General features: G+C 74.0%; 44 protein-coding genes and 1 tRNA gene (1 of these 45 running past the window's edge). 16 read left to right on the top strand and 29 right to left on the bottom strand.

From position 1 onward, the window contains the following. Window positions 1–21: 21 nt before the first annotated feature. From aroA to hisN, 4 genes are all read left to right on the top strand, one after another. Window positions 22–1,359, top strand: coding sequence for a 3-phosphoshikimate 1-carboxyvinyltransferase (gene aroA / locus ABTY15_RS16370; RefSeq protein ID WP_350587515.1), 1,338 nt, complete (start codon window positions 22–24; stop codon window positions 1,357–1,359). 15 nt (window positions 1,360–1,374) lie between these two features. After that, window positions 1,375–2,430, top strand: a complete 1,056-nt coding sequence (rsgA, locus tag ABTY15_RS16365) for a ribosome small subunit-dependent GTPase A (protein WP_350587513.1) — start codon at window positions 1,375–1,377, stop codon at window positions 2,428–2,430. Between the two features lie 123 nt (window positions 2,431–2,553). Continuing rightward, complete coding sequence (locus tag ABTY15_RS16360; protein WP_350587511.1) at window positions 2,554–2,877, top strand: DMT family transporter; 324 nt, start codon at window positions 2,554–2,556, stop codon at window positions 2,875–2,877. A 68-nt stretch (window positions 2,878–2,945) separates the two neighbouring features. Next, window positions 2,946–3,743 (top strand): histidinol-phosphatase, encoded by a 798-nt coding sequence (hisN, locus tag ABTY15_RS16355; protein WP_350587509.1) that lies wholly within the window; start codon window positions 2,946–2,948, stop codon window positions 3,741–3,743. Window positions 3,744–3,839: 96 nt separating this feature from the next. On the opposite strand, the gene ABTY15_RS16350 is transcribed toward hisN, so the two are convergent. After that, complete coding sequence (locus ABTY15_RS16350; protein ID WP_350587506.1) at window positions 3,840–5,318, bottom strand: catalase; 1,479 nt, start codon at window positions 5,316–5,318, stop codon at window positions 3,840–3,842. A gap of 113 nt (window positions 5,319–5,431) precedes the next feature. On the opposite strand from ABTY15_RS16350, the gene ABTY15_RS16345 reads away from it, so the two are divergent. Beyond that, complete coding sequence (locus ABTY15_RS16345; protein ID WP_350587505.1) at window positions 5,432–5,845, top strand: Fur family transcriptional regulator; 414 nt, start codon at window positions 5,432–5,434, stop codon at window positions 5,843–5,845. 31 nt (window positions 5,846–5,876) lie between these two features. Here ABTY15_RS16345 and ABTY15_RS16340 read toward each other — a convergent pair whose 3' ends face one another. The 3 genes from ABTY15_RS16340 to ABTY15_RS16330 form a co-directional block, all read right to left on the bottom strand. Continuing rightward, on the bottom strand, window positions 5,877–7,850 hold the full coding sequence (locus tag ABTY15_RS16340; protein WP_350587504.1) for an SEL1-like repeat protein: 1,974 nt from the start codon (window positions 7,848–7,850) through the stop codon (window positions 5,877–5,879). Window positions 7,851–8,207: 357 nt separating this feature from the next. Continuing rightward, a tRNA-Met gene (locus tag ABTY15_RS16335) sits at window positions 8,208–8,281 on the bottom strand. Between the two features lie 64 nt (window positions 8,282–8,345). Next, entirely contained in the window at window positions 8,346–11,354 is a 3,009-nt protein-coding gene (locus ABTY15_RS16330) for a UPF0182 family membrane protein (RefSeq protein WP_350587503.1), read from the bottom strand. A gap of 182 nt (window positions 11,355–11,536) precedes the next feature. Here ABTY15_RS16330 and ABTY15_RS16325 point away from each other — a divergent pair, with 182 nt between their 5' ends. Beyond that, window positions 11,537–12,109 (top strand): PPA1309 family protein, encoded by a 573-nt coding sequence (locus ABTY15_RS16325; RefSeq protein ID WP_350587501.1) that lies wholly within the window; start codon window positions 11,537–11,539, stop codon window positions 12,107–12,109. Window positions 12,110–12,153: 44 nt separating this feature from the next. Here ABTY15_RS16325 and ABTY15_RS16320 read toward each other — a convergent pair whose 3' ends face one another. The 4 genes from ABTY15_RS16320 to ABTY15_RS16305 all read right to left on the bottom strand — a co-directional run bounded on the left by ABTY15_RS16320 (window position 12,154) and on the right by ABTY15_RS16305 (window position 15,439). Beyond that, window positions 12,154–13,254 (bottom strand): YlbL family protein, encoded by a 1,101-nt coding sequence (locus ABTY15_RS16320; RefSeq protein ID WP_350587500.1) that lies wholly within the window; start codon window positions 13,252–13,254, stop codon window positions 12,154–12,156. 42 nt (window positions 13,255–13,296) lie between these two features. Further along, complete coding sequence (locus tag ABTY15_RS16315) at window positions 13,297–13,488, bottom strand: hypothetical protein (protein WP_350587499.1); 192 nt, start codon at window positions 13,486–13,488, stop codon at window positions 13,297–13,299. 248 nt (window positions 13,489–13,736) lie between these two features. After that, a complete protein-coding gene (locus ABTY15_RS16310) occupies window positions 13,737–14,177 on the bottom strand; it encodes a molybdenum cofactor biosynthesis protein MoaE (RefSeq protein WP_350587498.1) in 441 nt (146 codons plus the stop codon). Between the two features lie 113 nt (window positions 14,178–14,290). Next, window positions 14,291–15,439 (bottom strand): NAD-dependent epimerase/dehydratase family protein, encoded by a 1,149-nt coding sequence (locus ABTY15_RS16305; protein ID WP_502893511.1) that lies wholly within the window; start codon window positions 15,437–15,439, stop codon window positions 14,291–14,293. 197 nt (window positions 15,440–15,636) lie between these two features. On the opposite strand from ABTY15_RS16305, the gene ABTY15_RS16300 reads away from it, so the two are divergent. Continuing rightward, window positions 15,637–17,145: a zinc-dependent metalloprotease gene (locus tag ABTY15_RS16300; protein WP_350587497.1), complete on the top strand. Its 1,509-nt coding sequence runs from the start codon at window positions 15,637–15,639 to the stop codon at window positions 17,143–17,145. After that, window positions 17,142–17,729 (top strand): NUDIX hydrolase, encoded by a 588-nt coding sequence (locus tag ABTY15_RS16295; RefSeq protein ID WP_350587495.1) that lies wholly within the window; start codon window positions 17,142–17,144, stop codon window positions 17,727–17,729. The genes ABTY15_RS16300 and ABTY15_RS16295 overlap by 4 nt, the downstream gene beginning before the upstream one ends. A gap of 64 nt (window positions 17,730–17,793) precedes the next feature. Here ABTY15_RS16295 and ABTY15_RS16290 read toward each other — a convergent pair whose 3' ends face one another. Further along, complete coding sequence (locus tag ABTY15_RS16290) at window positions 17,794–18,453, bottom strand: M48 metallopeptidase family protein (protein ID WP_502893510.1); 660 nt, start codon at window positions 18,451–18,453, stop codon at window positions 17,794–17,796. 324 nt (window positions 18,454–18,777) lie between these two features. Here ABTY15_RS16290 and ABTY15_RS16285 point away from each other — a divergent pair, with 324 nt between their 5' ends. Then, window positions 18,778–19,866, top strand: coding sequence for a TOMM precursor leader peptide-binding protein (locus ABTY15_RS16285; protein WP_350587493.1), 1,089 nt, complete (start codon window positions 18,778–18,780; stop codon window positions 19,864–19,866). Window positions 19,867–20,395: 529 nt separating this feature from the next. Further along, window positions 20,396–20,998, top strand: coding sequence for a dihydrofolate reductase family protein (locus ABTY15_RS16280; RefSeq protein WP_350587492.1), 603 nt, complete (start codon window positions 20,396–20,398; stop codon window positions 20,996–20,998). A 149-nt stretch (window positions 20,999–21,147) separates the two neighbouring features. Here ABTY15_RS16280 and ABTY15_RS16275 read toward each other — a convergent pair whose 3' ends face one another. Further along, the gene (locus ABTY15_RS16275; protein ID WP_350587491.1) at window positions 21,148–22,683 is read right to left on the bottom strand and encodes an MFS transporter; all 1,536 of its coding nucleotides are present in this window, start codon (window positions 22,681–22,683) and stop codon (window positions 21,148–21,150) included. Window positions 22,684–22,909: 226 nt separating this feature from the next. Here ABTY15_RS16275 and ABTY15_RS16270 point away from each other — a divergent pair, with 226 nt between their 5' ends. Beyond that, window positions 22,910–23,632: a TetR/AcrR family transcriptional regulator gene (locus ABTY15_RS16270; protein WP_350587490.1), complete on the top strand. Its 723-nt coding sequence runs from the start codon at window positions 22,910–22,912 to the stop codon at window positions 23,630–23,632. A 225-nt stretch (window positions 23,633–23,857) separates the two neighbouring features. Beyond that, on the top strand, window positions 23,858–25,252 hold the full coding sequence (locus ABTY15_RS16265; protein ID WP_350587489.1) for an ABC1 kinase family protein: 1,395 nt from the start codon (window positions 23,858–23,860) through the stop codon (window positions 25,250–25,252). Between the two features lie 106 nt (window positions 25,253–25,358). On the opposite strand, the gene ABTY15_RS16260 is transcribed toward ABTY15_RS16265, so the two are convergent. From ABTY15_RS16260 to ABTY15_RS16245, 4 genes are all read right to left on the bottom strand, one after another. After that, window positions 25,359–25,676, bottom strand: coding sequence for a putative WhiB-interacting protein (locus ABTY15_RS16260; protein ID WP_502893515.1), 318 nt, complete (start codon window positions 25,674–25,676; stop codon window positions 25,359–25,361). A gap of 74 nt (window positions 25,677–25,750) precedes the next feature. Further along, on the bottom strand, window positions 25,751–26,119 hold the full coding sequence (locus ABTY15_RS16255; RefSeq protein ID WP_502893509.1) for a WhiB family transcriptional regulator: 369 nt from the start codon (window positions 26,117–26,119) through the stop codon (window positions 25,751–25,753). Window positions 26,120–26,287: 168 nt separating this feature from the next. Further along, on the bottom strand, window positions 26,288–26,776 hold the full coding sequence (locus ABTY15_RS16250) for a hypothetical protein (protein WP_350587487.1): 489 nt from the start codon (window positions 26,774–26,776) through the stop codon (window positions 26,288–26,290). A 279-nt stretch (window positions 26,777–27,055) separates the two neighbouring features. Beyond that, window positions 27,056–29,224: an ATP-dependent DNA helicase UvrD2 gene (locus ABTY15_RS16245; RefSeq protein ID WP_350587538.1), complete on the bottom strand. Its 2,169-nt coding sequence runs from the start codon at window positions 29,222–29,224 to the stop codon at window positions 27,056–27,058. A gap of 261 nt (window positions 29,225–29,485) precedes the next feature. Between ABTY15_RS16245 and ABTY15_RS16240 the strand changes: the two genes are divergently transcribed. Beyond that, window positions 29,486–29,743, top strand: coding sequence for a mycoredoxin (locus ABTY15_RS16240; protein ID WP_350587486.1), 258 nt, complete (start codon window positions 29,486–29,488; stop codon window positions 29,741–29,743). Between the two features lie 74 nt (window positions 29,744–29,817). Here the strand turns inward: ABTY15_RS16240 and ABTY15_RS16235 are convergent, their stop codons facing one another. From ABTY15_RS16235 to ABTY15_RS16210, 6 genes are all read right to left on the bottom strand, one after another. Further along, on the bottom strand, window positions 29,818–30,699 hold the full coding sequence (locus ABTY15_RS16235; protein ID WP_350587485.1) for a GntR family transcriptional regulator: 882 nt from the start codon (window positions 30,697–30,699) through the stop codon (window positions 29,818–29,820). A 261-nt stretch (window positions 30,700–30,960) separates the two neighbouring features. After that, window positions 30,961–31,902, bottom strand: a complete 942-nt coding sequence (gene nudC, locus ABTY15_RS16230) for an NAD(+) diphosphatase (protein ID WP_350587484.1) — start codon at window positions 31,900–31,902, stop codon at window positions 30,961–30,963. Window positions 31,903–31,972: 70 nt separating this feature from the next. Continuing rightward, window positions 31,973–33,376: a dipeptidase gene (locus tag ABTY15_RS16225; protein WP_350587483.1), complete on the bottom strand. Its 1,404-nt coding sequence runs from the start codon at window positions 33,374–33,376 to the stop codon at window positions 31,973–31,975. 154 nt (window positions 33,377–33,530) lie between these two features. Further along, entirely contained in the window at window positions 33,531–36,410 is a 2,880-nt protein-coding gene (locus ABTY15_RS16220; RefSeq protein WP_350587482.1) for an FtsX-like permease family protein, read from the bottom strand. After that, complete coding sequence (locus tag ABTY15_RS16215; RefSeq protein ID WP_350587481.1) at window positions 36,407–37,171, bottom strand: ABC transporter ATP-binding protein; 765 nt, start codon at window positions 37,169–37,171, stop codon at window positions 36,407–36,409. Before ABTY15_RS16215 ends, ABTY15_RS16220 begins: the two co-directional genes overlap by 4 nt. A 76-nt stretch (window positions 37,172–37,247) precedes the next feature. After that, entirely contained in the window at window positions 37,248–37,898 is a 651-nt protein-coding gene (locus tag ABTY15_RS16210; RefSeq protein ID WP_350587480.1) for a PadR family transcriptional regulator, read from the bottom strand. Window positions 37,899–37,975: 77 nt separating this feature from the next. Here ABTY15_RS16210 and ABTY15_RS16205 point away from each other — a divergent pair, with 77 nt between their 5' ends. Continuing rightward, window positions 37,976–38,947 carry an endonuclease/exonuclease/phosphatase family protein gene (locus tag ABTY15_RS16205; protein ID WP_350587479.1) on the top strand — a complete coding sequence of 324 codons (972 nt, stop codon included), beginning with the start codon at window positions 37,976–37,978 and terminating at the stop codon, window positions 38,945–38,947. A gap of 49 nt (window positions 38,948–38,996) precedes the next feature. Here the strand turns inward: ABTY15_RS16205 and ABTY15_RS16200 are convergent, their stop codons facing one another. From ABTY15_RS16200 to ABTY15_RS16185, 4 genes are all read right to left on the bottom strand, one after another. Further along, a complete protein-coding gene (locus ABTY15_RS16200; protein WP_350587478.1) occupies window positions 38,997–40,190 on the bottom strand; it encodes a PP2C family protein-serine/threonine phosphatase in 1,194 nt (397 codons plus the stop codon). Window positions 40,191–40,381: 191 nt separating this feature from the next. Beyond that, complete coding sequence (locus ABTY15_RS16195) at window positions 40,382–43,579, bottom strand: ATP-dependent helicase (RefSeq protein ID WP_350587477.1); 3,198 nt, start codon at window positions 43,577–43,579, stop codon at window positions 40,382–40,384. 58 nt (window positions 43,580–43,637) lie between these two features. Next, a complete protein-coding gene (locus ABTY15_RS16190; RefSeq protein WP_350587476.1) occupies window positions 43,638–46,955 on the bottom strand; it encodes an ATP-dependent helicase in 3,318 nt (1,105 codons plus the stop codon). Between the two features lie 85 nt (window positions 46,956–47,040). Next, the gene (locus ABTY15_RS16185; RefSeq protein ID WP_502893508.1) at window positions 47,041–47,418 is read right to left on the bottom strand and encodes an MGMT family protein; all 378 of its coding nucleotides are present in this window, start codon (window positions 47,416–47,418) and stop codon (window positions 47,041–47,043) included. Window positions 47,419–47,552: 134 nt separating this feature from the next. On the opposite strand from ABTY15_RS16185, the gene ABTY15_RS16180 reads away from it, so the two are divergent. Next, window positions 47,553–50,342, top strand: coding sequence for a flippase-like domain-containing protein (locus ABTY15_RS16180; RefSeq protein ID WP_350587474.1), 2,790 nt, complete (start codon window positions 47,553–47,555; stop codon window positions 50,340–50,342). Window positions 50,343–50,426: 84 nt separating this feature from the next. Here ABTY15_RS16180 and moeZ read toward each other — a convergent pair whose 3' ends face one another. From moeZ to ABTY15_RS16155, 5 genes are all read right to left on the bottom strand, one after another. Next, the gene (moeZ, locus tag ABTY15_RS16175; RefSeq protein ID WP_350587473.1) at window positions 50,427–51,605 is read right to left on the bottom strand and encodes an adenylyltransferase/sulfurtransferase MoeZ; all 1,179 of its coding nucleotides are present in this window, start codon (window positions 51,603–51,605) and stop codon (window positions 50,427–50,429) included. A gap of 229 nt (window positions 51,606–51,834) precedes the next feature. Continuing rightward, window positions 51,835–52,824 (bottom strand): NAD-dependent epimerase/dehydratase family protein, encoded by a 990-nt coding sequence (locus tag ABTY15_RS16170; protein WP_350587472.1) that lies wholly within the window; start codon window positions 52,822–52,824, stop codon window positions 51,835–51,837. Window positions 52,825–52,927: 103 nt separating this feature from the next. After that, window positions 52,928–54,028, bottom strand: coding sequence for a hypothetical protein (locus ABTY15_RS16165; protein ID WP_350587471.1), 1,101 nt, complete (start codon window positions 54,026–54,028; stop codon window positions 52,928–52,930). After that, on the bottom strand, window positions 54,028–55,665 hold the full coding sequence (locus ABTY15_RS16160) for a DUF3492 domain-containing protein (RefSeq protein WP_350587470.1): 1,638 nt from the start codon (window positions 55,663–55,665) through the stop codon (window positions 54,028–54,030). The genes ABTY15_RS16165 and ABTY15_RS16160 overlap by 1 nt, the downstream gene beginning before the upstream one ends. A gap of 298 nt (window positions 55,666–55,963) precedes the next feature. Further along, window positions 55,964–56,866, bottom strand: coding sequence for an alpha/beta fold hydrolase (locus ABTY15_RS16155; RefSeq protein ID WP_350587469.1), 903 nt, complete (start codon window positions 56,864–56,866; stop codon window positions 55,964–55,966). 220 nt (window positions 56,867–57,086) lie between these two features. On the opposite strand from ABTY15_RS16155, the gene ABTY15_RS16150 reads away from it, so the two are divergent. Further along, on the top strand, window positions 57,087–57,671 hold the 5' portion of the coding sequence (locus ABTY15_RS16150; RefSeq protein WP_350587468.1) for a TetR/AcrR family transcriptional regulator. It continues 72 nt past the right edge of the window; the window shows 585 of its 657 coding nt (coding positions 1–585); it begins with the start codon at window positions 57,087–57,089; the stop codon falls past the right edge of the window.

The raw sequence follows: 57,671 nt of genomic DNA, 5'->3' as shown, positions 1-57,671 counted from the left end.
ACGGCCCCTAAACTGGCCCACATGACCGAGACCCTGTGGCCCGCCCCCGTCGCGACCACCCCCGTTGACGCCACCGTCACCATCCCCGGCTCCAAGTCGGTCACCAACCGGGCCCTGGTGCTGGCGGCACTGGCCGACGGACCCGGCTGGGTGCGCCGCCCGCTGCGCAGCCGCGACTCGCAGCTGATGGCCGACGGCCTGCGCGCCCTCGGCGTCGGCATCGAGGAGAAGGTCAACAACGACTCCGGCGGCACCGGCGGCGGCGAGGCCTGGCGGGTCATCCCGACCCCCGCGCTGCGCGGCCCCGCCTCGATCGACGTCGGCAACGCCGGCACGGTCATGCGCTTCCTGCCCCCGCTGGCCGTCCTCGCCGACGGCCCGGTGCACTTCGACGGCGACCCGCGCAGCTACGAGCGCCCCCAGCACGGCGTGATCAACGCCCTGCGCGCGCTCGGCGCCCGGATCGACGACGGCGGCCGCGGCGCCTTCCCGCTCACCGTGCACGGCACCGGCGCGCTCGACGGCGGCCCGGTCGAGCTGGACGCCTCCTCCTCGTCCCAGTTCGTCTCCGCCCTGCTGCTCTCCGGCGCCCGCTACAACCACGGCGTCGAGGTCCGGCACGTCGGCGGCCCGGTGCCGTCGCTGCCGCACATCCGGATGACCGTCGAGATGCTGCGCCTGGCCGGCGTCCAGGTCGACGCCCCCGAGGACGGCGGCGAGAAGGACGTCTGGCGGGTCACCCCCGGCGCCCTGATCGGCCGCGACCTCGTCGTCGAGCCGGACCTCTCCAACGCGGCGCCGTTCTTCGCCGCCGCCCTGGTCACCGGCGGCCGGGTCACCGTGCGCGACTGGCCCAAGCACACCACCCAGCCCGGCGACCAGCTGCGCGCGATCTACACGCAGATGGGCGGCGCCTGCGAGTTCACCGACGAGGGCCTCCAGTTCACCGGCACCGGCCGGATCCACGGCATCGAGGCGGACCTGCACGACGTCGGCGAGCTCACCCCGGTGATCGCCGCCGTCGCCGCGCTCGCCGACTCCGAGTCCCACCTGTACGGCATCGCCCACCTGCGGCTGCACGAGACCGACCGGCTCGCCGCGCTCGCCAAGGAGATCAACGACCTCGGCGGCGATGTCACCGAGACCGAGGACGGCCTGCGGATCCGCCCGCGCCCGCTGCACGGCGGCGTCTTCCACACCTACGAGGACCACCGCCTGGCCACCGCCGCCGCGGTGATCGGCCTGGCCGTGCCCGGCGTCCAGGTGGAGAACGTGGCCACCACCGCCAAGACCCTGCCCGACTTCCCGAACATGTGGACGGATCTGCTCGGCGAAGGCGAAGCGGCGGCGGACGCCTGAGCGGAGACTGAAGCCATGCGCCGCTACGGCAAGGACGCCGACGAGGACGACATCCGCAACCGCCCCGCCCGCCGGGGCTCCCGGCCGCGGACCCGGATCCGGCCCAAGCACGAGGACGCCGCCGAGGCGATGGTGCTGACCGTCGACCGCGGCCGGCTGACCTGCCTGATCGACCCGGGCACCAAGCAGGAGCGCGAGGTCGTCGCCATGAAGGCCCGCGAGCTGGGCCGCAAGGGCGTCGTCGTCGGCGACGTCGTCAGCCTGGTCGGCGACCTCTCCGGGGACACCGACACGCTCGCCCGGATCGTCCGGGTCGAGGAGCGCGGCTCGGTGCTGCGCCGCACCGCGGACGACGACGACCCGTACGAGCGGATCGTCGTCGCCAACGCCGACCAGCTGGCCATCGTCACCGCGCTGGCCGACCCGGAGCCGAGGCCCCGGCTGATCGACCGCTGCCTGGTGGCCGCGTACGACGCGGGCATGGAGCCGCTGCTGGTGCTCACCAAGTCCGACCTGGCCCCGGCCGCGCCGCTGCTGGAGTCCTACGCGCCGCTCGGCATCGAGTACGTGGTCACCCGCCGCGACGAGCTGGAGACCGCCGGCGCCGAGGCCGTCCGCGAGCACCTGCGCGGCCTGTCCACGGTGTTCATCGGCCACTCCGGCGTCGGCAAGACCACCCTGGTCAACGCCCTCGTACCGGACCGCCAGCGGCAGACCGGCCGGGTCAACGCGGTCACCGGCCGCGGCCGCCACACCACGGTCTCGGCGCTGGCGCTGCGGCTGCCCCCGCCGCCCGGCGCCAAGCCCGGCTCGAAGAAGGCCCTCGACCCGGGCTGGGTGATCGACACCCCGGGCTTCCGCTCCTTCGGCCTCTCGCACATCGACCCGTCCCGGGTCATCCACGCCTTCCCCGACCTGGAGCCCGGCACCGTCGAGTGCCCGCGCGCCTGTAGCCACGACGAACCGGACTGCGCCCTGGACGCCTGGGTCGCCGACGGCCACGCCGAGGCGGCCCGGCTCTACTCGCTGCGCCGACTGCTGGCCAGCAAGGAGGCCCGCGAGGGCGACTGACCCTCCGGACGTGCCGCCGACGGTTTCCGGCCGTTCGAGGTGTCGGACCGCGCCAGCCTGGCGATCATAGGAAAGTCGGGCCACCGCGCGGTCCGACCCGTCGATCGACAGGAAGGGCACGCGATGGCATGGGCCCTGGTGATCCTGGCCGGAATCCTGGAGACCGGCTTCGCGATCAACCTCAAGCTCAGCGAGGGCTTCACCAAGCTCTGGCCCACCATCAGCTTCTGCGTGTTCGCCCTCGGCAGCTTCGGCCTGCTCACCCTGTCCCTGAAGAGCCTGCCGGTCGGCCCCGCCTACGCGGTGTGGACCGGCATCGGGGCGGCCGGCACCGCCATCTACGGCATGCTCTTCCTGGACGAGGCCACCTCCGTCCTCAAGATCGTCTCGATCTCCCTGGTGATCGCCGGCGTGATCGGCCTCCAGCTCAGCGGCTCCGCCCACTGACAGAGAGCGGCCGTCCCGCTCTGCGAGCCCCGCTGTCCCGATCCTGGCGGGCTCGCTAGGGTTCGGACATGGCCGACTACCACGACGACCTCCGACTCGCCCACGTCCTCGCCGACTCGGCCGACTCGATCACCCTGGAGCGCTTCCGCGCCCTCGACCTGAAGATCGAGACCAAGCCCGACCTCACCCCCGTCAGCGACGCCGACAAGGCCGCCGAGGAACTGGTGCGCGGCGTGCTCCAGCGCGCCCGCCCGCGCGACGCGGTGCTCGGCGAGGAGTTCGGCTTGCAGGGCTCCGGCCCGCGCCGCTGGGTGATCGACCCGATCGACGGCACCAAGAACTACATCCGCGGCGTCCCGGTCTGGGCCACCCTGATCGCCTTGCTGGAGGACGGCCCGGACGGCGTCGAGCGTCCGGTGGTCGGCATCGTCTCCGCCCCCGCGCTGAACCGCCGCTGGTGGGCCGCCAAGGACCTCGGCGCCTTCGCCGGCCGCAGCCTCGCCAAGGCCGGCCGGATCCACGTCTCCGGCGTCTCCCGGATCGAGGACGCCTCCTTCTCCTACTCCTCCCTCTCCGGCTGGGAGGAGCGCGGCCGCCTCGACCCGTTCCTGGACCTCACCCGCGCCTGCTGGCGCACCCGCGCCTACGGCGACTTCTGGTCCTACATGATGGTCGCCGAGGGCGCGGTCGACATCGCCGCCGAACCGGAGCTCTCGCTCTGGGACATGGCCGCCAACTGCATCATCGTCGAGGAGGCCGGCGGCCGCTTCACCGGCCTGGACGGCGTCCCCGGCCCCGGCGGCGCCGACGCCGTCGCCTCCAACGGCCTGCTCCACGAGGAGGCGCTGCGCCGCCTCAGCGTCTAGGACCCACCTCGGGGCGAGAACAATGGTGCGGGCCCGGTCGAACAGTCATCTGCTCGACCGGGCCCGCCGCTCATGGGGCGACCGGCGCCCGGGTGACTACCGCTGCTTGCGCAGCTCCCGGACGGCCGTCTCCAGCCGCTGCCCGTAGTCGGCGTCGGCCTTGCGGAAGTTCTCGACGGCCCGCTCGACGATGTCGTCCCGGTCGGCCGAGACCTTGGCGATGAAGCCGGCCAGGTTGGCGATCAGCCGCTGCTTCTCGTCCTCCGAGTACAGCCGGTACAGGTTGCCCGCCTGCACGAAGTCGTCGTCCTCGGCGTGCGAGGGCGCCACGTGGTTGCCGGTGGCGCCGGTGACGGTGGTCGCGGCCCACAGCGGGCGGCCGGTCTGCACCGGGCCGCCGAAGCTGTTCGGCTCGTAGTTCTTCTGCCGGCCGTGGCGGCCGTCGTAGAGGTGGCCGTCGCGGCTGTTGGTGCGCGCCTCGGTGGCGTGCGGGCGGTTCACCGGCAGGTGGTCGGCGTTGATGCCGACGCGGTAGCGGTGGGCGTCCGCGTACGCGAACAGCCGGCCCTGGAGCATCTTGTCCGGGGACGGGCCGATGCCGGGCACGAAGTGCGCCGGGGAGAAGATCGACTGCTCGACCTCGGCGAAGACGTTCTCGGGGTTGCGGTTGAGCTCCAGCCGGCCGATCTCGATCGGCGGGTAGTCCGCATGCGGCCAGACCTTGGTCAGGTCGAAGGGGTTGAAGCGGTAGCCGTCCGCGTCGGCCGCCGGCATGACCTGCACCTGCACCGTCCAGCTCGGGTACTCCCCGCGCTCGATCGCCTCGCGCAGGTCGCGCTGGTGGCTGTCCGGGTCCTCGCCGGCGAGCCGGTTGGCCTCGGCCTGGGTGAGGTTGCGGATGCCCTGGTCGGTCTTGAAGTGGTACTTCACCCAGAAGTGCTCGCCGGCCTCGTTCTGCCACTGGAAGGTGTGCGAGCCGTAGCCGTTGAGGTGGCGGTAGGTGGCCGGGATGCCGCGGTCGCCGAACAGCCAGGTCACCTGGTGGGTCGACTCGGGCGACAGGCCCCAGAAGTCCCAGACGTTGTCGGCCTCCTGCGAGCCGGTGTACGGGTCGCGCTTCTGGGTGTGGATGAAGTCGGGGAACTTCACGGCGTCCTTGATGAAGAACACCGGGGTGTTGTTGCCGACGAGGTCGTAGTTGCCCTCCTCGGTGTAGAACTTCACCGCGAAACCGCGCGGGTCGCGCACCGCGTCGGCCGAGCCCAGGTTGCCGGCGACGGTGGAGAAGCGCAGGAAGACCTCGGTCTCCTTGCCGACCTCGGACAGGAACGCGGCGCGGGTGTAGGGCGTCACGTCGGCGGTCACCGTGAAGGTGCCGTAGGCCGCCGCGCCGCGTGCGTGCACCACGCGCTCCGGGATCCGCTCGCGGTTGAAGTGCGCGAGCTTCTCGAACAGCTGCTGGTCCTGGATGAGCGCCGGGCCGCCGACGCCCGCGGTCTCGGTGTTCTGGTTGTCGGCGACGGGGGCACCCGCCTCCGTGGTGAGGGTGGGTCGCAGCTCGTCCTGGGTCGTCATCAGGGGGTGCCTCCGTCTGGTCCGGTCGTGATGTCGTGACGACTCGATCCTAACTTGGACTTTGTCCAAGTCAACACTGGAACCAAACTCAGAGCCTGACCTACTCTGTAACCATGAGCGACCTGCTGGAACGACTCCGCGCCCGCGGCTGGCGGCTGACCTCGCAGCGCCGGGTCGTGGCCGAGGTCCTGGACGGCGAACACGTGCACCTCACCGCCGACGAGGTGCACGCCCGCGCCGTCGCCCACCTGCCCGAGATCAGCCGCGCGACCGTCTACAACACCCTCGGCGAGCTCGTCGCGCTCGGCGAGGTCCTGGAGGTCGCCACCGACGGCCGCGCCCGGCGCTACGACCCCAACGCCCACCGCGCCCACCAACACCTGGTCTGCTCCGGCTGCGGGGCGATCCGCGACGTCCACCCGCACGGCGACCCGCTCGCCGCCCTGCCGCCCGCCGAACGCTTCGGCTTCACCGTCTCCGGCGCCGACATCACCTACCGCGGCCTCTGCCCCGACTGCCGACCCTGAACGGGCCGGACCACGCCAGAGGGCGGGTCCGCTACGCGCTCAGCTCCGCGTGCAGCGCGCCCAGCAGCCGCCCGGCCCGCTCGGCCACCTCGGCCGGCCCGTAGTCGGCCGCCCGGCGGCACCAGTTCTCCGCCTGCACCGGCTCGCCCCGGCGCAGCGCCAGCAGCGCCAGGCGCAGCGCGGCCCGGCCGTGCCCGGCGTCGGCCGCCCGGGTGTACCAGAGCATCGCCTCCGCCTCGCTGTCCTGCCGGGCCAGCAGCAGCCCCAGGTTGAACGCCGCACTGCGGCTGCCGGCCTCCGCCGCCCGCCGGTACCAGCTCTCGGCGATCTCCAGCGCCCCGCGCTCGGCCGCCCGCACGCCCATCCGCACCTGCGCCCGGCGGTGCCCGGCGTCCGCCGCCACCGCGTACCAGTGCTCGGCCTCGGCGTCCGCGTCACCGCGCCGGTCCAGCACCGAGGCCAGCCGGAACGCGCCCTCCGCCGAACCGCCCGCCGCCGCCTGCCGGTAGCGCTCCAGGGCGCCGGCCAGGTTGCCGCGCTGCTCCTGGACGACGGCCAGTTGCAGCGCCGCCTCGCCGTGCCCCTCGGCGGCGGCGCGCGCGTACCACTCCTGCGCCTGCCGCTGCTCGCCGCGCCCGGCGTGCAGCACGCCCAGGTTGAAGGCGCCGTCGACGCTGCCCGCCTCGGCCGCCTTGGAGAACCACGGCTCCGCGCCCGACTCCTCGCCGCGCTGGAGCAGCACCACCGCGAGCGCGTTGCAGGCCTCCCGGTGCCCGGCGTACGCGGCCCGGCGGTACCACTGCTCGGCCTGCTGGTCGCGGCCGGTGCCGGCGCAGAGCAGGCCGAGGTTGAAGGCGCCGTTCTGGTCGCCCGCGTCCAGCGCGGTGCGGTACCAGTGCTCGGCCTCCTTGGCCTCGCCGCGGCCGGCGTGCAGCGCTCCGAGCGCGTTGGCGGCGTTGCCGTCACCGGCCTCGGCGGCCTCCTGCCACCACTCGGCGGCCGCGCCGACCTCGCCTGAGTCGCGCAGCAGGAAGCCGAGCGCGCAGGCCGCGCGCGGCTCGCCGTTCTGCGCGGCCTGCCGGTACCAGCGGGCCGCCTCGTCCAGCAGCGACTGGTCGGTGCGGGCGCGCTCCTCCAGCAGCACGCCCAGGCGCAGCGCGGCCCGGGCGTGGCTGCGGGCCGCGGCGGTGCGGTACCAGGTCTCGGCGGTCTCCTTGTCCCCGGCGGCCTCGCGCATCCGGGCGAGCCGGTAGGCGGCCTCCCGGTGCCCGGCGTCGGCGGAGACCTTGAACCAGCGCTCGGCGCGCACGTCGCGCCGGTGCTCCATCAGGTCGCCCAGCGCGTAGGCGCCGAGCGGGTGGCCGTGGTCGGCGGCGAAGTGCAGCCAGTACTCGGCGGCCTCCTCCTCGCCCTGGTCGCGCAGCTGGAGCCCGAGCGCGTGCGCGGCGGGCGCGCTGCCGGCCACCGCGGCCTGCCGCCACCACTGGGCGGCCTCGGCCCGGTGCCCCTGCTGGTGCAGCAGCACGCCGAGGTTGTTGGCGGCGGCGCGCACCCCGGCGGCCGCGGCGGCGCGCAGGTACGGTTCGGCGTCCTCCAGGTCGCCCCGGCGCAGCAGCAGGGTGCCGAGCCGGCTGGCGGCGTCGGGGTCGCCGTCGTCGGCGGCCTGCCGGTGCCGGGCCTCCAGTGCGGCGCTCTCCCGGGCGGCCAGCGCGCTCTCGAAGCTGGTGGTGTCGAGGCCCGCCGGGTCGAGGGCGGCGGTACCGAGCGGTTCGTCGGCGCCCTGCGCCCCGTAGGGGCCGACGGCGGCGGTGAACTGACGGGCGGACACGTGCACCAGGCTGTCGGGGCCGTAGCCGGTGACCGACGGGCGTTCGGACAGGCCGCTGGTGCGCTGGGCGGGCAGGGCTCCGGGGCGGCTCTCGGCGCTCTCCGCCCAGGCGTCGGTGTCCGCCTCGGTGGCCGCCGCGGACTTGGCGCCTGACCCGTTCTTGCCGATCAGCCTCATGCCGACTCCCGCTCCCCCAGAGTGTCGCGGCATCGCCCTCCGGCCCACGGCCGGGAGGGCCCCCAGGGGAGGCGCCGGACCCGACGGCTGGTCAGCAGCCGCGCACCGTCCCCCATGTGTCCCATCGTCGCACCACCCGCAACCCGCGTACACCTGCCCCGGCCGAATTCGGGCGGGGCCGACCCGAAGCCGACGGAATTGCTTCGGCGCTTTGTCGATTTCCCGACACTTCGGCCCCACAAACCCCTGTGCCGTCCTCCTTGGCGACGGTCGATAGTACCGGAGGGCGCTCCACCGCTTCCGCGGGAAAACACCAGAGGCCCGGAGGAAGAATCCTCCGGGCCTCTCGCTACTGAGTAGCGGGGACAGGATTTGAACCTGCGACCTCTGGGTTATGAGCCCAGCGAGCTACCGAGCTGCTCCACCCCGCGTCGGTGGTTAAACCATAGCACGGGCGCGGGGTGGAACGGAAAACGGTTGTCGCAGCTCAGCGGGCTACGGGTGCGGGCTCGCCGAACCGCCCGGCGTCGCACCCGGCGTCGGGGCTGCCGTCGGGGCGGCCGTCGGAGCGGGGACCTGTCCGCCGCCGCGGGCCGCCTCGGCCGCCTTCAGCGCGTCGCCGAGCGCCTTCTGGGCGTTGCCGTAGGCCACCCAGTCGCCGTTCTTGAACGCGGTCTGGCTGTCGTTGTACGCGTTCTCCGCGTCCGAGAGCGCCTTCTGCAGCTCCGGCGAGATCGTCCCGCCCGGTGCCGGGGTGGCCGGCGTGCCGGGAGCCGGCGTCGTCGGGCTGGTCGGCGTGGTCGGGGCCGTCGGGGTCGTCGGGGTCGTACCGCCGGCCGACGAGGACGGCTCGGTCGGCGTCACCGGCGGGGTCGCGGCGCCGAACAGCTTCTTCAGCGCCTCCTCCAGCGTGTTCTCGAACGCCACGTTGTCGTCCCCGTACACCGCCAGGACCTTCTGCAGCGTCGGGTACTTGGCGCCGCGTCCGCGCACGTACACCGGCTCCACGTTGAGCAGCCCGCCACCGACCGGCAGGGTCAGCAGGTTGCCGTACTCCAGCTCGGTGTCGCCGTTCTTCAGCGCGTAGATCTGGTTGGCCACCTCCTTGCGGGAGTTGAACTTCGACTGCACCAGGCCCGGGCCGGGGGCGCCGCTCTCACCCGTCATCTTCAGGACGCTGATCTTCCCGTAGGTGTCCCCCGGGTCCGCGTTCACGGCCATGAACGCCGCCAGGTTCGGCCGACCGTTCGGCACGAAGGCGCTGGTCAGCGAGAAGCTCGCCTGCGCGGCGTCCGGCATCCGCACCGTCACGTAGTACGGCGGCTGGACCTGCTTGGTGTCGCTGGTCGGGTCCACCGGGACCTGCCAGATGTCGCTGCCGTTGAAGAAGGAGTTGGCGTCCGTCACGTGGTACTGGCCGAGCAGGTCGCGCTGCACCTTGAACAGGTCCTGCGGGTAGCGCAGGTGCGGCAGCAGCGTGGCCGGGATGTCCGCCTTCGGCCGCACGGTGTCCGGGAAGGCCTTCATCCAGGTCCTCAGCACCGGGTCGTGCTCGTCCCACTGGTAGAGCCGCACCTCGCCGGTGTAGGCGTCCACGGTCGCCTTGACCGAGTTGCGGATGTAGTTGACCTGGTTGGCGACGGTCAGCAGCTCACCGCGCTGGTTGGTCAGCGAGTCCTTGGTGACCGTCCCGAGGGACGTCTTGGACGAGAACGGGTAGCCGTCCGAGGTGGTGTAGCCGTCCAGCACCCAGAGCACGTGGCCGTCCTGCACCACCGGGTACGGGTCGGCGTCGATCGACAGCCACGGCGCGACCTTCTCCACCCGCTCCTTCGGCGTCCGGTTGTAGATCACCTTGGCGCCGTCGGTGATCGCCCCCGCGTACAGGATCTGCGGCTCGGTGAAGCGCACCGCGTACGCGGCCCGGGTGATCGGGTTGTCCAGCGAGACCCCGCTGTTGCCGGTGTAGATGTACTCCTTGTTCTCACCGGTCTTGGTGGTGTAGTCGATCTCCTTGTTCGAGCCGCCGACGATCGAGTACGAGGTCGTCTTCTCGCCGTAGTAGATCCGCTGCTCGTAGTCGCCCAGCTGCTTGCCGGTGGCCGGCAGGCCCGACTCGGTGAACACCGGCTCGCCCTTGTCGCTGAGCTGGTTGCCCTTGGCGGCCACCGCGCCGTAGCCGTGGGTGTACTTGAAGTGGTCGTTGATCCAGTTGCGCTGCACGCCGTTGAGGTCCAGCTCGCGCAGGCCGATCACGGTGTCCTGCTTGGTCGCGCCCGAGCCGTAGCGGTCCACGTCCAGCGTGTTCGGGAAGGCGTAGTAGTTGCGCTGCTGCTCGATCGACTGGAAGGCCGGCGAGATGATGTTCGGGTCCAGCAGCCGGATGTCCGCGACGGTCTGCGCGTCCGGCTTCAGCGCCTCCGCCGTCGTCGACCCCTGCGGGCTGTACTGGGTGGTCTGCGCGTCCGCGATCCCGTACGCCTGCCGCGTCGCGTCGATGTTCTTCTGGATGTACGGCGTCTCCTTGGCCTGCTCGTTCGGCTTGACCTGGAACTGCTGCACGATCGCCGGGTACAGCCCGCCGATCAGCACCGCCGACAGCACCATCAGGCCCAGCCCGATCAGCGCCGGGGCCCAGGTGCGGCGCACCGGGGTCAGGAAGAACAGCACCGCGCAGATGATCGCGACGAAGAACAGGATCGTCTTGGCCGGCAGGAACGCGTTGGCGTCCACGTAGCGCAGCCCGGTCCAGCCCGAAACCGCCTTGTAGGAGCCGGTCTTCACCGCCAGCGCGTACCGGTCCAGCCAGTACGCCGCCGCCTTCAGCAGCACGAACACGCCCAGCAGCACCGCCAGGTGGCCCTGCGCGCCCGCACTCGCCCGCCGGCCCGGGCCCTGCAACCGCAGCCCCCCGTACAGGTAGTGCACCAGCGCCGAGGTCAGCAGCGAGACGATCACCGCGCTGAACGCGAAGCCCAGCAGGAACTCGTAGAACGGCAGGTCGAAGGCGTAGAACGAGACGTCCATGCCGAACTGCGCGTCCTTCTCGCCGAACGACGTCGCGTTCGTCCACATCAGCCAGGTCCGCCACTGCCCGGACGCCGCCGCACCGGCCACCAGGCCGATCACCAGCGAGATCCCGATCAGCGCCCAGCGCTTGAACGGCGCCAGCCCCGCCCGGTAGCGGTCCAGGCTCTGCTGCTCGACCGACATCGCCGACAGCGGCGGCCGCAGCCGGTGCGCCAGCCAGATGTTGAAGCCGACGATCACCGCCATCAGCAGCCCGAACACCGCGAACAGGCCGACCTTCGTCCACAGCTGGGTGGTGAACACCGACGAATAGTGGACCGACCTGAACCACAGCCAGTCCGTCCAGAAACCCGCGAACATGACGAACAGCAGGAACAGCACCGCGAGCACACCCAGGGTCAGCAGGGCCACCCGCGCCCGCCGGGAGGGCGGGCCTACCCTGCGCCGGAAACCCGGCCCTGAGCGTTCCGGCATCTGGAATACCACGGTGGCACCTCAGCTGTGTCGTCTGGAGTCGGTCGGTCGGTCTTCAGAGCAACTTAACCAGGATCCGACCGAGTTCCCACCGTTAGCAGACGGTTACGACCCCGCCCCCCCCCGGGCCCCACCGGAGCGGCCCGGCGCCCGCGCCCCGTCCGGCGTGTGAGGATTGAGCCATGTCCGACGCGTCTGAACCGATCAACTCCCCCGACGACGTCTCCAAGCTCCCCGCCGCCTCCCCGCTCACCCGGGCCGCGCTGGAGATCGACGAGTACGCCGCCACCCTCGGCTGGGACCTCCCGGCCCGGCTGTTCGCCCTGGTGGACAGCGCCGCCCTGCGCAAGGCCGACCCCAGGATCGCCGCCCAGCTCGGCCTCTCCGAGGACGACCAGGCCGGCCTCACCCCGGTCGAGCAGGACGAACTGCCCGCCGGCATGGAACTCGACAAGTTCCTCGGCACCATCGCCTGGCCCGACGCGGTGGCCGGCTGCGCCCTCGTCGTCGAGCGGCTGATGCTGCCGCCGGGCGCCGAGCAGTCCCGCCCGCGGGGCGCCACCGACGCCCAGCTCGCCGAGTGGGTGGCCAACCACCCCCAGCGCGAGGAGGTGCGGATCACCGCCGCCGTGCTGCGCGACGGCAAGAAGGAGATCGCGCTGCGGCTGCGCTCCAAGGACGTCGCCCGCGAGGTGCTGACCGGCCCCGACCTGGTGCCCGGTCTGACCGAGGCGCTGCTGGCGACCTTCGCCTGATCCGCTCCCCCGGCCGCCGGGGGCCCGGAGCCTCCGGCTGGGTCTCAGCCGGCGCAGGACGGCAGCGCGGAGGTCTGCCCGGAGCGGATCTGCTCCAGCGACTTCAGCGCGCCGTCCAGCGTGTCCGTCCTGATCAGGGTCAGCCCGGACGGGATGTTCTTGGTCGCCTCGGCGCAGTTCGAGGACGGGGTGAAGAAGTACTCGGCGCCGGCGTCCCGGGCCGCGATCAGCTTCATCGATATCCCGCCGATCGGGCCGACCTTGCCGTCGTCGTCGATGGTGCCGGTGCCGGCCACGAACTTCCCGCCGGTGAGGTCGCCGCCGGGGGTCAGCTTGTCGATGATGCCGAGCGAGAACATCAGCCCGGCGCTCGGGCCGCCGATGTCCTGCAAGCCGATGTCGATCTGGAACGGGTAGGTGTGCCGGATCGTGGTGCCGATGCCGACCACCGCGAGGTCCGCCCGCTCGGCCGGGGCCTTCGGGTCGAGGTCCCGGACCCGCACGGTCGGGACGGTGACGTCGGTCTTCGCCCCGGCGCCGCCCGCGGAGTCCTTGACCCGCGGCACGACGGTGAAGACCACCGGCTCGCCCGGCTTGTGCTTGGTGACGCCCGCGGCCACCTGCTCGGTGGTGGTCACCGCGGCGCCGTCGACGGCGACGATCTGGTCGCCCGCGTGCAGCCGGCCCTCGGCCGGGGCGCCGGCCGTGACCGACTTGATCACCAGCTCGCTGCCGATCGGGATGCCCAGCTGGTTGAGCGCCGCGGTGCGGGCGCTGTCCTCGGAGGAGGCGAACTCCTCGGCGTTCTGCTTCTTGGCGTCGGCGTCCGTCTGCCCCTTCGGGTAGACGTTGTCGTGCGGCACCACCATCACGTCGTCGCGCAGCCAGCCGACCACCGCGTTGACCAGGCTGGGCTCGTACTTGGCCCCGGTGACCTGGACGGTCGTCATGTTGAGGTGCCCGGTGGTCGGGTACGACTCGTGCCCGGTGATGGTGATCACCGGCTTGCCCGCCTGACTGCCGAGCGTGTTGTACGTCGGCCCCGGGCTCATCTCCGTGTACGGCACCTTGGTCAGCACCGACACGCAAAGCAGCGCTATGAGCAGCAGGGTGGCAGCGAGCATCGTCGCGGAGCGGCGTGGCATGCCTTGACAGTACGGGACGCGGGTGACGCGGCGCCCCCCGGGCTACCGGCCGGAGCCCTCACCGGGGGCCGCGGTGCCGGCGGTGGTGCGTTCCATCGCGGCCATGAAACGCCGGTGTTCGGCGAGAGAGGCCGGGTCCCCCGTCGCCTTCGGGGCCCGCTGGGCCCACCCCGCCCACACCGTGGCGAGCAGGACGGCGACAACCGGAATGATCAACCAGGCGAGCGCAGCCATGTCAGTACTCCCAGCTCGTCGTGTCTATGAGCAGATTAACCACTCCGGCGGACAACGTGATCAGCGCCGTCCGGGTTACGGGAGGGCCGATCGGCTCACTGCCAGGGAGTATTCGGCGCAGCGTCCCGGACCCGTTCGAGTGAGGGCCCGGCGCGCCTGACCGGACCGACACGCTTCGTGTGCGGCCGACTGCTCTTCGTGCACGACTCGCCGCGCGTCCGGCCCGACCGGGCCGCGCGGCGCGCGGGTCAGCAGCCGCCGGCGCCGACCCACTCCTCCTCGCCGTCGGTGAAGACCTGGTGCTTCCAGATCGGCACCTGGTGCTTGAGGTCGTCGATCAGCCGGCGGGCGGCGGCGAAGGCCTCACCGCGGTGGGCGCAGGAGACCGCGACGATCACGGCCTTGTCGGTGATCTCCAGCCGGCCGATCCGGTGCACCGCGGCGAGCGCCCGGACCGGGAAGTCCGCGACGATCTTCTCGGCGATCCGGCGCATCTCCTGCTCGGCGGTGGGATGGCAGCTGTACTCCAGCGCGGTGACCGACTTGCCGCCGTCGTGGTCACGGACCGTCCCGACGAAGACGGTCGTACCGCCGGCCGCGTCGTCGCCGACCGCCTCGTACACCTCGTCCAGCGAGAGCGGGGTGTCACGGATGGCGAGCAGGCGGATGGGGTCGTGGTTCTCGGACATGACCCCATGATTCCCCATCCCGGGCGGTTTCGGGCAGGGGCTTCCGCATCACGATTGCGAAATTTCGCATCGCGAGAAAAGCGTGGTCGCGGGGTGCTGCGCGGGCCGGCCGCTCAGAACCTGCGCCGCTTGCGGGCCCGACGCACCAGCGCCGCCGTACCCACCAGCGCCACCGTCGCCCCGGCCGCCCCCAGACTCGTCGCGGCCTCCTTGCCGCCCAGCCGGCGCCCCGCCACCGCGTGCTTGCCCGCCACCTGGTTCAGCAGCTCCGCCAGCACCTGCTCGTTGGTGTGCGCCGGACGCCAGCCCGCCTCGTGCAGCCGGCTGCCGGACACCACCCACGGATACATCGTGTACGCGAGGTCCCCCGCCGGGGCCGGCGTCAGCCCCAGCCGGTGCAACCGGGCCGCCGTACCGAGCGCCAACGCCGCCGGCAGCTCCATCCGCCGGATCCCCGACAGCCGCTCCACGTCCTCCTGCTCCAGCCAGCCGTCACAGCCGACCGTCACCTCGCCCTCGACCAGGCCCAGCGCCGCGTACTCCAGCGCCGCCGCCAGGTCGTCCACATGACAGAACTGCCAGCACGGACGAGAACCGGCCACCACCAGCAGCCGCGGCGCCTCGAAGTGCCGGGTCAGCACCGTGTCCACCCCGGGGCCCACCACCACCGCCGGGCGCAGCACCGTCACCTGCAACCCCGGGTGGGCCCGCGGGGCCCGGCGGGCCAGCCGCTCGATCTCCAGCAGGTCCCCGACCAGCGAGGCCTCCTCGGTCGCCCGCAGCTCCGAGTCCTCCGCCAGCGGCACCTCGTTGTCGGCCAGCGCCCCGTAGACCATCGCCGAGGTGCAGAGCACCACCCGGTGCACCCCGGCCGCCGCGGCCGCCGTCAGCACCGTCTGCGCGCCGCGCACGTTGTAGGCGCTGCGGGCCCGCGGATCCGACTCCATGCCGAAGTCCATCGCCAGGTGCACCACCACGTCCACGCCGGCCAGCCGCTCGGCCACCGCCGGATCCCGCACGTCCAGCACCCGCCACTGCACGCCGGGCACGTCACCGCGCCGGTCGTCCACCGCCAGCACCTTCTTCACGTGCGGCGAGGCCACCAACCGGGCCGCGACCCGCTCGCCCAGCACGCCCGCGGCCCCGGTCACGGCCACGGTCAGCGGCCGCCCGCCGTAGGCTGGAGGCGGCGACGCCGTGGTGTCCGGGTCGTCCTCTCCTGCGGTCAGCCCAGAGCGAACGTCCGAAGGCGGGGAACTCACCGGCCATCCTCCACGGTTAGCTTATGTGCGTACGTACGCGTGTCACGTACGTCCATCCTGCCCGAGGCGAAGGCCCGGCGGTGCACCCGGCGCGGGCCTGCCGCGCGGGAGCCGCCCACGAGCCCCCACTCCGCTGGTGCCCCGGGCGCAGTTGTTCCCGCCACACCCGTATGACGGCCGACCGGATCGAGGACCCCGTGAGCGACCTTCCCTTCGGATTCGGCGTTCCGCCCGAGGAGCCCGAGGACGGCAAGGCCAAGCCCGACGACGAGCAGAAGAAGAAGGACCAGGGCGCCGGCGGCTCCGGCCCGCAGCCGTTCGGCTTCGGCGGCGGCAACCCCTTCGGCGCGCTGTTCGGCATGCCCGGCGCACCCGGCGCCCCGGGCGGCCCCGGCGCCGACAACCCCTTCGCCGCGATGTTCGGCGGCCTCGACCCCAACGACCTCGGCGCCGCCTTCCAGCAGCTCGGGCAGATGCTCTCCTTCGAGGGCGGCCCGGTGAACTGGGACCTCGCCAAGAACATCGCCCGCCAGAGCGTCGTCGCCGAACCCGCCGAGGGCAAGAGCAAGGACCGCTCGGTCAGCGCCGCCGAACGCTCCGCCGTCGCCGAGGCCGTCCGCCTCGCCGACCTGTGGCTGGACGGCGCCACCGAGTTCCCCTCCGGCGCCGGCACCGCCGTCGCCTGGAGCCGCGCCGAATGGATCGAGGCCACCCTCCCGGTCTGGAAGGACCTCGTCGACCCGGTCGCCGAGCGGGTCGGCAACGCCATGGGCGGCGTCCTGCCCGAGGAGATGCAGGCCATGGCCGGCCCGCTGATGGGCATGATGCGCTCCATGGGCGGCGCCATGTTCGGCACCCAGATCGGCCAGGCCCTCGGCGCGCTCGCCGCCGAGGTCGTCGGCTCCACCGACGTCGGCCTGCCGCTGGCCCCGGCCGGCAAGGCCGCACTGCTGCCGCAGAACGTCGCCGAGTTCGGCGAGGGCCTCAGCGTCCCCGCCGACGAGGTCCGCCTCTACCTGGCCCTGCGCGAAGCCGCCCACCAGCGGCTCTTCGCCCACGTGCCGTGGCTGCGCGCCCACCTGCTGGGCGCCGTCGAGGCCTACGCGCGCGGCATCAAGGTCGACACCACGCGCATGGAGGAACTCGTCGGCCAGCTCGACCCGAGCAACCCCGAGGCGCTCCAGGAGGCCCTGGCCGGCGGACTGCTCCAGCCCGAGGACACCCCCGAGCAGAAGGCCGCGCTCGCCCGCCTGGAGACCGCGCTCGCGCTGGTCGAGGGCTGGGTCGACGCCGTCGTGCACGCCGCCGCCGAACCGCACCTGCCGCAGGCCGGCGCGCTGCGCGAGACCGTCCGCCGCCGCCGCGCGGCCGGCGGGCCCGCCGAGCAGACCTTCGCCACCCTGGTCGGCCTGGAGCTGCGCCCGCGCCGGCTGCGCGACGCCGCCCGGCTGTGGGCACTGCTCGCCGACGCGCGCGGCATCGAGGGCCGCGACGCCCTCTGGCAGCACCCGGACATGCTGCCCACCGCCGCCGACCTGGACGACCCGGACGCCTTCGTGCACCGCGGCACCGCCGGCGACCTGGAGGGCGGCATCGACTTCGACGCCCTCGACAAGCTGCTCGGCGAAGCCGCCGCGGGCGGCACCGGCCCCGACCTGACGAAGCACGACGACGACACCGACGGGAAGGGCGAACCCACCGCATGACGGTCACCGACACGGGGGCGTCCGCCCTGCACGCGGACGCCGTCCGCACCCTGACCCGGTGGCACCCCGCCGAGGAGGACCAGGAGCAGCTGCGGCACGACTACCTCCAGCACCTCGCCGAACAGCCCGAGGGCCTGTACCGGTCCTGCCTGCCCGCCCACATCACCGCGAGCGCGGCGGTCGTCGACCCGGCGGCCGGGCGGGTGCTGCTCACCCTGCACCCCAAGGTCGGCATGTGGCTGCAGATGGGCGGCCACTGCGAGCCCGGCGACCGGGACCTCGCCTCGGCCGCGCTGCGCGAGGCCGTCGAGGAGTCCGGCATCCCGGACCTCACCCTGCTGACGGTCGACGGCGTCCCGGTACCGGCCAAGCTGGACCGCCACCTGGTCCGCTGCGCCGGCAAGGACCGGCCGGAGAACACCCACCTGGACGTCCAGTACATCGCCGTGGCACCGGCGGGCGCGCAGGCCCTGATCAGCGAGGAGTCGCTGGACCTGCGCTGGTTCGACTACGACCACCTCCCGGAGCTCACCGACCACTCGGTGCGGGACCTGGTGGACCGGGCACGGCGACTGACCGCCTGAGGTGCGACACGAAGAGGGGGCGCGGGCCTGATCGGCCCGCGCCCCCTCTTCTGCCTCTGCGTCCTCAGCCGCAGGAGCCGGCCGGCTCCGGCCCCTGCCCGCCGTGCCGGGCACCCGGAATGTGCGGGAGCCGGGCGGCGGAAACCACGCCCTCCAGGTAGCCGCGGGCCCGCTCGGTGCGCGGATAGGCCTCCAGCAGCGCCCAGAACGCGGGGCCGTGGTCCGGCACCAGCAGGTGCGCGAGCTCGTGCAGCAGCACGTAGTCCAGGACGTACTCCGGCATGCCCTGAAGGCGGTGGGAGAGCCGGATCGTCCCCTCGCTGGGGGTGCAGGAGCCCCAGCGCGAGTTCTGGTTGGTGACCCAGCGGACCTGGGCGGGCCGGGCGCGATCACCCAGGTAGGCGGCCGACAGCTCACGGGCCCGGGCCATCAGCGCGTCGTCCCCGGGGATCCGGCGGCTCTCCTGCGCGGCGAGCTTCTCCAGCATCTGGGCGACCCAGCGCTGCTCCTCGGCGTGCGACATCCGGGCCGGGATCAGCACGATGGTGCGGTCGCCCTCGCGGTACGCGGAGACGGTGCGGCTGCGGCGGGCGCTGCGGCGGACCTCCACGCGACTGCGGTCGTGCGGCTCCGCCGGCGCGGCCCCACCGGGCGGGTGCTGGGGCGTCGCGGGCCTCGGCGGCTGGTTCTGGTCCGGGCGCCCACGCGTGCTCGGCGCCGCCACTTGCGACCCGGACGCTGCACGGGCACGCCGACGCGACGCCGATGGATGGGAGTCCCGCTCGGCTGCCATGGCACACGACGTTACCCGCTACCACGGACAGAAGTCCGCTGCCGTGGCCGAAATCTTTCGTGGAGTGATCGGGAACGAAAAGTCGACGACGGGTGTCCGGAAACCGACATCGGGGCGGCGCGGCAGTTATCCACAGGGCCTGCGAACAGATGATGTGATCATGGGCACGGGCCTGTGGATAACTCTGCGCACGCCACCCGGCCGATGGGGCATGCTGCCGTCAGCCGTCCGGAAACCATCGGAAGGGAGAACGCCGTGCGCCTCCTGCTGAAGCCCGCCCTGTCCCGCAGCTGGCGGGACTCCGAAACCCTGCAACTCGGGACCATCACCCGCTACGCCGGAGTGCTCGACCAGGCCGACAAGACCCTGTGCGATTTCCTCGGGCTGGTCGACGGCACCAGAGACCGGCCCGCCCTCCTGGAGGCCGGCGAGCGGATCGGGCTCGGCCGCGAACCCGCCGACGCGCTGCTGACCGAACTGGAGGAGACCGGGCTGCTGGACGACGCCGAGTCGACCGACGCGGCGCTGGCCCGCTTCCCCGAGCCGCACCGGAAACTCCTCGGCCCGGACCTCGCCTCGCTCTCCCTGGTCCACTCCGGCCCCGGCGCCGCCCCGGCCGTCCTGGCCCGGCGGGCCGACGCCCGGATCGAGGTCCGCGGCGCCGGGCGGGTCGGGGCGGCGGTGGCGGCGGTACTCGCCGCCGGCGGGGCAGGGGCGGTCTCGGTCGCCGACGGCGGGCGGGTCAAAGCCGGGGACTGCTCCCCGGCCGGGCTGCTCCCGGCGGACGTCGGCCGGCTGCGGTCGACGGCCGCCCGGGAGGCGGTCCAGCGCGCGGCGGCCCGGCGCCTGGCGCCCACCGCCCGGCGAAGCGCCGACGATCCGCCACCCGACTTCGTGGTGCTCGCGCCCCGGGACGGCAGCGCGGCGTTCGCCGGCGGGACGTACGAGACCCGGCTGCTGCTCCGGGCCGGGGTGCCGCACCTGTACGTGGGGGTGGTCGAGGAGTTCGGGGTGATCGGGCCGCTGGTGGTACCGGGGGTGTCCGCCTGCGGGCACTGCCTGGTGCTGAGACGTGAGGACGAGGACGCCGCCTGGCCCCGGGTGCTGGCCCAGCTGGCGAACGGAGGCCCGGGGCGGGCACGCACGCCGGCGTGCGACACGGCCCTGGCGACAACGGTGGCGGGGCTGGCGGCGCTCCACGTGCAGGTGTACCTCGACGGCGGGCGACCGCCGAGCGTGGACGGGTGGTGCGAGGTGTCGGCGCGCGACGGTATGCCACGACGCCTGCGGCTACGAGGGCACCCGGATTGCGGCTGCCTGTGGCAGCCACTGTCGCCGGCGTGAGGAGAGGAACGAACGCGACGACCAACGCGGGCTCGGCGGCCGCGAGGCTCGGCAGCCGCCCGGCCAGGTGACGTGCGCGGGTACGGGCAGGCGCCCAGCCCGATGACGCACGCCCGTATGGGCAGGCGCCCAGCCCGATGACGCACGCCCGTATGGGCAGGCGCCCGGCCAGATGAGCCTCTGGCCCGCGCCCTGCCCGGGGCAGGGCGCGGGCAGGGTGGAGAGGAGGTGCCGCCGTTCCGGGGCGTGAGCCGGATCGGGAGCGGGATCGGGAGGTGGGCGGGAGGCGAGGTGGGCGGGAGGGAGGGGGAGGGGGGTGGGCCCCAAGCCCGGGGGAACTGGTTTTCTCGGCCCGGCCCTCCGCCGAGGCGGAGGGCCGGGCCCAAAAGACCACCACCGGACGAGCCTCACCAACCCAACCGCGATGTGACCTACGCCACTCACCCCTGAGCGATGAGTTTCCGACGCGCCCCCGGTCTCCATTCCCGTAAGCCCGAACGAACCGAGCAGAGACACAGGAGCAACTCACATGCGCATCGTGATCAGCGAGTTCATCAGCCTGGACGGCGTCGTGCAGGCCCCGGGCGGCCCGCAGGAGGACACCGACGGCGGATTCGCCCACGGCGGCTGGTCCCACCCCTTCTTCGACCCGGAGACCATCGGCGGCTCCATCAACGAGGCGATGAGCACCACCGACGCCCTGCTGTTCGGCCGCCGCACCTGGCAGACGATGGCCGCCGCCTGGCCCGAGCGCAGCGACGACCCGTTCGCCGAGCAGATGAACTCCATCCGCAAGTACGTCGTCTCCAACACGCTCGGCGAGCCCGACCTGACCTGGGCGAACAGCACCCTCGTCCCCGGCACCGATGTCCTCGACTGGGCCCGTCGGCAGCGCGAGACCGAGGGCGGCGACCTGTCGGTCGTGGGCAGCGCCACCCTCGCGCGCACCCTCCTGAGCGCCGACCTGGTGGACGAGCTGCGCCTGATGGTGATGCCCGTGCTGCTCGGCGGCGGCAAGTCGATCTTCCCGACGGACGGTGTGCAGCGCACGTTCGAGCTGACCTCCACCGTGATCGCGAAGACGGGCGTCCACGTGGCCACCTACCGCCGTGCGGCCCCGGCCAGCGCCTGACCGCCAGCCCCACCCACCCACAACACGGCACAGCGCAGGAAGTCGGCCCGTCCGACTTCCTGCGCACCACCGCCCCAAGCACCCCCACACACCCCGAAGGCCGGTACCCCCAGGGGCACCGGCCTTCTCGGTGGTGTCGCGCTCCCGGCTCAGGCCGCCATTCCCGCGCCCTCGACAGGCTCCGAGCCCGCGCCCGCCTCCGCCTCCGCCTCCGCCTTCCGGTCCCGCATCACCAGCGCGGCCACCAGCGCCGCCGCCAGCACGCCGACCGCGCTGACCGTGAAGGTGGTCGACATCGCCTCGGCGAACGCCTCCCGCGCGGTCCGGACGAGCCCGGCGTCCCCCTTGGCCACCGCCAGCGCCCCGGCGATGGAGTGCTTCGCCTGCTCCGGCATCCCGCCCGGCATCCGACCCGCGAAACCGCTGGACAGCAGCGAGCCGAGGATCGCGATCCCGAGCGCGGTGCCGGCCTGCTGGATGGTGTCGTTCAGCGCCGAGCCGACGCCGGCCTGCTCCGCCGGGATGGTGCCCATCAGCGCGCCCACCGCGGCCGGCATCGCCAGGCCCGCGCCGAGGCCGAGCAACCCGAGCGCGATGGCCGGGGTGGCGAAGCCGCCGTCGGCCGAGACGGTGGCCAGCAGCGCGAACGAGCCGGCCATGACGATCATCCCGGCGAGGACCAGGGCCCGGTTGCCGAGCTTCGCCGCGTACTTGGCGCCGGCCCCGTTGCCGATCAGCGCGGCGATCGCCAGCGGCGTGAACGCGAGCCCGGCCTCGACCGGCGAGTACCCGAGCACGAACTGCAGGTACTGGGTGAGCACCAGCAGCAGGCCGCCGTTGCCGATCTGCACCAGGGTGAGCGACAGCGAGCCCCCGCTGAAGTTGCGCTGCTTGAAGAGCACCAGCGGCACCATCGGCGCGGCGGCGACGTTCTCCCACACCACGAACCCGCCGAGGGCGACGACCGCGACGGCCAGGGTGACCAGCGAGCGCCCGCCGAACGCGCCGTGCTGCGGGATCTCGATGATCCACCAGATCAGGGCGGTCATGCCGATCGCGGACAGCAGCGCGCCGAGCGGGTCGGGCTTCTGCCACGGCCCCTTGGACTCCGGCATCAGCAGCAGGCCCGCGAGGATCGCCAGTGCGACGACGGGGACGTTGATGAAGAAGATCGAGTGCCAGGAGAAGTGGTCGATCAGCACGCCGCCGAGGATCGGACTGCCGACCAGTCCCAGCATCGACACCGAGCCCCAGGCCGCCATGGCCTTACCGCGTTCCTGCTCGTCGAAGACGGTGATCAGGATCGACAGGGTCGAGGGCATGATCAGCGCCCCGCCGACACCCATCGCGACGCGTGCGGCGATCACCTCGCCGGGGTCGGTGCAGAAGGTCGCCGCCAGGGAGGCCGCACCGAAGAGCAGCAGCCCGATGATCATGACCTTGCGGCGCCCGAAGCGGTCCCCGAGGCTGCCCGAGGTGAGCAGCAGGCCCGCGAAGACCAGGACGTAGGAGTCGAGGATCCACTGGGTGTCCTGGGCGCTCGCGCCGAGGTCCGCGGTCATCGCGGGGACGGCGACGGTGAGCGCCATGCTGTCGACCACGAGGACGAGCGAGCTCAGGCACAGCACGATCAGGATCCACCAGCGGTGCGGGTTGCGACTCTCCGTCGGCTTGTCGACTGTCATGGGAGTTCCCTTCGTCCTGCGCACACCGTTCCCCCGGTGCGCACTCCGCTCCGTCGATGCGAACACTGTACGCATCGCGGAACAGTGTGCGCAATACCGAATCCTGTACGCTGAATGCGAACGGTGTACGCACCCCGCAAAGCGAGCAAGCGAGCAAAGCGAGCAACCCAGCAGAGCGAGCCGAGCGCGCAGAGCGCAGAGCACGCGACGAGGAAGAGGAGCGCCCATGGCCGCCCGAACGAATCCGATCCCCTCCGTCTGGGCCCGCCGCCAGCGCGAGCCCGACCAGCCCTCGCTCAGCCGGGACGGCATCGTCCGCGAGGCGATCGTCATGCTGGACGCCGAGGGCATCGAGGCCCTGAGCATGCGCAAGCTCGCCACCCGCCTGAACGCGGGCGCCACCTCCCTCTACCGCCACGTGGCGACCAAGGACGAGCTGATGGAGCTCGCGGTGGACGAGGTCTTCGGCGAGATCACCCTCCCGCCCGCCGACCGCCCCGACTGGCGTGCCGCCGCCACCGAGGCCGCCCAGGCCTTCCGGGCGACGGCGCTGCGCCACCCCTGGCTGTCGTCCGTCCTGGGCCAGGCCGGGCTCGCCTACCTGGGCCCCAACCTGATGTCCTACGGCGAGCGGCTGACTGCCTTCTTCACCGCCGCCGGCTTCCCCGAGCCGGTCCGGGCGATCGACACCCTGATCTCCTACGTCGTCGGCATGAGCACCACGGAGGCGGCCTGGCTCACCACCGTCGCCCGGTCCGGTGAGACGGAGGCCGCCTTCATCGCCCGGCTGATGCCCGCCGCCCAGGAGGCCACCGCAGGCTTCGAGCACCTCGCCGACGCCTACGCGGTCGCCGCCGCGGACCCCGACCCGGCCGCCGCCCGCGACACCAAGTTCGCCTACGGCCTGGAGGTGGTCCTGGACGGCCTCGCCCTGCGGCTGCCCCGCTGACCGGACGCCCCGCACCGGCCACGGCCACCAACGCCCCCGGTTCGGAGCCCAGTTGCGCCCGCGCGGCCGAACCAGGCGGCCCGACTCCCCCGCGAAGGGACGCCCGGCACGGCACTCACCTGCCCGCCCGGGGAAATACCGGCGGGCCAGTGGCGGGGACCGGGCACAATGGCGTAGTGATGGTGGGCCGTCCGGTGTCGGGGGGCCAGGGGAATGGAGGCCCGGGTGAGCGATCTTCCGCGCAAGGCAGTGACCCGCACGGCACGGCTCGCCGCCCTGCCGCTGGGGATAGCCGGCCGCGCCACGCTCGGGCTGGGCAAGCGCATCGGCGGCCGGTCCGCCGAGGTGGTGACGGCCGAGCTCCAGCAGGCCACCGCGGACCAGCTCTTCAAGGTCCTGGGTGAACTCAAGGGCGGGGCGATGAAGTTCGGGCAGGTGCTGTCCGTCTTCGAGGCCGCGCTGCCCGAGGAGGTCGCCGGGCCGTACCGGGCCGCGCTGACCAAGTTGCAGGACGCCGCTCCCCCGATGCCCGCCGCCAAGGTGCACACCGCGCTCGCCCAGCGGCTCGGGGACGGCTGGCGCGAGCTGTTCCGGGAGTTCGACGACCGGCCGGCCGCGGCCGCCTCGATCGGGCAGGTGCACAAGGCGGTCTGGCACGACGGGCGCCAGGTCGCGGTCAAGGTGCAGTACCCGGGCGCGGGCGACGCGCTGCTCGCGGACCTCTCGCAGCTGAGCCGGGTCGCCTGGCTGCTGGGCCCGCTGATCCCGGGGCTGGACATCAAGCCGCTGATCACCGAGCTGCGCGAGCGGGTGTCGGAGGAGCTGGACTACGAGCTGGAGGCGCAGGCGCAGCGTCGGCACGCCGAGGAGTTCGCGGGCGATCCGGACATCGTGGTGCCGGGCGTGGTGGCGCAGGCCGACCAGGTGCTGGTCACCGAGTGGATGGACGGCACCCCGCTGGCCGAGGTGATCGCGCGGGGCACCCAGGAGGAGCGGGACCGCGCCGGGCAACTGCTGGCCCGGTTCCTGTTCGCGGGACCGTCCCGGACGGGTCTGCTGCACGCGGACCCGCACCCGGGCAACTTCCGGTTGCTGAAGGACGGGGGTCCGGCCGCGGGCTGGCGGCTGGGGGTGCTGGACTTCGGCACGGTGGACCGGCTGCCGGGCGGGCTGCCCGAGCCGATCGGGGCGTCGTTGCGGATGGCGCTGGACGGGGACGCGGCGGGTGTGCTGCGGATGCTGCGCGAGGAGGGCTTCGTCAAGCCCTCGATCGAGCTGGATCCGGACGCGGTGCTGGACTACCTGCTGCCGATCATCGAGCCGGCGGCGGTGGACTCCTTCCACTTCACCCGGGCCTGGATGCGGGCGCAGGCGGCCCGGATCGCCGATCCGCGCTCGCCCGCGTACAACCTGGGCAAGCAGCTGAACCTGCCGCCGGCCTACCTGCTGATCCACCGGGTGACGTTGAGCACCATCGGGGTGCTGTGTCAGCTGGGCGCCCAGGCGCCGTTCCGGGCGGAGATGCTGGAGTGGCTGCCCCGGTTCGCCGACGGGTCGTCGGCGAAGCCGGCGGGGGAGAAGAAGGACGGCAAGCCCGCCGGACGCACCCGCAAGAGCTGACCCGAGGGCCGCTCAGGCAGCAACGGCCGCAGGCCGCTCCCCATGACGGGGGGCGGCCTGCGGCACGACGGGGGTGGTACTGCGGGGGCGTGGCCCCCGGGCGCGGCTACATCAGCGCGACGGCGAGCGCCTTGCGGGCCCGCAGCGAGGCGCGCTCGGCCCGCTGCCGCAGCCTGCGGGCCCGGACGATCCGGGTGACGAGGCGTTGGTGTTCGGCCTCGTGCAGGCGCTCTTGCATATGGGCACGGGCCAGGGATTCGTGGAGGAGTTGCATCTCGAGGGTCCTGTTCTGGATCTGACGTTCAGTGGTCTGCTCGGCGCGGACGGTCGGGTCGATGGCGGCGGCGGTCATGTGGTGGTCCTGCTCGTGGTGCGTGCTCGGGAAGTGGACGGTGCGGGCTGCGTCGGTCTTGGCGGCGGCGATCCGGACGGATCGGCGCAGGGAACTGTCCAGCGGGGGCTGCTCTCCCCGGCGGACGACCGTGGCTCCGGCGGGGTTCACGCCATGACCTCGGTCTTGCGCGGGCGGCCACGCGGCCGCTTGCGGGCCACGACGACACCCTGGACGAAGAGCTCGCCACCCCAGACGCCCCACGGCTCGCGCCGCTCGAGGGCACCGGCCAGGCAGGCCTCCTTGACCGGGCAGGTGCCGCAGAGGGACTTCGCGTACTCGACGTCGGCGGGCGTCTCGGCGAAGAAGACCTCGGGGTCGAAGGCGCGGCAGGGGATGGGGAGACCGAGAGCCTCGGCCTGCTCGATCGAGCTGAGCTGCATGGAAGGAACCTCCGGGGGGTCGGCCTGGTCGGCCTTGGTGATCTGGCTTGTCTGCGGTACGGACGGGATGGGCGGTGTGATGACCGTGGACACTGTTGGCGTCTTCCTCGTCTTCTCAGTGGTTCCGGCCCAGGTGACCGGTGGGTCTGGGCCGGAGGCCCCGGGGGGCCTGGGTGGTCTTGCGTACCGGACAAAACAGAAGGGCCGCGGATCCCGGTGTGACGGGTTCCGCGGCCCTGGAGGTGCCGACCTGAGGCTTACTCAGGTTCGTTCTCTCCAGGGTTCAGGCCCGCGGAAGGCCCGCATCCGGATGGCCTTGGCGCCGATGAAGGCGGCCGTGGCCTGCTTGATCTGCTGCTCGTTCTGCTTCTGGGGGCTTCCGGCACCGATGACCCGCGCATAGCCGCCATGCATGGCGGCGGCTACAGCTGCCTTCGGTGCCTGGGTCGGTCGCTCGTCGCGCAGGGAGCGCGGCGTGCCGAACGACGCCCAGTCGCCGGACAGACCGGTCTCGACACTGGTGCCTTCGACTCCCCTGCCGCCCGCGACGCACAGATCCGCGAGGAGCAGATCGGCGGCACGCAGATCAGTGTGTCCAAGACCACTGACAGCGGAGGCGACGGAGACACCGGTGGCGTCGAGACCCAGACCGGTTCCACCGAGCTCGGCGAACGCCCGCAGGCGGGCGGCACGCAGGGAGGCGGCAACAACGGTCCGGCCGGTCACTTTGGTGATCATGTTGGTTCCCACTGTCTTCGCCTCCTCTCGGCGTCTCGCGGAGTCGGGTTCCCCTGACTCCGAATGTTCGGATGTCTGTCTCGGTACTGCAGGTGAAGCAGGCACAGCTGTGTGGGGCAGGAGGACATGGCACAGGTGTCACCCCGTGCGATCGCGTCCCCTTGACCGCTCCGGCAGGCTATTGCGCTCCCGGTATGCCGCGCAAACTATTTTTCCCGGCGAGTTTCCGGGCGGGTTCGGCGGCCTCGGACGAGTGCCGCGAGCAGTCTCCTGGACCGCGCCCGGACCGGCTCACGCCGGATCGACCGGCTCGCCGTCCTCGACGCCGTCCGGATCCTCCTCGGGCTCCTCCCCCGCACACAACGAGAGCACGGCGGCCCCGTACTTGTCCAGCTTCATGGCACCGACCCCCGAGATCACGGCCAGTTCCTGGCGGCTGGCGGGCACGTCCTCGGCGATCGCCATGAGCGTCGCGTCGGTGAACACCACGTAGGCGGGTGCGCCCTGCTTCCTGGCCTGCCGGGCCCGCCAGTCGCGCAGCCGCTCGTACAGCGCCTCGTCCATCGTGGACGGGCAGGTCTCGCAGCGGCGCAGCTTGCGCTCGACGGCCTCGGTGAGCGCCTTGTCGCAGACCCGGCACTTGACCGGGCCGCGGACCCGGCGCCCGGCGGCGCGTTCGCCGGGCTCGACGCCCCCGCGCCCGCCGCGCCCGCCGGTGCGTGCGCCGGGGGCGCTGGAGCCGGGGCGCAGCCCGTCCAGGAAGCGGCTGGGCCGGCGGCCGGCCCGGCCGCCCGGGGAGCGGGCGAGGGCCCAGGAGAGGGAGAGGTGTTTGCGGGCGCGGGTGACGCCGACGTAGAGGAGGCGGCGTTCCTCCTCGATCTGTTCGTCGGTCTTGGCGTAGATGATCGGCAGGGTGCCCTCGGTCAGGCCGACGAGGTAGACGGCGTCCCATTCGAGGCCCTTGGCGGCGTGCAGCGAGGCGAGGGTGACGCCTTCGACGGCGGGGGCGTGCTGGGCGGCGGCGCGGGCGTCGAGTTCGGCGACGTAGGCGGCGAGGTCGGTGCGCTGCCCGTCGGCGGCGCGGGTGCGTTCGAGTTCCTCGGCCAGCCGGACGAGGGCGGCGAGGGACTCCCAGCGGTCGCGGACGGCGCCGGAGCCGGCCGGGGGTTCGGCGGTGAAGCCGCGGGTGGCGAGGACGGCGCGGACCTGTCCGGCGAGGTCGGGGGCGCCGTCGGTGAGCGGGTCGTCGGCGGCGCGGGCGGCGCCGCGCAGCAGGACGCCGGCGTCGCGGACCTCGGGGCGTTCGAAGAACCGTTCGGCGCCCTTGAGCTGGTAGGGGACGCCGAGGTCGGCGAGGGCCTGCTCGTAGACCTCGGACTGGCCGTTGGTGCGGAAGAGGACGGCGATCTCGCTGGCGCGGGCGCCGGTGGCGAGGAGGTCCTTGATCCGGCGGGCGGTGGTCTCGGCCTCGGTGGGTTCGTCCTCGTACTCGGTGTAGACCGGTTCGGGGCCGGCCTCGCGCTGGGAGACGAGTTCGAGGCGGTGTCGGGCGGCCTCGCCGCGGGCCTGGGCGAGCAGTCCGTTGGCAAGGTGGACGACCTGCGGGGTGGAGCGGTAGTCGCGCACGAGCCTGACGACGGTGGCCTCGGGGTGGCGGCTGCGGAAGTTGAGCAGGTAGTCGGGGGTGGCGCCGGTGAAGGAGTAGATGGTCTGGCTGGCGTCGCCGACGACGCACAGGCTGGTGCCGCCGCCGGGGCCGGTCCACTGGTCGAGGAGGCGCTGCTGGAGCGGGGAGACGTCCTGGTACTCGTCGACGGTGAAGTGCCGGTACTGGGCGCGGACCTGGTCGGCGATGTCGGGGCGGTCCTCCAGGATGGCGGCGGTGAGCAGCAGGACGTCCTCGAAGTCGATGACGCCGCGGCGGCTCTTGGTCTCCTCGTAGACGCGGTAGACCTGGGCGGTCTCGGCGGGGTCGCGGGGGGCTTCGCGGCCGGACTTGGTGACGGCGGCGGGGTAGTCGTCGGGGCCGAGCTGGGTGACCTTGGCCCATTCGATCTCGGCGGTGAGGTCGCGCAGTTCGGTGCGCTGGACGCGCAGGCCGCAGCGGCCGGCGGCTTCGGCGACGAGTTGGACCTTGCGTTCGAGGAGCTGGGGGACGGGGCCGCCGACGGCGCGGGGCCAGAAGTACTGGAGCTGGCGCAGGGCGGCGGCGTGGAAGGTGCGGGCCTGGACGCCGTCGGCGCCGAGCTGGCGCAGGCGGCCGCGCATCTCGCCGGCGGCGCGGGCGGTGAAGGTGACGGCGAGGACCTGCTGGGGCTGGTAGACGCCGCTGCGCACGCCGTAGGCGATCCGGTGGGTGATGGCGCGGGTCTTGCCCGTGCCGGCGCCGGCGAGGACGCAGACGGGCCCGTGCAGGGCGGTGGCGACGGCGCGCTGCTCGGGGTCGAGCCCGGCGAGCACGGCGTCGGGGCCGGAGGCCGCGCGGTGGCCGGCGTCGTACGGGATGCCGCTCAAGAGGTCTTCCTGCATGCGTTCCATCCTCTCAGCCCGGTGGGACAACCCGGGCGGGGTTGTCCACAGGCCCGGTGTGATCGGAGGATGTTCGCTGCGCGACCGGGCGTGCGGCGCCGCCCGCGCGCCGGGTGGGCGCGGAATGCCCCGTGCGGGGCGCGTGTTCTCCCCGGAGTCCGCACGCCCCTCGTTCCCGAAGGAGTCCCCTCGATGTCCGGCAGCGTCACGATGTACAGCACGACCTGGTGTGGTTACTGCAGCCGTCTGAAGAGCCAGCTGGAGCGTGAAGGCATCGGCTACACCGAGATCAACATCGAGGAGGACCCGGCGTCGGCGTCCTTCGTCGAGTCGGTGAACGACGGCAACCAGACGGTGCCGACGGTGCTGGTGACGCCGGTGGGCGGCGGCGAGCAGGTCGTGATGACCAACCCGAGCCTGCTGCAGGTGAAGAAGGCCCTGGCGGCCTGATCCGAACCGACCCGGTCCGGCTCCGGCCTGGTCCGAAGCGGGCCTGATCCGGCTCCGGCCCGGGCCGGCGCGCGTCAGGGCGCGTCGGCCCGGGCCGGTTCCGTCCTGGCGGAGCCGGGGTCGACGGGCCCGGCGGGCGCGGGCAGGGTGGCACGCGCGCCGAGGTCGCCGACGCCGTAGACGAGCCGGCTGCGGTCGGCGGAGTAGCGGGTCTCGATGACCCGGACGGGCCCGCGCCGGTCGTAGGTGACCCGGGTCTGGACCATCAGCGGCACGCCCGGGCCGCCCTGGAACCACTGGGCCTCCTCCGGTCCGGGCATCCGGGCCACCAGGTGGTCGACGGCGCCGATCTCGGTGCGGCCGAGCGCGGCGAGGACGACCTCGTCGCCGCCCTCGACGGGGTCGGGTTCCATCAGCGGGGTGCCGGCGGCGAGCCCGGCCCGGTAGTGGCTCTCCTCGATGGAGTAGGGCTCGCGGTCGAGCAGCCGCAGCTGGCGGCGGACCACGATGGCCTCGCCGGGGCGCAGTCCGAGCCGTTCGGCGATGTCCACCCGGGCCCGGACGATCATCATCTCGAAGTCGGTGGTGAGTTCGCGGCCGGCTTCGGCGGCCTCGCCGAGGTAGACGGCGGAGGGCACGGCCAGGCAGTCGCGCGGCGCGGCCGGGTGGTCGCGGGGCGCGGGCGGCGGGGTGGGGCCGTAGGCGCGGTGGTCCAGGACGGGGTGTTCGCGGAGGTAGGTGCCCTTGCCCTGGAGGCGGACCAGCCGGCCTTCGTTGACGAGGACGTCGACGGCGAGCCGGACGGTGTTGCGCGCGACTCCGTACTGGCGCTCCAGTTCGCTCTCGACCGGCAGGGCGGCGTCGGCGGTGAACTCGCCCTCGGCGATCCGGCGGCGCAGGTCGGCGGCGAGGCGCTGGTATTTGGGGGATTGGGCGGTGCCCCGGGGGATTGTCACCCGAGTGAATGTAGCGAGCGCGGTGACGCGGTTTCAGCCGTTTCCGGCAATGTCGTCCACGTGGGTTGACGGCGTGGACGCGGCGGGCCGCAGCGGTAGCAGAACTGGCCCGTGTGGCCACGAACATCCGGTCGTGAGCACTCCGGAAGGGGATTGCAAAAGCAATTAGGGGCGCGCGACATAAGCCACGCGCCCCCAAAAGCGGACGCAATGGCCGGGGGCACCGGCCCCCGCCATTGTGCCGAATTACCGGCGGGCCGCCTACCAGCGCGCCGCCGACGGCAGCGGTTCGCCGTACCAGAGCTCGACCAGGTGGCGCGCGATCGAGATGCCGGACGGCGGCAGGATCTCGCCCGCCTCCATCCCGGCCCTCAGCTCCTCGCGGGAGAACCAGCGCGCCTCGGCCAGCTCCTCGCCGTCCACGGTGATCGAGGTGCCGTCCGGCAGCGCCCGGCCGGTGAAGCCGAGCATCAGGCTGGACGGGAACGGCCAGGGCTGGCTGGCGACGTACTGCACCTCGCCGACCCGGACCCCGGCCTCCTCGTGCACCTCGCGGACCACCGCCTGCTCGATCGACTCCCCCGGCTCGACGAAGCCGGCCAGGGTGGACCAGCGGCCCTCCGGCCACAGCGCCTGACGGCCGAGCAGGCAGCGGTCCTGCTCGTCGGTGATCACCATGATCACCGCCGGGTCGGTGCGCGGGTAGTGCTCGGCCGCGCAGGAGGTGCAGCGCCGCACGTGCCCGGCGCCGGCCTTCTCGGTCGGGTGCCCGCAGCGCGAGCAGAAGCTGTGCAGCCGGTGCCAGTGCTCCAGCGCGACGGCGTGCACCAGCAGCCCGGCGTCCCGGTCCGACAGCAGTGCGCCGACCTCGCGCAGCCCGGCCGGCCGGGCGTCGCCGTCCAGCCGACCCGGCAGGCTCTCACCGGCCAGCGCGAAGTACGAGACGCCGTCCTCGTCGGTGCCGAGGAAGTACCGGTCCCCGGTCTGCGGCGCCTCGAACGAGGGCAGCAGCACGAGTTCGGTGCCCTGCGCGGTGTCGACGACGAACGCCTCGCCGCCGGCGATCGGCAGCACCCGGGTGGCCGGGTGGCTCCAGGCCGCCGCCAGCCAGGGCTCGTCGAACCGGTGCTGGGCCGCCCGGTCCACCCCGGCCCGGGCCAGTGCCAGGTGCAGTGGGCGTTCGGTCTCAGGCACGGTGCTCACTTCGTTCCATCCCCACGTGATGAATCATCCGGATGAGTGATCTGACTGCCATGGTGTGACCGGGAACGGGTCACGCGCCGGGCCGGAAGTTCTCGGCCAGGTCGGCCCACAGGTACGCGGCGGTCTCCACGCCCTTGGCCAGCAGGTCCAGTTCGACCTTCTCGTTGACCGAGTGCCAGCCGTCCGAGGGCACCGAGACGCCGAGGAACAGCACCGGCGCGCCGAGCACGTCCTGGAGGTCGGCGGCGGGGCCGGAGCCGCCCTCGCGGGTGAAGAGGATCTTCTGCTCGAACGCCCGCTCCATCGCCCGCACGGTGGAGCGCAGCGCCGGGTGGTCCAGCGGGGTCAGGCAGGGCCGGGTCGCCCCGGGGAAGGCCAGCTCGAACCGGACGCCCTCGGGCACCCGCGCGGTCACCCAGGCCCGGACGGCCTCGCGGACCTTCTCCACCTCCTGCCCGGCGACCAGCCGGAAGGACAGCTTGAGGTGGGCCGAGGACGGCACGATGGTCTTGCCGCCGGGGCCGGTGTAGCCGCCCCAGATGCCGTTGACCTCGGCGGTCGGCCGGGCCCAGACCCGCTCCAGGGTGGAGTAGCCGGCCTCGCCCCGGGTGCCGTGGGACTTGGCGACCTTCAGCCACTGCTCCTCGTCGAAGGGCAGTTCGGCGAAGAGCGCGCGCTCCTGCTCGGTCAGTTCGATCACGCCGTCGTAGAAGCCCGGGATGGCGACCTTGCGGTCGGCGTCGTGCAGGCCGGCCGCCAGCTCGGCCGCGACCGCGGCCGGGTTGGGGACGGCGCCGCCGAAGGATCCGGAGTGGACGTCGTTGTCCGGCCCGTACAGGTCGATCTCGGCGTCGGCCAGGCCGCGCATGCCGGTGCAGACGGTCGGCGTGGTCGCGGACCACATGCCGGTATCGGAGATGACCACCACGTCGGCGGCCAGCCGGGCGGCCTCGCGCCGGACCAGGTCGGCGAAGTGCGGCGAGCCGGACTCCTCCTCGCCCTCGACCAGCAGCTTGAGGTTGACGGCGGGGGCGGTGCGGCCGGTGGCGTCCAGGTGGGCGCGCACCCCGAGGGTGTGGAAGAACACCTGGCCCTTGTCGTCGGCCGCGCCGCGGGCGAACAGCCGCCCGTCGACCACGGTCGGGGTGAACGGCTCGGTGTCCCAGCCGTCCTCCTTGGCGGCGGGCTGCACGTCGTGGTGCCCGTAGACCAGGACGGTCGGCGCGGACGGGTCCCCGGACGGCCACTCGGCGAACACCGCGGGCAGCCCGTCGGTCTCCCACACCTCGGCCACCGGGAAGCCCGTCGCGCGCAGCTTGGCGGTCAGCCACTCGGCGGAGCGCCGCACGTCGCCGGCGCGGTCGGGGTCGGCGGAGACCGAGGGGATGGCCAGCCATTCGGCGAGGTCGGCCAGGAAGTCGGCCTGGTGCCGGTCGATGTAGGAGCGGACGACGCTGTCCGGGGTTCTCGTCATACCGACGACTGTAGTTCGCCCGTGTGGGTGCCCGCCCCGGCGGTCCGGCTGCCGGTCGCCCCGGGGGCTGTAACCTCCGTCACCCCGACGCCACGGGCGGGCGATCGGGGTGACGGAGGGCACATGCGGGCTCGGCCGCCGGGGCGCGGGCCGCTCAGCCGGTGGTGCGCAGCAGCGGGATCCGCGAGCGGGTGAGCAGCGCGGCCAGGCCCGCCGCGAGCAGCGGCAGGACGATCACGGTCGCGGCGATCGTGGGCCACGGGAACACCACGGCGGACTTGCTCGCGATCTCCGCGGCGCTCATCCCGGGGAAGGCGCTCTCCGCGCCCTGGACCTTGCGCAGCGCCACGGCCGGGACGATCCCGCAGACCACGCCGAGCAGGCTGCCCATGCCGGCGATGACTCCGCACTGGAAGCCGGAGAGGGTGCGCCGGATCCGGGGTTCGGCACCGACCGCGGCGAGGGTGGTGAGGTCGCGCTGGGAGTCGGCGGCGGCGAGTCCGGTGGCGATGCCGGCGGCGCCGAGGGCGACGAGGCCGGCGAAGACGGTCAGGCCGAGGCCGACCAGGCCCCCCTTGGACTGGTAGCCGCGTTCGATCCTGAGCACCGTGTGTTCGGTGATCTTGGCGAGGGCGCCGCTGGTCTTCTGCTCGGCGCCGTCGGTGGGGGCGGCGTCGGGCAGCCAGACCGAGCCGGCCGGGGCGGTGGTGAGGCCGAGTCGGCTCGCGGTCTGCGGGCTGAGCACGGCCTGGCCGACGGCGGGGATCCCGGCGGGCGCCAGGACGGCGTCGACGGTGATCTCGGTGCGGACGGGCTTGCCCTGGGCGCGGCCGTCGGCGCCGAAGGTCATCGGCTCGTTGAGTTCGAGGACGAGTTTGCCGTCCTTGACGTAGCGCGGGTCGAAGACGACGGCCTTGCCGGCGGCGAGGGCCTGCCCGGCCGCCGGGTCGGTGACGCCGTAGAGGTTGTGCAGCAGGGTGGCGTCGCCGGCGGTGAGGTCGCCGAAGTGGCTGCCGCGCCGGTCGCTGTGGCAGCGGGGGTCGCTGCTCAGGATCCCGTCGATCTCGTCGGAGGTGTGGTGGGTGTCGTCCCCGTAGAGGGGGCAGCGCAGGTCCTTGGGCAGTTCGACGCGGACGTAGCCGCAGTCGCCGCCGGAGGAGCAGTCCTTGTAGCCGACCCGCTGGACGTCGGCGCGCGGGCCGAGGGCGGGCAGGTTGCGTTCGACCGCGTCGCGCATCTGCGGCAGCAGCTTGTCGTCGGAGCCGCCGAGGAAGCCGCCGCCGCCGAGGATGACGGCGCCGGAGGGCCCGGCGGCGACGTACTCGCGTTCGTACTGCGCGTCGTAGCTGGCGAGGTAGACGCCGACGGCGACGGAGCCGGCGACGGCGGCCATCACGGCGGCGACGGCGGGCGCGGTGCGGCCGCGGTGGCGGACGGAGTCGCGCAGGGCGAACCGGGGGCCGAGCGGGAGCCCGCGGCCGAGCTTGCCGAACAGGCCGACCAGGTAGGGCGTCAGGGCGACCATGCCGAGTTCGGCGACGGCGGAGCCGCCGAGGACGGCCAGGCTGCGGTTGCCGAAGCCGCGGGTGGAGCCGAGCAGGGCGAGCGCGGAGCCGCCGGCGAGCATCAGCAGGCCGAGGACGGCGAGCCGGCGGCTCGGCGGCTTGAGCGAGTCGCGGCCGGTGAGCGCGGCGACGACGTCCTGGCGGGAGGCCTGGACGGCCGGGACGACCGCCGCGAGCAGGCCGGTGACCAGGCCGACCAGGAGCACGCCGGCCAGGTCGAGCGGCTGGAGGTCGAAGTGGCCGAAGCGCTTGCCGGCGTACTCCTCGGCCTGGGTGCGCAGCAGGGCGACCAGGCCGACGCCGAGGCCGAGGCCGACGGCGGCGCCGGTGACGCCGAGGACGATGCCGCCGCCGAGGACGACCGCGCGCACGTGGGCGCGGTCACCGCCGCCGGCGGCGAGCAGGCCGAGCTGCCGCCGGGAGCGCCGTGCCCCGACGGCGAAGGCGGGGCCCGCGAGGAGGACGATCTCCAGCAGGGCCATGCCGACGACGGTGGCGAGGATGACGACGGAGGTGCGGTTGAAGTAGGAGCCGCCGCCCGCGGTGCGCTGGTCCTGCTCGACGTAGTAGGGCACGTCGGCGCGGGCCGGCGGGTCGAGCAGGACGGCGCGGGAGGTGGTGGCGAAGCCGTAGCCGTTGAGCTCCTGGACCTTGGCCCAGTCGAGGCCGGTGCCGGCGGGCAGGGTGACCAGCCAGCGGGTGGGCGCGGTGTCGGGGCCGTCGAGGCGGTTGGCGCGGTTGCCGGTGGCCTGGTGGAAGCGCTGGATCAGGGTGCCGGGCCGGGCGATGAGTTCGACGGCGCTCAGTTCGCCGGGGTACTCGACGACGCCGGTGATGGTGAAGGGGGTGGACTCCAGGCCGCGGACGGCGGTGCGGTCGCCGAGCTTGAGGCCGGAGCGGGCGAGGAGTTCCCGGGTGACGGCGGCCTCGTCGTCCTTGGCGGGGGCGCGGCCGGAGGTCAGGTTGACCCGGCCGTGCCAGATCGGGTCGGTCAGGTCGGCCTCGGAGGTCTGGCTGCTGAGCAGGCCCTCGACGGTGCTGACGGCGGTGTAGGGGCCCTGCCGTTCGGGGGTCAGGGTGGTGCCCGGCGGGAGCAGTTGCCGGGCCAGTTCGGCGGGTTCGGTGTCGAGGCTGCGGCGCTGGGCGGGGGTGTACTGGGGGTTGGGGTTGCGCTTGCCGTGGCTGTCGGGTTCGTCCGGGCTCTTGGTGCGCGTGCCCTGGTCGGGGTCGGGCGCCTGGAGGACGGTGGCGCCGCGTTCGAGCATCTGCAGTTCGCCGTCGGCCTGGCCCATGACGCGCACGACCCGCTCGGCGGGGTCGAGTTCGGCGCTGCGGAAGACCACGTCGGCGCCGGTGACGCCGAGGACGGGCAGCGCGACCATGGCGATGACGAGGGCGCTGCGTCCCTTGGCGCGCAGGGCGTCGCGGCGGGCGATGCGCAGGGCGACCCGCCAGGCGCCGGGCTTCACTCGCCCTCCTTGATGCTGTTGGTGGCGGCGCTGACGAGCAGGCTGGCGGCGTTCTGGCTGGAGCTCTCGTCGACCATGCGGCCGTCGCGCAGGAAGACCACGCGGTCGGCCCAGGCGGCGTGCCGGGCCTCGTGGGTGACCATCATGGCGGCGGCGCCGGCGTCGCAGCGGGCGCGCAGGACGGCGAGGACGGCCTCGCCGGTGGTGGAGTCGAGGGCGCCGGTGGGCTCGTCGGCGAGGACGAGGCGGCGGTCGCCGATCAGGGCGCGGGCGATGGCGACGCGCTGCTGCTGGCCGCCGGACATGTCGTCGGGGAAGCGGTCGGCGAGTTCGGGGATGCCGAGTTCCTCCAGGGCGGCGAGCGCCTCGCGGCGGGCGGCCCGGGCGGAGAGGCCGTCGAGTTCGCGGGGCAGCGAGATGTTCTCGGCGGCGGTGAGGGCCGGGATCAGGTTGTAGTCCTGGAAGACGTAGCCGATGGAGCGGCGGCGGACCTGGGCGAGCTTCTTGCGGCTGAGGCCGCCGAGGGCGACGCCTTCGACGAGGACCTGGCCGCCGGTCGGGCTGTCCAGGCCGCCGGCGAGGGTGAGCAGGGTCGACTTGCCGGAGCCCGAGGGCCCCATGACGGCGACGAACTCGCCGGGGTGGACCATCAGGTCGACGCCGTTGAGGGCCCGCACCTCGGCGGCGCCCTGTCCGTGGACGCGGGTGACGTTCTCCAGGTGCAGCACCGGTGTCTGCCGGATCGGGTCGGTGTTGGACACGATTCCCCCCTTGCTGTTCCGGGCCCGGGTGGGTGTCCGGGCCGGTGGTTCGGTGGCGGCCGTCGGGCCGCCGGGTTCAGGTGCGTGAGCGGCGGCGGCCGAAGCGGGCGGGTTTGGGCTCGGTGGCGCTCGCGGTGCCGGTGGCGCTCGCGGCGTCGGCGGCGCGGGCCTGTTCGATCTCGGCCTGCTGGGCGAGCCGGGTCTCGCAGTGGTCGAGCCAGCGGATCTCGGCCTCGGTCTGGAAGATCAGCTGTTCGAGGACGAGCAGCCAGGCGAGGTCCGCGCCCGGGGACCGCGCGGCGCCGGGCGCGGATTCGCCGGCCAGTGCGCGGCCCTTGAGCCGGGTGTAGTCCTGGAGCGCCTTGATGCTGTGCCGGCGCTGGCCCTGGACGACGGCGGTGACGTCCACCCCGGGGACGGTCACCGCCATGGCGAGCTTGATCGCGAGTTCGTCGCGCGGCGGGTTGGTCCGGGGCACCGGGGTGTCGAACCAGGCCCGCAGCTCGGTCCGGCCGGCCTCGGTGGCGGCGTAGAACTGGTGCCCCTCCTCGTCCTCCCCGGCGGGCTCGACCAGGCCGTCCCGCTCCAGCCGGGAGAGCGTGGTGTAGACCTGCCCGACGTTGAGCGGCCAGGTGGCGCCGGTGCGCGCCTCGAACTCGGTGCGCAGCTGGTAGCCGTAGCGCGGGCCCTGGTCGAGCAGGGCGAGCAATCCGTGACGGATGGACATACCGAGTATGTATACCCGGTATGCCCCGCGCGCTCAAGCGGCACCCCCTCCCCCGCGACCGGGTACCGTCGTGCGGTGTGAGCCAGTTGCGCATCGCCACCTTCAACCTGTTGCACGGTCAGCCGCTCGCGCCCGACGGCGCCCCGCGGCCCTACCCGGTCGACGCGGGCGGGCCGCTGGCCGAGGCGGTGACCGCGCTGGACGCCGACGTGCTGGCCCTCCAGGAGGTCGACCGCTACCAGGCCCGCTCGGGCGGCACCGACCAGAGCGCGGTCGCGGCCAAGGCGATGGGCGCCGCCGACTGGCGCTTCGCCGCGGCGCTGCACGGGCGCCCGGCGCCGGTGGCCGGCTGGCTGCCGGACCCGTCGACGCCCGGCGGCCTGCGGGTGTACGGGCCCGCCGAGGTGGGCGACGAGGCCGCGCCCTCGTACGGGACGGCGCTGCTGACCCGGCTGCCGGTGCTGCACTGGCGGGCCCGCCGGTTCGCCCCGGCGCCGTTCGGGCTGCCGCTGCGGGTGGCCGGGCGGCGCGGGCTCACCCCGGTGCCGGACGAGCCGCGGGCGGCCCTGGCGGCGGTCCTGGAGGGCGACCGCGGTCCGTTCACCGTGGTGGCGGCACACCTGTCCTTCGTGCCCGGCTGGAACATGGCGCAGCTGGCCGGCATCCGGCGGTGGATCGCCGACCTGCCGCAGCCGTACCTGGTGCTGGGCGACTTCAACCTGGTCGGCGCGGTGCCGCGCACGGTGCTGGGCGGGGCGACCGCGCTGGAGCGCACCGCGCCGCGGGTGCGGGTGCGGGAGCTGCGGGCGGCCCGCCGGGCCCGGCCGGCGCTGGCCGGGCCGCGCCGACGGCGGGTGCGTGAGCCGCGCCCCCGGCTCCAGGGCTGGTACGACCTGGCGCGCACCCCGACCTACCCCTCGCACCGCCCGGCGGTGCAGTTCGACCACGTGCTGGCGGTCGGGGTGCCGCGCACCGCGGTGGGGCCGGCGGCGGCCCCGCGCGCGGGCGTGTCAGACCACCGGCCGCTGCTGGTCGAGGTGTCGCTGTAGGGCCTGTCCGACAATTCGCGCCCGGCGGGTGTCAGACAGGCCCTGAAGCTCAGCGCCTGGTCAGGACGCCGTTCTGCTGGGGCAGGTGGGCGGTCTGGGCGGGCGGCTGGTCGGGGTCGTACTGGAGGAGCAGCATCGCCGCGTCGTCGCCGAGCTGGCGGCCGACGTGGCGCACCACGTCCTCGTGCAGGCGCCGCAGGACGTCGGCCGGGCGGCCGTCGGCGCAGCGCGGGAACCGTTCGGCGAGCGGGTAGAAGGCGCCGGTGCGGTCGCGGGCCTCGATCACGCCGTCGGTGAACAGCAGCACCCGGTCGCCGGGGCGCAGCGGCACCCGGTGCACCGGCGGCCGCACGTCGGCCGGGTCGAGGACGCCCAACGGCGGTACGGTCTCGGCGAGTTCGAGCGGCCTCACGGCCTCGCCGGCGCGCAGCAGCAGCGGCGCGGGGTGGCCGCAGTTGACCAGCTCGGCGGCGCCGTCGGGGCCGACGCCGATCAGCACCAGGGTGACGAACTCCTCCTCCACTCCGGGGTGGTCGTTCTCGTGCAGGGCCCGGTCGAGGCTGACGGCCAGCCAGCCGGCCACCTTCTCCAGCGCGGGCTCCTGGTGGGCGGCCTCGCGGAACGCGCCGAGCACGGCGGCGGCGGTCTCCACCGCGCCGAGGCCCTTGCCGCGCACGTCCCCGACCACGGCCCGCACGCCGTGCCGGGTGTGCACCACTTCGTAGAGGTCCCCGCCGATCCGGGCGTGCGCGGCGGCGGCCTCGTAGTGGACGGCCGCGCGGACGGTGCCGACCCGCTCGGGGACGGGCCGCAGCAGCACCCGGCGGGCGATCGAGGCGACCAGCTGGGCGTCGGCCAGGGCCCGTTCCTGCCGCAGCCGCAGGGTGGCGCTGACCCAGCCGATCGCGGCGACCAGCAGGACCGCGATGACGCTGGCGGCGTGCACGGACTCGCCGAGCGCGTCGCCGCGGAAGGCCATCAGGAAGGCCACCGCCTCGGTGCACAGGCCGATGACCAGCGGGTACCAGGTCCGGCGGCTGACCACGGCGGCCAGCGCGGGGACGGCGGTGAGGGCCGGTTCGACCGTCACCTCGGTGTTGCTGACGTAGTCGAGGGCGACGATCAGCGCCATGCCGATGAACGGCAGCGCGAGCGCCGTCCTCGGCCAGGTGCCGGTCGCGCCCGGAGCGGGTCCCGGGGTCGGCCCGGTGAACCGCTCTCTGATCCATCCGGTCGCGCTCAACTTCGGTCTCTCCAGCAGAAGACGCCGATGCCCTTGGGCACCTGCGGTGATGACTGAGGGTTGGGGAATGCGGTCCTTGCTGGCGGCCGGAGTACGGGGGTTGACCGGTTACCGACCCCACAATAGGCGCGAAACGTGCACGACGCACAGGTTTCGGCCCTTGTCGTGATGACTTGGATGCTCTCCGTGACTCATTCTTCACTGTTCCCGATCAGGAGCCGTTCCAACTCTTTTCGGTCGGGAAGTCCTGTCGGACGCTCGATCCGCCCGCTGCGGACGTACAGGAACGAAGCCGTGACCTGCTCCGGCTCGACGCCCGCCAGTTCGGCCCAGGCGATCCGGTAGACCGCCAGCTGCAACGGGTCGGCGGTCTCCTCCCGGTGGGTCTTCCAGTCCACCACTTCGTAGCGTGACGCACCACCGGATCCTGACGTCGCGTCATCGTCCCGGTAAACCGCGTCGATCCGGCCGCGCACCACCCGCCCCCCGAGCACCAGCTGGAACGGTGCCTCCACCCGGTGCGGCCGGCGCTGCGCGTACGGGGTGCGCAGGAACGCCTCCTTGAGCCGCTCCAGGTCCTGCTCGTCCTCGATGCCGTCCTCGTCGGCGCCGGGCAGCGCCCCGGGCTCGATCAGCAGCAGCGGCTCGATCCGGGACTGCACCCAGGCGTGGAAGCGGGTGCCCCGGCGGGCGGCCGGCTGCGGCGGGCGCGGCATCGGCCGGGCCAGGTCGTGCGCGAAGCCGTCCGGGTCGGCGGCCAGCCGCAGCAGCTGGGTCGCGGACAGCGCGGCGGGCAGCGGCACCTCCCGCACACTGCGCCGGGAGCGCTCCAACTCGCCCAGCAGCGCGGTGAGATCGCGGTCCCAGGAGGCCACCTGCCGCTGGTCCTCGACGGCCATCGGCTCCGGTTCCGGGGTGGGTACGCCGGCGAGGCGGGCGTGCACCACCTCGGCGACCCGGCGGCGGGCGTGCTGCGCGGCCGGGTCCAGCGGCAGCGGCCAGGGGCGCTCGGCCGGGGCGGCCAGCGCCGGGTTCTCGCTCCCCTTCTCGGGCTGCTCGGCCCACTGCTCCACCTCGCCCGCGCCGGGCCGCTCGCAGTGCTCGCGCAGCTGCTCCAGGAAGGCGGACGGGCCGCGGACGGTCTTCTGGCTCGGCCCCCACCAGTGGCCGGAGGCCAGCAGCAGCGCGCGCGGCCGGGTGAACGCCACGTAGCCCAGGCGCAGTTCCTCGGTGCCGGAGTGCTCGGCGAGCTGCTGCTTGAACGCGGCCATGGACTTGTTGTTCCACCCGCCGCGCACGTCCGGCAGGGTGGCCGCGTCGCCGCGCAGGGCGTGCGGAAGCACCCGCTTGGTGCTGGTCCAGCGTTCGCGCGGGGTGGCGGACGGGAACGCGCCCTTCACCAGCCCGGGGACGGCGACCACGTCCCACTCCAGGCCCTTGGACTTGTGCGCGGTGAGCACCTTCACGGTGTCCTCGCCGCCGGGCAGGCCGGCGTCCAGGCCGCGGTCGTACTCCTGGGCGGCGCGCAGGAAGCCGAGGAAGGCGGCCAGGCCGGGATCCCCGTCGAGGTCGGCGAAGGAGGCCGCGACGTCCAGGAAGGCGTGCAGGGTCTCCCGCCGGCGGGCCGCCAACGCCTGCGGGGAGGCGGCGAGTTCGACCTCCAGGCCGGTGACCGCGAGGACCCGGTGCAGCACGTCCATCAGCGGTTCGGCGAGCGAGCGGCGCAGCTCGCGCAGCTCCCGGGCGAGGCGGGCGAAGCGGACCCGGGCCTCGGCCGAGAACGGCAGCTCGTCGTCCTGGTCCGCGTCGAGGAAGGTCTCCAGCGCGTCGGCCAGCGAGACGGTCTCGGTGGGGTCGGCCTCGGCGACGGCGGCGGCCAGCGCCTCCACGCCCTCGGGCCGGTCGGTGCGCACCAGCTCGGCGGCGCGGCGGCCCAGCAGCGCCAGGTCGCGCGGGCCGATCCGCCAGCGCGGGCCGATCAGCAGCCGCACCAGCGCGGCGTTGGCGGTCGGGTCCTGGAGCACCTCGCAGACCGCCACCAGGTCGGCGACCTCGGGCAGCTGAAGCAGCCCGCCCAGGCCCACCACCTCGACCGGCACCTCGCGGGCGACCAGCGCCGCGTGGATGTCCGGGAAGGCCGCGCCACCCCGGCACAGCACCGCGATCCGGCCGGGCGCGGTGCCGGTGCGCACCAGGTGGGCGATCGAGTCGGCGAGCCAGTCGACCTCCGCGGCGTGGGTGGGCAGCAGCGCCGCCCGGACGTAGCCGTCGAGTTCGGCGCCGGGGGCCGGGCGCAGCGCCTCGACGCCCTCGTGCATCGCGCGCAGCGGCGCGGCCAGCTCGTTGGCGAAGGCGAGCAGCCGCCCACCGCTGCGACGGTTCTCGCTGAGCGCGTACCGGGTGGCGGGGCGGGCGCCGGGCCCGGCGAAGTGCCGGGGGAACTCGTCGAGGTTGGCGACGGAGGCGCCGCGCCAGCCGTAGATCGCCTGGCAGGGGTCGCCGACGGCGGTGACCGGGTGGCCGGTGCCGGCGCCGAAGAGTCCGGCGAGCATCAGCCGCTGGGCGACCGAGGTGTCCTGGTACTCGTCGAGCAGGACGACCCGGAAGTGGCCGCGCAGCTGCTCGCCGACCTCGGGGCGCTGCTGGGCGAGCCGGGCGGCGGCGGCTATCTGGTCGCCGAAGTCCATCAGCCCGGCGGCCTGCTTGCGGCGCCGGTAGTCCTCGACGAGGCGCAGCAGTTCCAGCCGGGCCCGGGCGGTGACCGGCACGGCCCGCAGGTCGTCGTTGCTCAGTCTGGCGGTCGCGAGGGTGTCGAGCAGTTCCTCGTCGTGGGCGCGCAGGGTGTCCGGCTCGACCAGGTGTTCGGCGAGTTCGCCGTCCAGGGCGATCAGGTCGGCGACCAGGTTGGCGAAGGTGCCGGTGAGCGCCGGGAACGGGCCGCGGGCGGTGCGCAGCACCTTGGCGGCGAGCTGGAAGCGGGTCGCGTCGGCGAGCAGCCGCACGTCCGGTTCGATGCCGATCCGCAGGCCGTGCTCCTTGAGGAGGCGGCCGGCGAAGGCGTGGTAGGTGGAGATCTCCGGTTCGCCGAGCGGCTCGGCGTCCTCCCGGTCGACGACCCCGGCTCGCAGCAGGGCCGCGCGGACGCGCTCGGCGAGCTCGCCGGCGGCCTTGTTGGTGAAGGTGAGGCCGAGCACCTCCTCGGGCCGGACGGCGCCGGAGCCGACCAGCCAGACCACCCGGGCGGCCATCACCGTGGTCTTGCCGGAGCCGGCGCCGGCCACGATCACGGCCGGTTCCAGCGGGGCGCCGATCGCCGCCATCTGCTCCCGGTTGAACGGGATGCCCAGCAGCTCCTTGAGCTGGTCGGGATGGCTGAGCACGGCGGTCACCCAGCAACGTTAACCGGAACGGCGGACAACCTTCGTCCGACGATCTTCCCCGGCCGGGCTACTCGACCAGCTGCGCGCCGTCCCGCTGGGCGGAGCAGCTGCGGCGGAAGGCGCAGCGGTCGCAGCCGCCGCCGGTCTGCGGGACGAAGCGTTCGGCGAGGACCTTCCCGGCGGCCTCGGCGAGCAGGTTCTCGATCCACGGCTCGCCCTCGGGCGGCTCCTGCCGCTGCACCTTGGGCGCGTCCTGGGCGGCCTTGGCGGCGGGTTCGCGCAGGTGGACGAGTTCGGCGCCGCCGGTGGCCGGCGGGCGGTGCGCGAAGCCGGGCAGTTCGTTGAGCGCCCCGGCCCGGACGGCCAGCTGGTAGACGGCGAGCTGCTTGTGCTCGGGCAGGGACTTGTCGGTGGGGATCTGCTTGCCGGTCTTGAAGTCGACCACGTAGGCGCGCCCGGCCTCGTCCTTCTCGACCCGGTCCATCGAGCCGCGGATGCGCACCGAGACGCCGCCGACGTCGAGGACGACGTCGAAGCCGTGCTCGGTGGCGACGAGGTCGCGGCCGCGTTCGAGGACGTGCCAGTTGAGGAAGCGCTCCAGCGCGGCGCGGGCCTCGGTCTTCTCCTGGTGGGACTTCCAGGGCGCGTCGAAGGCCAGCGCGTCCCAGACGGTGTCCAGGCGTTCCATCAGGACGGCGAGGTCGGCGGGGGCGCGGCCGGAGCCGACCTCGTCGGCGAGGGCGTGGACGACGTTGCCGAAGCCCTGGGCGGCGGAGCCGGCGCCGTGCGCCTTGACCTCCTTGTCGAGGAACCACTGCAGCGAGCAGTTCTCCAGCTGTTCGAGGCCGCTGCCGGACAGCCGCACCGGCAGATCGGCGCTGCGCAGCGGCTCGGGGGCGGACGTCGGGTCGTCCAGGCCCCACCAGCGGTCGGGGTGGGCGGCGGGGACGAGCGGCAGGCCGTCCTCGTCGGTGGCGGCGGCGAGGACGGCGAGGCGTTCGGCGGCGGCCCGGCGCAGCTCGGGCGAGCGGGCGGGGTCGACGGTGACCGCGCGCAGTTCGGCGACCAGGGCGGCGACGGACAGCGGGCGGCGCGGCCGGTGGGTGACGTCCTCGACGGTGACCGGCGGGGTGCGGCGCACCGTCCGCCCGGTCCGCGGGTCGACCTCCTCGCGGTAGAGCTCGCGCAGGAAGCGGGAGGGTTCGTCGCCGTCGTCGGCGGGCGCCTTGACGGCGGTGACGATCAGCCGGTCCTTGGCGCGGGTCGCGGCGACGTAGAAGAGGCGGCGTTCCTCGCCGAGCAGGGCGGCCGGGGAGAGCGGTTCGGCGAGGCCGTCGCGGCCGATCCGGTCGGCCTCCAGGAGGGAGCCGCGGCGGCGCAGGTCGGGCCAGAGGCCGTCCTGGACGCCGGCGACGACGACCAGGCGCCACTCCAGGCCCTTGGCGCGGTGGGCGGTCATCAGCCGGACGGCCTCGGGGCGCACCGCCCGCACGGTGAGGGTGTCGGCGGCGATGTCCTGGGCCTCCAGCTCGGCGAGCAGGTCGAGGGCGCCGCGGTGGCCGGCGACCTGTTCCTCGGCGCGGGCGGCGGTCTCGAACAGCGCGCACAGCGCGTCCAGGTCGCGGTCGGCGTTGCGGCCGGCGGCGCCGCCGCGCAGGGCGGCGCGTTCCAGGCGTTCGCGCCAGCGGCGGCTGCCGTCCCACAGCTCCCAGAGCGCGTCCTCGGCGGTGCAGCCGCCGGCCAGCAGCTCGCGGACCTTGCGCAGCAGCACGCCGAGGTCGCGGGCGCGCCTGGCGCCGGCGGGGTCGAGGGCGATCAGCCGCTCGGGTTCGGCGAGGGCCTCGCGGATCAGCTCGCCGGCCGGGCGGGGGACGGCGGGGTTGCCGTCGGCGCGCAGCGCGGCGCGTTCCTCCTCGCGCAGGGCGCGGCCGAGGCGGCGCAGGTCGGCGCCGTCGAGGCCGCCGAGCGGGCCGGTGAGCAGCGCGTGCGCCAGGTCGACGGTGAGCGGGTCGGGCACGTCGGGGTCGCCGTGCCGCTCCCGCAGGCCCTGTTCGGCGCAGACCCGCAGGGCGAGCAGCAGCTGGGCGACGGCCGGCTCGTCGCGCAGCGGCAGGTCGTCGCCGTCGATCTCCAGCGGGACGCCGGCCGCGCCGAGCGCCCGCCGGACGCCGGGGATGGAGCGGGCGCCGGCCCGGACCAGGACGGCCATCTCGCCCCAGGGCACGCCGTCCTCCAGGTGGGCGCGGCGCAGCAGGTCGGCGATCGAGTCGAGTTCGGCGCCGGGGGTCGGGTAGGTGTAGACCTCGACCCGGCCGCCTTCGCGGGAGGGCAGCAGGGCGCGGTGCTGGGCGAGTTTGTCGGCGGGCAGCCGGCCCATCGGCATCCGGCGGGCGACCTCCCGGGAGGCGGCGAGCAGGACGGCTCCGGAGCGGCGGGAGACGCGCAGCACCTTGACCTCGGCGGGGCTGCCGTCGGCCTGCCGGAAGGTGTCCGGGAAGTCGAGGATGCCGTTGATGTCGGCGCCGCGGAAGGCGTAGATGGACTGGTCGGGGTCGCCGACCGCGACGAGTTCCCGCCCGCCGCCGGCGAGCTGGCGCAGCAGCCGGACCTGGGAGGGGTCGGTGTCCTGGTACTCGTCGACGAAGACCACCTCGTAGCGCCGGCGCAGGTCCTCGGCGACCTCGGGGCGTTCGGCGAGCAGGACGGCGCGGTGGACGAGTTCGGCGTAGTCGAGGACGCCGCGCAGGTCGAGCACGTCGAGGTAGTCGGCGAGGAAGTGCGCGGCGGCGGCCCAGTCGGGGCGCTGGACGCCCTGGGCGAAGCGTTCCAGTTCGGCCTCGCCGAGGCCGAGTTCGCGGCTGCGGGCGAGGACGGCGCGGACCTCGTCGGCGAAGCCGCGGGTGGTGAGGCAGGCGCGCAGGTCGAGCGGCCACCGGATGGTGCCGACGCCGAGCCGGGCGTCCTCGGCGCCGCCGGCCAGCAGTTCGCGGACCATGACGTCCTGCTCGGGGCCGGAGAGCAGCCGCAGCGGTTCGGCGTAGTCCTGCGGGTCCTGGTGGGCGCGCAGCAGGGCGTAGCTGAAGGAGTGGAAGGTGGTGGCCTGGGGGGCGGCGGCGGTGGCGCCGAGGCGGCCGGACATCCGGTCGCGCAGTTCCGTCGCGGCCTTGCGGCTGAAGGTGAGGACGAGGATGCGTTCGGGGTCGGTGCCCTGCTCGATCCGCCGGGCGACCGCCTCGACCAGGGTGGTGGTCTTGCCGGTGCCGGGCCCGGCGAGGACCAGCAGCGGGCCGCCGGTGTGCTCGACCACGGCACGCTGGTACTCGTCCAGCACGGGCGGGGCGGGCTGGACGAGCGGGCTGCGCACGAGCCGGTAGGGGGAACTCACGGACAAGTCCTGAACGTAGTGCTGCGGAGCATGGCCGGGCGGGCCCGCCGGGGCCCGCCCGCATCGAGCCTACGATCCTGCCCCGTCAATCCCGTCCGTGCGGAGTGTTCGCCGGAATTCCCCGCCCGTCCCAGCGGGCCCGGCGGAGGTCGACCCGGGGCGGGTCGGCGAGCTCGCGCAGCGGGGTGCCCTCCTCGCCGTAGTGGGCGAGGGCGCGGTGCTCGTGGCCGGGCAGCAGGCGGCCGTCCGCGCGGATCACCCGCCACCAGGGCACCGAGCCGCCGTACAGGGCCATCACCCGGCCGACCTGCCGGGGGCCGCCCTGGCCGAGGTACTCGGCAACGTCCCCGTAGGTCATCACCCGGCCGGGTGGAATCCGCTCGGTCAGGTCGAGCACCAGTTCGGCGAAGGCGGGCAGGGCATTTTCCGGGCCGTCCTGTGTTACGTCCGTCACCTGCGGCATTCTTCCTTACAGGGGCCGCACCCCGGCCCCGTACGAACGATCCGCCGCGCCCGATCCGGCCCCTGTCCCGCACGGGGGGCCGGGGCATGCCACCATCTTCGGGGCGGTGAGTGGTGATACGAGGACAAGACCAGATGACCGGGACGGCTGACGTGGGCGTGGACAAGGGCTCCGACGAGTCCGCCGCCGACGTGCCCGCCGCTGCCGGCGGTGAGCCCGTGACCGGGCCGACGCCGGAAGTGTCCCTGATCAAGGACCTGACCATCAAGACCCCTCGCCCGAACGGCTCCACGAACGGCGCCGCCAACGGGTCCGCGAAAGGCTCCGCCGACGGGTCCTCGAACGGGTCCGCCAACGGGTCCGCCAACGGGTCCGCCGGCCGCCGCGGCGAGAAGGGCGGGGAACCGGAGCCGGAGCCGGCACCGGCCGCGCACGACCCGCTGGACGACACCCCGCACCTGGACGTCGACGAGCCGCTGCTCGCCGCCCGGGCGCACCGCCCGTCCGACCTGATCCGCTTCCTGGCCGGCGTCTTCGGGATAGTCGCCGTCTTCGTGCTGGCCGGCATCGCCACCTCGACCACCACCGGCATCGAGAAGGACATCTCCGACAACGCGCCGCACTTCTCCGCGGTGCTCTCCACCATCACCGGCCTGCTGTCCAGCGTCGCGGTGCTCGCCGTGCCGCTGGCCTTCGCGGTCGAGCGGCTGATCAAACGCGACGGCCTGCGGGTCGCCGACGGCGTGCTCGCGTCGGTGCTCGCCTACGGCGTCTCGCTGGGCATCGACTGGTGGGTGGCCGAGGGGGCCTCCGAACAGATCCGGGACGCCCTGACCCGGCTGCCGATGAACAGCAACGGCACCCTCACCGACCCGGTGCACGGCTACCTCGCCCCGGTGATCGCCTACATGACCGCGGTCGGCATGTCGAGCCGACCACGCTGGCGGGTGGCGCTGTGGGTGGTGGTGGTCTTCAGCGGGGTCACCGAGCTGCTCGGCGGCTACACCACCCCGCTGTCGCTGCTGCTCACCGTCCTGATCGGCTGGTCCGTCGCCTACGGCACCCTGTACGCGATCGGCTCGCCGAACATCCGGCCCACCGGCAAGCACCTGATGATCGGCCTGCGCAAGGTCGGCTTCACCCCGGACAGCGCGCACCTCGCCCCGGACGCGCCCGGCGGCACCCGCCGCTACTACGTCACCCAGCAGAGCGGCCCGCCGCTGGACGTCCACATCATCGACCGCGAGCAGCAGGCCTCCGGCTTCTTCTACCGGGCCTGGCGCCGGCTGCGGCTGCGCTCGGTGGCGGTGCGCCGCAGCCCCCAGTCGCTGCGCCAGGCGCTGGAGCAGGAGGCGCTGATCGCGTACGCGGCCGCCGCCTCGGGCGCCCGCGCGCCGCAGCTGGTCGCCACCTCCGAGCTGGGCCCGGACGCCGCGATCCTGGTCTACGAGAACGTCGAGGGCCGCCCGCTGGACGAGCTCGCCGACGAGGAGGTCACCGACCAGGTGATGGCCTCGCTCTGGGAGTCGGTGGCGGCCCTGCACGAGCGCCGGATCGCGCACCGCCGGCTCACCGGCGAGTCGCTGCTGGTGGTGGACGGCAAGACGGCCTGCCTGGTCAACCTGTCCGGCGGCGACATCGCGGCCACCGACCTGACGCTGCGCATCGACGTCGCCCAGCTGCTCACCACCTTCGCGCTGCGGATCGGCCCCGAGCGGGCCGTCGCCACCGCCAACGCCGTCCTCGGCGCCGACCGGGTGGCGCAGGCACTGCCACTGCTCCAGCCGGTCGGGATGAGCCGCTCCACCAGGATCGACCTGTCGAAGCTGAGCAAGGAGCGCAAGGCCGCCGCCCGGGCCAGGGCGCTGGAGCAGGTCGCGGCCGGCGAACGCACCCAGGAGCAGGCCGAGGAGGACATCGCTGCGGCTGGCGAGGACCTGCTGAGCCGGATCCGCGGCCAGATCCTGCAGATCGCCCCCGAGGCGCCGATGGAGCCGGCCAAGCTGGAGCGGCTGAAGCCGAAGAGCCTGATCATGGTGATCGCGCTCACCTTCGCCGCCTACCTGGCGCTGACCACCATCAAGCCGGCCCAGCTGAAGCTCTCCCAGATGAACTGGGGCTGGGCGGCGCTGGCGCTGGCGGCGGCCGCCTTCAGCTACGTCGCCGCCGCGATGAGCCTGACCGGCTTCGTCCCGGAGAAGCTGCCGTTCCGGCGCACCGTGGCCGCCCAGCTGGCCGGCTCCTTCGTCAAGCTGGTCGCGCCCGCCGCGATCGGCGGCATCGCGCTCAACACCCGCTACCTGCAGAAGGCCGGCATCCGCTCCGGCCAGGCGGTGGCCTCGGTCGGCGCCTCCCAGCTGGCCGGCCTGGCCGGGCACCTGCTGCTGCTGTTCAGCTTCGGTCTGATCACCGGCAGCCAGACCAACGGCGACCTCTCGGCCTCCCGCGCGGTGATCATCGGGGTGCTGACCGCCGCCGTGCTGGCCCTGGTGGTGGCGGCGGTGGCGCCGCTGCGCCGGTTCGTGCTGGGCCGGCTGCGCTCGCTGTTCTTCGGCGTGGTGCCGCGGATGCTCGACCTGATGCAGACGCCCAGCAAGCTGATCACCGGCTTCGGCGGCATCCTGCTGCTGACCCTCTCGTTCACCGCCTGCCTGGACGCCTCGGTGCAGGCCTTCGGCGGCGACATCAGCTTCTCGGCGGTCGCGGTGGTCTTCCTGACCGCCAACGCGGCCGGCTCCGCGATCCCCACCCCGGGCGGCATCGGCCCGGTCGAGGTCGCGCTGATCGGTGCCCTGACCGTCGCGGACGTGCCGCCGGCGGTCGCCACCCCGGCGGTCTTCCTCTACCGGGCGCTCACCTTCTGGCTGCCGGTGCTGCCGGGCTGGATCTCCTACAACGTGCTCCAGCGCCGCGGCGCGCTCTGAGCGCCCGAAGGCTCCGAGCGCACGAGCTCCGGGCGCACGAAAAGGGGCCCGCCGCACGGCGGGCCCCTTCCACGTCTCGGATCTCTAGTAGACCGGCTTGTGCGGCTCGATCTGGTTCACCCAGCCGAGCACGCCGCCGCCCAGGTGGACGGCGTTGGCGAAGCCGGCCGCCTTCACCACGGCCAGCACCTCGGCCGAGCGCACGCCCGACTTGCAGTGCAGCACGATCTTGCGGTCCTGCGGCAGCTTCTCCAGGGCGTCGCCCATGAGGAACTCGTTCTTCGGGATCAGCACCGCGCCGGGGATGTTGACGATCTCGTACTCGCCGGGCTCGCGGACGTCGATCAGGAAGATGTCCTCCTCCTCGTCCTGCCACTGCTTGAGCTGCTTCGAGGTGATGGTCGACCCGGCGGCGGCGGCCTGCGCCTCCTCCGACACGACGCCGCAGAAGGCCTCGTAGTCGATCAGCTCGGTGACCGTCGGGTTCTCCCCGCAGACGGCGCAGTTCGGGTCCTTGCGGACCTTCACCTGGCGGTAGTTCATCTCCAGGGCGTCGTAGATCATCAGCCGGCCGACCAGCGGGTCCCCCACGCCGGCCAGCAGCTTGATGGCCTCGGTCACCTGGATCGACCCGATGGACGCGCACAGCACGCCCAGCACGCCGCCCTCGGCGCAGGACGGGACCATGCCCGGCGGCGGGGCCTCCGGGTAGAGGCAGCGGTAGCAGGGGCCGTGCTCGGCCCAGAACACGCTGGCCTGGCCGTCGAAGCGGTAGATCGAGCCCCACACGTAGGGCTTGCCGAGCAGCACCGCCGCGTCGTTCACCAGGTAGCGGGTGGCGAAGTTGTCGGTGCCGTCCACGATCAGGTCGTAGCCGGAGAAGATCTCCATGACGTTGGAGTTGTCGAGGCGCTCCTCGTGGAGGATCACGTCGACGTAGGGGTTGATCTCCTTGACCGAGTCCCGCGCCGACTCCGCCTTGGAGCGGCCCACGTCCGACTGGCCGTGGATGATCTGGCGCTGGAGGTTGGACTCGTCGACCACGTCGAACTCGACGATGCCCAGCGTGCCGACCCCGGCCGCGGCCAGGTACATCAGCGCGGGCGAACCCAGGCCGCCGGCGCCGACGCACAGCACCTTGGCGTTCTTCAGCCGCTTCTGCCCGGCCATGCCCACGTCGGGGATGATCAGGTGGCGGGAGTACCGGCGGACCTCGTCAACGGTGAGCTCGTCGGCCGGCTCGACCAGGGGTGGCAACGACACGGGGACTCCGATAGGTGTCTGATTCGGGTGGCCAGGGCCAACCTCTAACGGGCTTGTTGCTCCGCCACGCGGGTGGCTCTCTACGCCAACAGTGTCATGCCCGCCCGCTATTCCGAGACACCCCGTCCGATGGGCGAGACGGGCGACGTCGGATCGTGGAACCGCCCGGCCGACCCCGAACGACGCCCCGGCCCGGTGACGACGGGCCGGGCGCGCCCCCGGCGATCCGTCACACCCGGCAGGCCGTCTCCAGCCAGACGTCCCCGAGCGACTCCTCCAGCGGCACCTGTGTCCGCCAGCCGAGACGGTCCCGGGCGGTGCGCACGTCCGCCTGCCGCCACGGCACCGGCTCCCCGGCCGCCACCCGGCCCTCCGGCCGGGGCCCCTCCGGGCGGTGGCCCGGCAGGTGGTGGCCCGGAAGGTGGTCGACGGACGGCCCGCCGGCCTGCGCGGGCAGCAGGACCTGCCGGTTCTCCTCGACGATCGCCCCCTCGAAGCCGGACGCCCGGACCAGCAGCTGGGCCGCGTCCCGGGCCCGGACGGCGTGCCCGCTGCCGATGTTGATCACCCCGGTGGCGGCCGACACCGCCGCCGCCTGGATCGCCCGCGCGACGTCCCGCACGTCCACGAAATCCCGGTATCCGGACAGGTCCGGCATCCGCACCTGGGACTCGTCCCGCTCCAGCGCCCGCCGCAGCCCCTCCGCGAGCCGCCCGAACAGCGAGGCGGTCGGCGCCCCCGGGCCCACCACGTCGAACACCCGCAGCACCGCCGCGTCCAGCCCGGAGGCCAGCACCAGCTCCGTCCCGGCGAGCTTGGACACCCCGTACGGGCCGACCGGCCGCGGCTCGGCGTGCTCCGACACCGGCACCCCGCCCGGCACGGGGCCGTACTCGGCCGCCGAGCCGACGTGCACCAGCCGGGCCGGCTCCCGGCTGCGCCGGATCGCCTCGCAGACGGTGGCGACGGCCAGCGTGTTCGCCCGGATCAGGGTGCGCGAGCTGCCGTAGGTGGCGCCCGCGCAGTTGATCACCACCTGGGGCGCGACCGCGTCCAGGAAGCGCGCCAGCGCGCCCGGACTGCCGGTGGTCAGGTCGAAGCGGATGTCGGCCGAGTCACGCCGGCCGAGCACCGTCACCTGCAACTCCTGGTCCATGAGCAGACGATCGGTCACCCGGCGGCCGATGAAGCCGTCGGCGCCCAGCAGCAGCACCCTCATCGGGGGCGTCCTTCCACGAAGCGAGGTCGGGAGCGACCTGGCGGACTGAAATCAACAACGGTGGAACGGGATCGAGCGGGGAACGGGGTCGAGCGGGGAAGGATCAGCGGTGCGAGCCGGCCCGGCCGAGCACCGTCCAGGCGTACGCCAGCAGCACGGCCGCGACCGCGCCGCCGCCGAGCAGGGCGGCCGACCGGCCGGAGTGGCCCAGCCCGAACAGCGCCAGGGTCGCCGCCGGACCGGCCAGCGCGCCCAGCGCGGCGGCCGTCGTCCGGCCGCAGCGGGCCAGCAGCGCGGGCAGCACCAGCAGCAGGCCCAGCACGCCCTGCGCCGCCCACTGCGCGGTGCCGGCCCGCTCGGCGGCCTGGTGCAGCAGCCCGCCGACGGGGCCGGGGCGGGGCGCGACGACGGTCAGCACGGCGAGGGCGGCGAAGCTCAGCACCGCGAGCACCGCCAGGTGCAGTGCGACGGCCACCGGCAGGACCGGCCGCATCCGGGCCCGGAACTCGGCCAGGGTGCCCGCCGCCGCGAGGTGGCCGCGGCCGACCTGCCGGTACCAGCGGGCCGCCCGCTCGGCCGACCCGGCCGACACCGCCGCGGCCAGCACCAGCGCGGCGGTCAGCCGCTCGTCCTCCGCCGTGACCGGCGGGAGCAGCAGCAGCGCGGCCAGGCCCAGCCCGTACCCCACCGCGGCGAGGGCCCGCGCCGGGCGCCACCGGGGGCCGCTGCGCGGCGGCGCGGTCCGTGCCGGGCCCAGGGCGTCCGCCGGGGCGGCGGTGAACGGCGGGGGCGGTGCGGCCGGCGGCTCCGCGGTCAGCACCGGGACGAGCACCAGCGGCACGGCGGCGGACAGCAGCACCGGCCAGCGGGCGCCGAGCGCGGCCACCGCCGCGCAGGGCAGCGCCGCCAGCGCGGCCGCGGTGAGGCTCGCCCGGGCGGCGGCGCCGCACTGGCGCTCGCGGCCCCGGTCCGGCGCGGGCGGGCGGCGCGGCACCCGCGCGTACAGCTCCTCGGCGAGCGAGAACAGGTCCGCGTGCCGGCAGCGGGCGGCGGCCGCCGGGCCCAGCCCGGCCTCCTCCAGCCCGGCGGCGATCTCCAGCGGGTCGACGGCCCGCTCGCAGAGTTCCCGGTGCTCGGCCATCACCTCGCGCACCGGGTCGCCCACCGGGCGTCCGGGGCTGCCGACCGCCGCGCCGCCGGACATCAGACCGCCTCCGCGAGGGCGCCGGGCCGGTCCTGCGCGCCGGCCTCACCGCTCTCGTCCGCCGCTGCCCCGGGGGTGCCGGATGCGGAGCCGGAGTCGTCCGGGTCCGGGCGCGGCCCGTCCGCGAGCCAGTACTCGGCGGGCCGGGCGAACGGCCGCGGCGCCCGCCCCACGGCGTCGCCGCGCCCGCCGTCGGGGAAGGCCGGGTACTGCGAGACCAGCTCCAGGTAGATCTCCCGGAAGGCGCCGATCACCGGCTCGACGGCGAAGCGTTCCTGCGCCCGCAGCCGTCCGGCCAGTCCGAGCCGGGCCCGCCGCTCCTCGTCGCGCAGCAGGGCCAGGCAGGCGCCGGCCAGCGCCTGCGGGTCCCGCGCGGGCACCAGCAGCCCGGTCGGGCCGACCACCTCGCGGGCCACCCCGACGTCGGTGGACACCACCGCGCGGCCGCTCAGCATCGCGTCCGCGAGCAGCCGGGGGCGGCGCTGGGAGAGCGCCGAGAAGACGGCCACCGTGCCGCCCTCCCAGGCCTCGGCGAGCGAGCGGGGCCGTCCGGCGAAGTCCACCGCCGGGGCCACCCCGAGCCGCTCGGCCACCGCCGCGCAGTGCGCCCGGTAGCCGGGCGCCGCCTCCTCGCCGTGGATCGTCAGCCGGGCCTCGGGCAGTTCGGCGCGGACCCGGGCGAAGGCGTGCAGCATCAGTTCGGTGTCCCGGCCCGGCTCCAGGGCGCCCGCCCAGACCAGGGTCGGCGTTCTCGGCTCCGGTCCGGCCGCCGCCCGGGCCACCGCGGGCGTGCCCTCGTACACCACCCGGGTGCGCGCCGGGTCGGCCCCGCAGCGGCGCTGCCACTGCTGGTCGTGGGCGCTGCCCGGGGTCAGCACGGCGGCCTGCCGGTAGGTCTCCTCGGTGAGCGCCCGGAAGAACGCCAGCAGCAGGGCCCGGACCGGCCACCGGTACGGCGCCTCGCGGTAGCCGAGGTACTGCTCGCGCAGGTGCAGGCCGTGCTCGGTGACCACGAACGGCACCCCGTGCAGCTGCCGGGCCACCAAGGCGGGCAGCGCCGCCGGTCCGCCGCCGACCACGTGGCACAGGTCGGCGGCGCCGAGGCCGCCCGGTCCGGTGCCGTACCAGGGGGCGGACAGCGGCCGCAGGCACTGCTCCAGCAGGTCCGCCGCGACCAGGACGTCGCAGAGCAGCGGCTGCCCGGCCGAGGTGTCCGCGCCGGGCCGGCGCCAGACCCGCTCCAGGGTGCGCCGGGCGTGCGCGGAGGCCAGGAAGGCGGGCAGCGCGCCGTCCTCCCGGGCGAGCGCGGCCAGCCGGTACAGCCCGGGCCCGAAGGAGGCCCGCTCCCCCGGCATCACCAGCGCCCCGACCAGTTCCTCGTACGCCCGGGCGTACTGCCGTCTGCGCAGCGCGCCCGGTGCCCGGCCGGCCGGGCGGCGCCCCCACGGGGCCAGTTCGCGCACCCCGTGCCAGACCGGCGGGAGCGGTTCGCCGGGGCCGCCGGAACCGCCCGGCCCGGTGAGCAGGTACAGCTCGAAGGCGTGCTCCGGCAGGCCCTCGGCGAGCCGGTCGCACCAGGCGGTGGCGTCACGCCGGGGATCCGGACGGGCACCCTCGGTGAGCAGGGCAACGCGCACGGGAGACCTCCTTTGTCGCTCCCCTTCGCAGGGGCTACGTCGCTGCCCCGTCCAGGGGCTCCAGAAGCCGCGGGGCCGCACGCCGGGACCCTTGCTCCGGCCGCCCGCCGACTGCTGCGACGTCCACGGCCTCCCCCACACCTGTTCGGTCCGGCAGCAGAAAGGTAGGACCGCCCCTCGGCGATCCATCGGTCACATGCCTGGTTGCCACCTGAACGAGTGAAACGGCGTGACCTCGCCCCGAAGCGGGCCGTTACCGCCGGACCGGCCCGCCGGCCGCCCGCTACCGGGGGGCCCGCTACCGATCGGCCAGCTCGATCAGCTCGCGGACGGCCCGGGCCACCTGGTCGGGGTGCTCCATCATCGCGACGTGCCCGGAGTCCGGCAGCACCAGCAGCCGGGCGTCCGCGAAGGCCGCGCAGGCCCGCCGGGCGGAGCGGTAGGCGACCAGCTTGTCGCGCAGCCCGTACACCAGCAGCACCGGCGCCCGCACCTGCTCGGCCTGCCGCCACAGCGCCTGGTCGCCGCGCTCGGTGTACGCCGAAACGATTCCGCGGGCCGAGCCGATCAGCGCCTGCATGGCGTGCGGCACCTCCAGCCGGCGCCGGTACTCGGCCACCGCCTCGGCCCGGGTGTCCGCGGAGAGGCTGGACGGGTCGCCGTAGATCAGCCGCAGCAGGTCGTCGGCGGCCTGCTCGGCGCCGCGCAGACCGGCCGGGAGGTGGCGCACCAACGTGGGGACCCCGGGCAGTGCGAGCAGCGCGGTGGACCAGGCGGTGTGCTGCGGGGGCAGTTCGGGCAGGGCGGGCGAGACCAGGGTGAGGGTGCGGACGAGGTCGGGGCGCAGCGCCGCGAGCCGGACGGCGACGGCGCCGCCGAGCGAGTTGCCGAACAGGTGCACCGGCCCGCGCCCGGAGGCCTCCAGGTAGCCGATCACCGCGCGAACGTGGCCGTTGACGGTCAGGTTGCCGTCGAGCGGCGGCTCGGAGCGGCCGAAGCCGGGCAGGTCCACGGCCTCGGCGTCGACCTGTCCGGCGAGGCGGTCCATCAGGGCGGTCCAGTTGGCGGCCGAGCCGCCCAGCCCGTGCACGAACAGTCCGGGCTCGCGGGTGTGGGCTCCGCCGTCGGCGGACGGCCGGTGCACCGCGAGCACCGCGCCGGGGACCTCGACCGTACGTACCTGCTGCTCAGCGCTGCTCATGGTGGACGATGGTAGTGAGCTCCGGCCCACGGCACCCGGGGACGGCCGGGCCGTCCCATCCCTCGTCACACCACTGCCGATGCCGAGGTCAGCGCCGTATTGTGGGCTCCTGACAAGGAGACCGTCCGCTTTTCTCGTTCGCACCGAACGCGGACACGGTTACCGAAAAGTAGAATCGGCCCTCTTGCCAGCCCCGAACAACCCCGAAGTGAGGAGCGCCGTGACGGCCATCCAGGAGGCGCAGGAGCGCCCGCGCGGTGCCCGCCTGCCGCGAAGCGCCCGCCGCGAACAACTGCTCGGTGCCGCCCAGGAGGTGTTCGTCGCGCAGGGCTACCACGCGGCCGCCATGGACGACATCGCCGACCGCGCCGGGGTCAGCAAGCCGGTGCTGTACCAGCACTTCCCCGGGAAGCTGGAGCTCTACCTGGCGCTGCTGGACAAGCACTGCGACGCGCTGGTCGAGTCGACCCGCGAGGCGCTGTCGACGACCACCGACAACAAGCAGCGGGTGGCCAACACCATGGAGGCGTACTTCAACTACGTCTCCAGCGAGTCGGGCGCGTTCCGGCTGGTCTTCGAGTCGGACCTGACCAACGAGCCGGCCGTGCGCGAGCGGGTCGAGCGGGCCTCCGAGGCGAGCGCGACGCTGGTCAGCAAGGTGATCGCGGAGGACACCGACCTGCCCGAGGCGGAGTCCAAGCTGCTCGCCGCGGGTGTCTGCGGGCTGGCCCAGATCACCGCCCGGTACTGGCTCTCGCAGGGCCTGGAGATCCCGCGCGACGAGGCCGTCCGGCTGGTCGCCAGC

It is taken from the genome of Kitasatospora sp. NPDC097643, from assembly GCF_040302625.1.
Taxonomy (GTDB): Bacteria; Actinomycetota; Actinomycetes; order Streptomycetales; family Streptomycetaceae; genus Kitasatospora.
The sequence above is the reverse complement of the archived record's forward strand: the minus strand, read 5'-3'. Positions and strand labels throughout refer to the sequence as shown.

Bases quoted from the DNA above. Each gene is read 5' to 3' on its own strand.
- aroA (WP_350587515.1), top strand. From the start codon at position 22: ATGACCGAGACCCTGTGGCCCGCCCCCGTCGCGACCACCCCCGTTGAC.
- rsgA (WP_350587513.1), top strand. From the start codon at position 1,375: ATGCGCCGCTACGGCAAGGACGCCGACGAGGACGACATCCGCAACCGC.
- ABTY15_RS16360 (WP_350587511.1), top strand. From the start codon at position 2,554: ATGGCATGGGCCCTGGTGATCCTGGCCGGAATCCTGGAGACCGGCTTC.
- hisN (WP_350587509.1), top strand. From the start codon at position 2,946: ATGGCCGACTACCACGACGACCTCCGACTCGCCCACGTCCTCGCCGAC.
- ABTY15_RS16350 (WP_350587506.1), bottom strand. From the start codon at position 5,318: ATGACGACCCAGGACGAGCTGCGACCCACCCTCACCACGGAGGCGGGT.
- ABTY15_RS16345 (WP_350587505.1), top strand. From the start codon at position 5,432: ATGAGCGACCTGCTGGAACGACTCCGCGCCCGCGGCTGGCGGCTGACC.
- ABTY15_RS16340 (WP_350587504.1), bottom strand. From the start codon at position 7,850: ATGAGGCTGATCGGCAAGAACGGGTCAGGCGCCAAGTCCGCGGCGGCC.
- ABTY15_RS16330 (WP_350587503.1), bottom strand. From the start codon at position 11,354: ATGCCGGAACGCTCAGGGCCGGGTTTCCGGCGCAGGGTAGGCCCGCCC.
- ABTY15_RS16325 (WP_350587501.1), top strand. From the start codon at position 11,537: ATGTCCGACGCGTCTGAACCGATCAACTCCCCCGACGACGTCTCCAAG.
- ABTY15_RS16320 (WP_350587500.1), bottom strand. From the start codon at position 13,254: ATGCCACGCCGCTCCGCGACGATGCTCGCTGCCACCCTGCTGCTCATA.
- ABTY15_RS16315 (WP_350587499.1), bottom strand. From the start codon at position 13,488: ATGGCTGCGCTCGCCTGGTTGATCATTCCGGTTGTCGCCGTCCTGCTC.
- ABTY15_RS16310 (WP_350587498.1), bottom strand. From the start codon at position 14,177: ATGTCCGAGAACCACGACCCCATCCGCCTGCTCGCCATCCGTGACACC.
- ABTY15_RS16295 (WP_350587495.1), top strand. From the start codon at position 17,142: ATGACGGTCACCGACACGGGGGCGTCCGCCCTGCACGCGGACGCCGTC.
- ABTY15_RS16280 (WP_350587492.1), top strand. From the start codon at position 20,396: ATGCGCATCGTGATCAGCGAGTTCATCAGCCTGGACGGCGTCGTGCAG.
- ABTY15_RS16275 (WP_350587491.1), bottom strand. From the start codon at position 22,683: ATGACAGTCGACAAGCCGACGGAGAGTCGCAACCCGCACCGCTGGTGG.
- ABTY15_RS16270 (WP_350587490.1), top strand. From the start codon at position 22,910: ATGGCCGCCCGAACGAATCCGATCCCCTCCGTCTGGGCCCGCCGCCAG.
- ABTY15_RS16240 (WP_350587486.1), top strand. From the start codon at position 29,486: ATGTCCGGCAGCGTCACGATGTACAGCACGACCTGGTGTGGTTACTGC.
- ABTY15_RS16225 (WP_350587483.1), bottom strand. From the start codon at position 33,376: ATGACGAGAACCCCGGACAGCGTCGTCCGCTCCTACATCGACCGGCAC.
- ABTY15_RS16210 (WP_350587480.1), bottom strand. From the start codon at position 37,898: ATGTCCATCCGTCACGGATTGCTCGCCCTGCTCGACCAGGGCCCGCGC.
- ABTY15_RS16185 (WP_502893508.1), bottom strand. From the start codon at position 47,418: ATGCCGCAGGTGACGGACGTAACACAGGACGGCCCGGAAAATGCCCTG.
- ABTY15_RS16180 (WP_350587474.1), top strand. From the start codon at position 47,553: ATGACCGGGACGGCTGACGTGGGCGTGGACAAGGGCTCCGACGAGTCC.
- ABTY15_RS16170 (WP_350587472.1), bottom strand. From the start codon at position 52,824: ATGAGGGTGCTGCTGCTGGGCGCCGACGGCTTCATCGGCCGCCGGGTG.
- ABTY15_RS16165 (WP_350587471.1), bottom strand. From the start codon at position 54,028: ATGTCCGGCGGCGCGGCGGTCGGCAGCCCCGGACGCCCGGTGGGCGAC.
- ABTY15_RS16155 (WP_350587469.1), bottom strand. From the start codon at position 56,866: ATGAGCAGCGCTGAGCAGCAGGTACGTACGGTCGAGGTCCCCGGCGCG.